This is a genomic window from Dechloromonas denitrificans, assembly GCF_020510685.1.
GTDB lineage: Bacteria > Pseudomonadota > Gammaproteobacteria > Burkholderiales > Rhodocyclaceae > Azonexus > Azonexus denitrificans_A.
This window is the reverse complement of the sequence record NZ_CP075185.1, coordinates 1,873,755-1,931,209: the sequence shown is the minus strand read 5'-3', so window position 1 is coordinate 1,931,209 and position 57,455 is coordinate 1,873,755. Positions and strand designations below refer to the sequence as shown.

The 57,455-nt window shown below is 60.7% G+C and carries 53 protein-coding genes (1 of these 53 only partly in view); 25 read left to right on the top strand and 28 right to left on the bottom strand.

From position 1 onward, the window contains the following. The 7 genes from KI611_RS09330 to acs all read right to left on the bottom strand — a co-directional run. Positions 1-714 carry the 5' end (the start) of a DUF294 nucleotidyltransferase-like domain-containing protein gene (locus KI611_RS09330; protein ID WP_413464016.1) on the bottom strand. 1,200 nt of this gene lie to the left of the window's left edge, so only the first 714 of its 1,914 coding nucleotides appear in the window; the start codon lies at positions 712-714; its stop codon lies beyond the left edge, outside the window. 83 nt (positions 715-797) lie between these two features. Further along, positions 798-1,859 carry a DUF294 nucleotidyltransferase-like domain-containing protein gene (locus KI611_RS09325; protein WP_226419544.1) on the bottom strand — a complete coding sequence of 354 codons (1,062 nt, stop codon included), beginning with the start codon at positions 1,857-1,859 and terminating at the stop codon, positions 798-800. A 1-nt stretch (position 1,860) separates the two neighbouring features. Then, positions 1,861-4,023, bottom strand: coding sequence for an exonuclease domain-containing protein (locus KI611_RS09320; protein ID WP_226419543.1), 2,163 nt, complete (start codon positions 4,021-4,023; stop codon positions 1,861-1,863). Positions 4,024-4,125: 102 nt separating this feature from the next. Continuing rightward, positions 4,126-4,497, bottom strand: a complete 372-nt coding sequence (locus KI611_RS09315; RefSeq protein WP_226419542.1) for a response regulator transcription factor — start codon at positions 4,495-4,497, stop codon at positions 4,126-4,128. A 17-nt stretch (positions 4,498-4,514) separates the two neighbouring features. Then, positions 4,515-7,226, bottom strand: a complete 2,712-nt coding sequence (locus KI611_RS09310; RefSeq protein WP_226419541.1) for a sensor histidine kinase — start codon at positions 7,224-7,226, stop codon at positions 4,515-4,517. Next, the gene (locus KI611_RS09305) at positions 7,227-7,421 is read right to left on the bottom strand and encodes a hypothetical protein (protein ID WP_226419540.1); all 195 of its coding nucleotides are present in this window, start codon (positions 7,419-7,421) and stop codon (positions 7,227-7,229) included. It lies immediately after the preceding gene. A 186-nt stretch (positions 7,422-7,607) separates the two neighbouring features. After that, positions 7,608-9,569 (bottom strand): acetate--CoA ligase, encoded by a 1,962-nt coding sequence (gene acs, locus KI611_RS09300; protein ID WP_226419539.1) that lies wholly within the window; start codon positions 9,567-9,569, stop codon positions 7,608-7,610. A gap of 251 nt (positions 9,570-9,820) precedes the next feature. Between acs and KI611_RS09295 the strand changes: the two genes are divergently transcribed. Both KI611_RS09295 and KI611_RS09290 read left to right on the top strand, forming a co-directional pair. After that, entirely contained in the window at positions 9,821-10,357 is a 537-nt protein-coding gene (locus tag KI611_RS09295; RefSeq protein WP_226419538.1) for a TIGR00645 family protein, read from the top strand. A 13-nt stretch (positions 10,358-10,370) separates the two neighbouring features. After that, on the top strand, positions 10,371-11,903 hold the full coding sequence (locus KI611_RS09290; RefSeq protein ID WP_226419537.1) for a fumarate hydratase: 1,533 nt from the start codon (positions 10,371-10,373) through the stop codon (positions 11,901-11,903). 51 nt (positions 11,904-11,954) lie between these two features. On the opposite strand, the gene KI611_RS09285 is transcribed toward KI611_RS09290, so the two are convergent. Continuing rightward, complete coding sequence (locus KI611_RS09285) at positions 11,955-13,217, bottom strand: diguanylate cyclase domain-containing protein (RefSeq protein WP_226419536.1); 1,263 nt, start codon at positions 13,215-13,217, stop codon at positions 11,955-11,957. A 398-nt stretch (positions 13,218-13,615) separates the two neighbouring features. Here KI611_RS09285 and ilvB point away from each other — a divergent pair, with 398 nt between their 5' ends. Continuing rightward, positions 13,616-15,286, top strand: a complete 1,671-nt coding sequence (gene ilvB / locus KI611_RS09280) for an acetolactate synthase large subunit (RefSeq protein ID WP_226419535.1) — start codon at positions 13,616-13,618, stop codon at positions 15,284-15,286. A 1-nt stretch (position 15,287) separates the two neighbouring features. Further along, positions 15,288-15,599 (top strand): acetolactate synthase small subunit, encoded by a 312-nt coding sequence (gene ilvN, locus KI611_RS09275; protein ID WP_226419534.1) that lies wholly within the window; start codon positions 15,288-15,290, stop codon positions 15,597-15,599. 34 nt (positions 15,600-15,633) lie between these two features. Here ilvN and KI611_RS09270 read toward each other — a convergent pair whose 3' ends face one another. After that, positions 15,634-16,005, bottom strand: coding sequence for a PilZ domain-containing protein (locus tag KI611_RS09270; RefSeq protein ID WP_226419533.1), 372 nt, complete (start codon positions 16,003-16,005; stop codon positions 15,634-15,636). 145 nt (positions 16,006-16,150) lie between these two features. Here KI611_RS09270 and menB point away from each other — a divergent pair, with 145 nt between their 5' ends. Together menB and KI611_RS09260 are read left to right on the top strand one after the other, a co-directional pair. Further along, positions 16,151-16,978: a 1,4-dihydroxy-2-naphthoyl-CoA synthase gene (menB, locus tag KI611_RS09265; protein WP_226419532.1), complete on the top strand. Its 828-nt coding sequence runs from the start codon at positions 16,151-16,153 to the stop codon at positions 16,976-16,978. Beyond that, positions 16,975-17,949: an o-succinylbenzoate synthase gene (locus tag KI611_RS09260; RefSeq protein WP_226419531.1), complete on the top strand. Its 975-nt coding sequence runs from the start codon at positions 16,975-16,977 to the stop codon at positions 17,947-17,949. Before menB ends, KI611_RS09260 begins: the two co-directional genes overlap by 4 nt. A gap of 4 nt (positions 17,950-17,953) precedes the next feature. Here KI611_RS09260 and phaR read toward each other — a convergent pair whose 3' ends face one another. From phaR to phaC, 4 genes are all read right to left on the bottom strand, one after another. Continuing rightward, positions 17,954-18,505 (bottom strand): polyhydroxyalkanoate synthesis repressor PhaR, encoded by a 552-nt coding sequence (gene phaR, locus KI611_RS09255; RefSeq protein WP_226419530.1) that lies wholly within the window; start codon positions 18,503-18,505, stop codon positions 17,954-17,956. 100 nt (positions 18,506-18,605) lie between these two features. After that, positions 18,606-19,349, bottom strand: coding sequence for an acetoacetyl-CoA reductase (phbB, locus tag KI611_RS09250; protein WP_226419529.1), 744 nt, complete (start codon positions 19,347-19,349; stop codon positions 18,606-18,608). A gap of 46 nt (positions 19,350-19,395) precedes the next feature. Then, positions 19,396-20,136, bottom strand: a complete 741-nt coding sequence (gene phbB, locus KI611_RS09245) for an acetoacetyl-CoA reductase (RefSeq protein ID WP_226419528.1) — start codon at positions 20,134-20,136, stop codon at positions 19,396-19,398. 20 nt (positions 20,137-20,156) lie between these two features. Continuing rightward, the gene (gene phaC, locus KI611_RS09240) at positions 20,157-21,842 is read right to left on the bottom strand and encodes a class I poly(R)-hydroxyalkanoic acid synthase (RefSeq protein ID WP_226419527.1); all 1,686 of its coding nucleotides are present in this window, start codon (positions 21,840-21,842) and stop codon (positions 20,157-20,159) included. Here phaC and KI611_RS09235 point away from each other — a divergent pair. Next, a complete protein-coding gene (locus tag KI611_RS09235; RefSeq protein ID WP_226419526.1) occupies positions 21,841-22,203 on the top strand; it encodes a hypothetical protein in 363 nt (120 codons plus the stop codon). The two genes, phaC and KI611_RS09235, sit on opposite strands and share 2 nt — an antisense overlap. On the opposite strand, the gene KI611_RS09230 is transcribed toward KI611_RS09235, so the two are convergent. Beyond that, the gene (locus tag KI611_RS09230) at positions 22,144-22,911 is read right to left on the bottom strand and encodes a ZIP family metal transporter (RefSeq protein ID WP_226419525.1); all 768 of its coding nucleotides are present in this window, start codon (positions 22,909-22,911) and stop codon (positions 22,144-22,146) included. The genes KI611_RS09235 and KI611_RS09230 overlap by 60 nt on opposite strands. Positions 22,912-23,016: 105 nt before the next feature. Continuing rightward, positions 23,017-23,883, bottom strand: a complete 867-nt coding sequence (locus KI611_RS09225; protein WP_226419524.1) for a PA4780 family RIO1-like protein kinase — start codon at positions 23,881-23,883, stop codon at positions 23,017-23,019. Between the two features lie 444 nt (positions 23,884-24,327). Here KI611_RS09225 and KI611_RS09220 point away from each other — a divergent pair, with 444 nt between their 5' ends. Continuing rightward, on the top strand, positions 24,328-24,696 hold the full coding sequence (locus KI611_RS09220; protein ID WP_226419523.1) for a hypothetical protein: 369 nt from the start codon (positions 24,328-24,330) through the stop codon (positions 24,694-24,696). A 64-nt stretch (positions 24,697-24,760) separates the two neighbouring features. Here the strand turns inward: KI611_RS09220 and pgeF are convergent, their stop codons facing one another. Next, the gene (gene pgeF, locus KI611_RS09215; RefSeq protein ID WP_226419522.1) at positions 24,761-25,489 is read right to left on the bottom strand and encodes a peptidoglycan editing factor PgeF; all 729 of its coding nucleotides are present in this window, start codon (positions 25,487-25,489) and stop codon (positions 24,761-24,763) included. Beyond that, complete coding sequence (gene rluD, locus KI611_RS09210; RefSeq protein WP_226419521.1) at positions 25,482-26,438, bottom strand: 23S rRNA pseudouridine(1911/1915/1917) synthase RluD; 957 nt, start codon at positions 26,436-26,438, stop codon at positions 25,482-25,484. Before rluD ends, pgeF begins: the two co-directional genes overlap by 8 nt. Here rluD and KI611_RS09205 point away from each other — a divergent pair. Then, positions 26,437-27,264 (top strand): outer membrane protein assembly factor BamD, encoded by an 828-nt coding sequence (locus KI611_RS09205; RefSeq protein ID WP_226419520.1) that lies wholly within the window; start codon positions 26,437-26,439, stop codon positions 27,262-27,264. The genes rluD and KI611_RS09205 overlap by 2 nt on opposite strands. Here the strand turns inward: KI611_RS09205 and KI611_RS09200 are convergent, their stop codons facing one another. The 4 genes from KI611_RS09200 to KI611_RS09185 are packed head-to-tail and all read right to left on the bottom strand — an operon-like array spanning position 27,265 to position 34,771. Beyond that, on the bottom strand, positions 27,265-29,649 hold the full coding sequence (locus KI611_RS09200) for a serine/threonine protein kinase (protein ID WP_226419519.1): 2,385 nt from the start codon (positions 29,647-29,649) through the stop codon (positions 27,265-27,267). It abuts the gene before it with no gap. Then, positions 29,646-30,068, bottom strand: a complete 423-nt coding sequence (locus tag KI611_RS09195; RefSeq protein ID WP_226419518.1) for a DUF3293 domain-containing protein — start codon at positions 30,066-30,068, stop codon at positions 29,646-29,648. Before KI611_RS09195 ends, KI611_RS09200 begins: the two co-directional genes overlap by 4 nt. After that, positions 30,061-31,395 (bottom strand): DNA recombination protein RmuC, encoded by a 1,335-nt coding sequence (gene rmuC / locus KI611_RS09190; protein ID WP_226419517.1) that lies wholly within the window; start codon positions 31,393-31,395, stop codon positions 30,061-30,063. Before rmuC ends, KI611_RS09195 begins: the two co-directional genes overlap by 8 nt. 7 nt (positions 31,396-31,402) lie before the next feature. Beyond that, positions 31,403-34,771 (bottom strand): DUF748 domain-containing protein, encoded by a 3,369-nt coding sequence (locus KI611_RS09185; RefSeq protein ID WP_226419516.1) that lies wholly within the window; start codon positions 34,769-34,771, stop codon positions 31,403-31,405. Positions 34,772-34,843: 72 nt separating this feature from the next. Between KI611_RS09185 and KI611_RS09180 the strand changes: the two genes are divergently transcribed. From KI611_RS09180 to KI611_RS09170, 3 genes are read left to right on the top strand one after another with little or no spacing between them, the layout of a single operon-like run. Further along, entirely contained in the window at positions 34,844-35,242 is a 399-nt protein-coding gene (locus KI611_RS09180) for a hypothetical protein (RefSeq protein WP_226419515.1), read from the top strand. 30 nt (positions 35,243-35,272) lie between these two features. Next, the gene (locus KI611_RS09175; RefSeq protein WP_226419514.1) at positions 35,273-36,223 is read left to right on the top strand and encodes a diguanylate cyclase; all 951 of its coding nucleotides are present in this window, start codon (positions 35,273-35,275) and stop codon (positions 36,221-36,223) included. 3 nt (positions 36,224-36,226) lie between these two features. Beyond that, positions 36,227-36,619, top strand: a complete 393-nt coding sequence (locus KI611_RS09170) for a response regulator (protein ID WP_226419513.1) — start codon at positions 36,227-36,229, stop codon at positions 36,617-36,619. Here the strand turns inward: KI611_RS09170 and gloB are convergent. Continuing rightward, a complete protein-coding gene (gene gloB, locus KI611_RS09165) occupies positions 36,616-37,398 on the bottom strand; it encodes a hydroxyacylglutathione hydrolase (protein ID WP_226419512.1) in 783 nt (260 codons plus the stop codon). The genes KI611_RS09170 and gloB overlap by 4 nt on opposite strands. Positions 37,399-37,426: 28 nt before the next feature. Here gloB and KI611_RS09160 point away from each other — a divergent pair, with 28 nt between their 5' ends. From KI611_RS09160 to KI611_RS09135, 6 genes are read left to right on the top strand one after another with little or no spacing between them, the layout of a single operon-like run. Continuing rightward, the gene (locus KI611_RS09160) at positions 37,427-38,143 is read left to right on the top strand and encodes a class I SAM-dependent methyltransferase (RefSeq protein ID WP_226419892.1); all 717 of its coding nucleotides are present in this window, start codon (positions 37,427-37,429) and stop codon (positions 38,141-38,143) included. Next, positions 38,133-38,591: a ribonuclease HI gene (gene rnhA / locus KI611_RS09155; protein ID WP_226419511.1), complete on the top strand. Its 459-nt coding sequence runs from the start codon at positions 38,133-38,135 to the stop codon at positions 38,589-38,591. Before KI611_RS09160 ends, rnhA begins: the two co-directional genes overlap by 11 nt. After that, positions 38,588-39,301: a DNA polymerase III subunit epsilon gene (dnaQ, locus tag KI611_RS09150; RefSeq protein ID WP_226419510.1), complete on the top strand. Its 714-nt coding sequence runs from the start codon at positions 38,588-38,590 to the stop codon at positions 39,299-39,301. The genes rnhA and dnaQ overlap by 4 nt, the downstream gene beginning before the upstream one ends. A 6-nt stretch (positions 39,302-39,307) precedes the next feature. After that, entirely contained in the window at positions 39,308-40,201 is an 894-nt protein-coding gene (locus KI611_RS09145) for an esterase/lipase family protein (RefSeq protein WP_226419509.1), read from the top strand. Continuing rightward, entirely contained in the window at positions 40,198-41,499 is a 1,302-nt protein-coding gene (locus KI611_RS09140; RefSeq protein WP_226419508.1) for a M18 family aminopeptidase, read from the top strand. The genes KI611_RS09145 and KI611_RS09140 overlap by 4 nt, the downstream gene beginning before the upstream one ends. Positions 41,500-41,503: 4 nt before the next feature. Continuing rightward, entirely contained in the window at positions 41,504-42,052 is a 549-nt protein-coding gene (locus KI611_RS09135; RefSeq protein ID WP_226419507.1) for a methyltransferase family protein, read from the top strand. A 6-nt stretch (positions 42,053-42,058) separates the two neighbouring features. Here the strand turns inward: KI611_RS09135 and KI611_RS09130 are convergent, their stop codons facing one another. Continuing rightward, positions 42,059-42,394, bottom strand: coding sequence for a hypothetical protein (locus KI611_RS09130; protein WP_226419506.1), 336 nt, complete (start codon positions 42,392-42,394; stop codon positions 42,059-42,061). Then, positions 42,391-43,053, bottom strand: a complete 663-nt coding sequence (locus tag KI611_RS09125; protein WP_226419505.1) for a c-type cytochrome — start codon at positions 43,051-43,053, stop codon at positions 42,391-42,393. The genes KI611_RS09130 and KI611_RS09125 overlap by 4 nt, the downstream gene beginning before the upstream one ends. Before the next feature lie 86 nt (positions 43,054-43,139). Here KI611_RS09125 and KI611_RS09120 point away from each other — a divergent pair, with 86 nt between their 5' ends. After that, complete coding sequence (locus KI611_RS09120) at positions 43,140-44,399, top strand: ATP-binding protein (RefSeq protein ID WP_226419504.1); 1,260 nt, start codon at positions 43,140-43,142, stop codon at positions 44,397-44,399. Continuing rightward, complete coding sequence (locus KI611_RS09115; protein WP_226419503.1) at positions 44,396-44,929, top strand: response regulator transcription factor; 534 nt, start codon at positions 44,396-44,398, stop codon at positions 44,927-44,929. The genes KI611_RS09120 and KI611_RS09115 overlap by 4 nt, the downstream gene beginning before the upstream one ends. Before the next feature lie 7 nt (positions 44,930-44,936). Here KI611_RS09115 and KI611_RS09110 read toward each other — a convergent pair whose 3' ends face one another. From KI611_RS09110 to KI611_RS09095, 4 genes are all read right to left on the bottom strand, one after another. Continuing rightward, positions 44,937-46,205 (bottom strand): putative Na+/H+ antiporter, encoded by a 1,269-nt coding sequence (locus KI611_RS09110; RefSeq protein WP_226419502.1) that lies wholly within the window; start codon positions 46,203-46,205, stop codon positions 44,937-44,939. Between the two features lie 132 nt (positions 46,206-46,337). Then, complete coding sequence (locus tag KI611_RS09105) at positions 46,338-46,814, bottom strand: copper chaperone PCu(A)C (protein WP_226419501.1); 477 nt, start codon at positions 46,812-46,814, stop codon at positions 46,338-46,340. 14 nt (positions 46,815-46,828) lie between these two features. Beyond that, complete coding sequence (locus KI611_RS09100; protein WP_226419500.1) at positions 46,829-47,431, bottom strand: SCO family protein; 603 nt, start codon at positions 47,429-47,431, stop codon at positions 46,829-46,831. Position 47,432: 1 nt separating this feature from the next. Beyond that, positions 47,433-47,903, bottom strand: a complete 471-nt coding sequence (locus KI611_RS09095; protein ID WP_226419499.1) for a hypothetical protein — start codon at positions 47,901-47,903, stop codon at positions 47,433-47,435. Between the two features lie 191 nt (positions 47,904-48,094). Here KI611_RS09095 and nosZ (KI611_RS09090) point away from each other — a divergent pair, with 191 nt between their 5' ends. The 5 genes from nosZ (KI611_RS09090) to nosZ (KI611_RS09070) all read left to right on the top strand — a co-directional run bounded on the left by nosZ (KI611_RS09090) (position 48,095) and on the right by nosZ (KI611_RS09070) (position 57,435). Next, on the top strand, positions 48,095-50,392 hold the full coding sequence (nosZ, locus tag KI611_RS09090) for a Sec-dependent nitrous-oxide reductase (protein ID WP_226419495.1): 2,298 nt from the start codon (positions 48,095-48,097) through the stop codon (positions 50,390-50,392). 199 nt (positions 50,393-50,591) lie between these two features. Beyond that, the gene (locus KI611_RS09085; protein WP_226419498.1) at positions 50,592-53,204 is read left to right on the top strand and encodes an ATP-binding protein; all 2,613 of its coding nucleotides are present in this window, start codon (positions 50,592-50,594) and stop codon (positions 53,202-53,204) included. 2 nt (positions 53,205-53,206) lie between these two features. Then, positions 53,207-54,316: a response regulator gene (locus tag KI611_RS09080; protein WP_226419497.1), complete on the top strand. Its 1,110-nt coding sequence runs from the start codon at positions 53,207-53,209 to the stop codon at positions 54,314-54,316. Beyond that, positions 54,313-54,969: a response regulator transcription factor gene (locus KI611_RS09075; RefSeq protein WP_226419496.1), complete on the top strand. Its 657-nt coding sequence runs from the start codon at positions 54,313-54,315 to the stop codon at positions 54,967-54,969. The genes KI611_RS09080 and KI611_RS09075 overlap by 4 nt, the downstream gene beginning before the upstream one ends. Positions 54,970-55,137: 168 nt before the next feature. Then, positions 55,138-57,435 carry a Sec-dependent nitrous-oxide reductase gene (gene nosZ, locus KI611_RS09070; protein WP_226419495.1) on the top strand — a complete coding sequence of 766 codons (2,298 nt, stop codon included), beginning with the start codon at positions 55,138-55,140 and terminating at the stop codon, positions 57,433-57,435. The last annotated feature ends 20 nt before the right edge of the window (positions 57,436-57,455 follow it).

The following is a 57,455-nucleotide window of genomic DNA, read 5'->3' as shown; positions in this document are numbered from 1 at the left end:
CGCCTCGCTGATTGGTGCAGTCAGCGGCCGGTCGGCCAGAACGACGCGATCGAGCAAATCGCTGCGCGTGAACACGCCGACCGGTTTCCGGTCTTCGCCGGCGACGACCAGCGAACCAATGCCGGCCTGCGACATGATTTCCAGCGCGGCACGCAGCGGGGTCTCCGGCCCGACGATCACCGGCGAACGGGAGCCGATGCCGGCCAGTGGCGAGTTCAGCGTCTGCTGTTCGCTGGCTTTCTGGGCAAATTGCAACTGCAACTGCCGGCGCGACTGGTCGAGCAGGCTGGCGATGTATTGCGTACAGAACAGGTTGAACTCGGGGCTGCTCACCATCAGCGCCATGAAGTCTTCGGCCGGCAGCTGGTAGCAGAAGGTGTCCTCGACCGCCACATAGTTGTTGGTCGACGGCCGCCCCGCCGTAACGGCACCGATCGGGAAGCTTTCCCCGGCACCGAGGCTGAGGATGGAGTATTCGGTGACGGTGACCTCGCCGGCCTGACGGGCCTGCACCTTGCCGGATTCGATCAGATAGAAGAACCGGACGTTGCCGGACGCCGCCCCGACGATCTCGCTCCCCGCCGGGTAGAAGGCGATCTGCGCCTGCTCGGCGAAGCGCTGCAGGGCGTCGGCCGACATCTTGTCGAACGGCGCATGTTTTTTGAGAAAAGTGAGGGTATTGCCGGCGACCCGCCGACGCCCTTCCTGACGCAGGCTCGTTTCCACCTCGGCAATGACGGCAAACTCCTGTTTTTCTTGTGCTTGTTGTGGCGTGCTCACGACAACCTCATTTTTCTTCAAAGTGCATAGTTTAACTTGAGGCGCTGTTGCAGGCGGCGTGCCTGCTTCAGCGCCTCGCGCAGGATCGCCTTGTCCATTTCGTGCAGCGTCGACAGCTTGAGGCCATGGCCATCGCTCACGCCGGCTGCCGCAGCAGCCCTTTGCTGATCCAGCCGCAGGCGCAAGACATGCGAAAACGCCGACTCCGCTGCGGCAATCCCCTCGGCTTTCAGGCCAGCCGCCGGACCCGCCTCGCGCAGGCGGCCGGCGGTGTGCACCGCGCGCGCTCCCGAGGCGAGGGCAAAAATCCGGGCGACATCGACGAATATCCGGCTGCCAAATTTTTTCAGATCGAGCAGTTCCCCCTCCTCGGCCGCGATCTCGCCGCGAAAATTCAGCGGCACCGCCGCCTGCAGCGCATTGCCGGCCATCAGATGGAGGAAGGACGGCGTATCGGTGGTCAGTCCGAGCAGGATGGTCTGTAGTCTTTCACCCAGTTCGAGCTGGCCAACCAGCGGACGCAGATCGAAAAAAATACTGGCATTAAGCAAGGCGGTCGGCTCGGGCCGCCTGACCCAGTCGATGAACTGCTCGCGCCATTCATCGAACGACAGACACCAGGCCGGATTGCCGGCCATGACCTGGCCGCTGCACAGCTTGAAGCCGCAATCGGCCAGACGCTGATTGGCTTCCGCGGCGAAGGGCAGGAACAGGGTGCGGAGCGCTTCGGCCTCGCGCCCATCGACGGCATTGAACACCAGGCCGTTGTCCTGATCGCTGACCAAGGTCTGTTCATATCGCCCTTCAGACCCCATGGCCAGCCAGCACCAGGCAACGTCCGGCAGATGGTGACGCTGGCTGGTCAGGTCGACGATGCTGATGGTCAAGCGGTCGTTGCAGGCCGAAATCAGGCGGGTCATGTTGTAGCCGCCCATGCCGCGACCAGCTACGGCCAACAGAAATTGGCGCAAACGCCCGGCGACGGCCGGCGCCTGGTCGAGCGCCGTCAAGCCATCAAGCTCGGCCAGCACTTCAGCCTGCCAGCGGCAAGGCAGAAAGTCGCCGCTCGACAGCGCCATCTCAGTACTTGACCCGGGCAAAATAGGTCTTCTCCGACGCTTCCAGGGCCTGGCGCACCGTGACGATGCCCTTTTCCTCAAGCAGCGGCACCAGTTTCAGGAAGACCTCGCCGGTCGCCAGTGCATCTTCCAGCGCATTGTGCCGACTGGCGATATGGATGCCGAGGCGCTCCAGGATCACGTCGAGCTTGTGCGATTCCTGATTCGGATGCACCACCGCCGAGAGCAGCAACGTATCGAGTACCGGCTGCGAGAAGCGGATACCAGTCCGCTCCTCCTTCAATTGCAGGAAGCGCATGTCGAAAGCCGCGTTATGGGCAATCAGCACGGTGTCTTCGCAAAACTCGTGGAAGGCCGGCAGGATCACGTCGATGGTCGGTTTGCCGCGCACCATGTCTTCGGTGATGCCGTGAATCGGGATCGATTCGGGCTTAAGCGGGCATTCCGGATCGATGATCTGGTCGAAAACTTCCTGACGCAACAGGCGGTTGTTCACAATCCGGGCGGCGCCGATCTGGATGATCTCGTCGCCGTTGGAAGGCTCCAGCCCGGTGGTTTCGGTATCGAAAACGGTACAAGTCAGGTCGGAGAGCTTGCGCTCGAGATCGATCGACTTGTCGGCAAAATTGAATAGATCGAAATCGTAATACTCCGGCCGGCTCGAGCCGCGCTTGCGATCCTCCTGATCCTGCTCGACTTCCGGCGTCGCCACCGGCAGCACGAAGCGGAAGAAGGCGCGGTGCGCCGCCTTTTCGCGCTGGTACCAGATTTCCCCGCCGTGCCGGTCGATGACATCGCGGATGGAGAGCGGCGTCGTTTCGCTGCCGACCTGCATCGAATCCATTTCCCAGGTGTAGAACGTCTCCGAGGACATGGCCGGACCGGCCCAGATCAGATCGAGATAGGCCAATTTGCCTTCCGATTTGAGACGGAAACGCAGTTCGCGCGGCTCGTAGTGATCCTGCAATTTGGCGGCGAGAAAAACCAGGGCAAAGACCAGCGAGAAACTGTCGGCCTTGACCCACAAGGCATCGTCCAGCTCCTCGGTCTTCGTCGGCAGATTCAGCTTTTCGTTGATCCGGCGCTGGGCGGCGGCGATGATGTCGATTCCGAGAATGTCCTCGAGCGGCCAGCGGGTCTTCATCGAATCGGAAAACTCGACCATGGTCTGATCCAGTCGCTGACTCATCCTGGCGGCTTCATCATCGACCACCTTGACGAAACGCTCGCGCAGCTCCGGCTCCATTTCCGGGTAATCGATCAAGTTGGCGACGGCGGCGCGGATATTGCCCAGAGCCGAACGGCTGCCTTCGGTCAGCGAATGCAGCACCTGATCGCGACGCGCCTCCAGCTCGATGCTGCGCGTGATGTTCTCGACGGTCAGCACGTAGCCGGACATCGCCGCTTCGCCCTCCCCGCTCGCTGCCGCCAGAACCGGAACCATCTGAACGCGCAGCAACTGGCCACCGCGGGTCGTCGTGATGAAATTGGAAATGGCCGTCTTGCCGGCCCCCAGACGCTGGCGAATGACTTCCTGGGCGTGCTCGACCTGATTCTTTTCGAGAATCGAGAAGATCGACCGGCCGAGACCGATCAGCGCCCCGCCGCTCACTGAGGTCGGCCCCAGCGCCAGCGCCTTGAACTGAAGGCGGGCGCGGTTGTTGTAGAGCAGGATGCGACCGTCGAGATTGCAGACCACGACGGCTTGCGCCAGTTCGGACATCAAGGCGGCGAGCCGATTCTTTTCTTCCTCGACCGAGGCTTTGGCCCGACCGATCTGGGCATCGACATCGTTCATCAGCACGTCACGCTGCTGCGCTAGGTCGTTGGCGGCCATCGCCAGTTGTTGCACTTCCGGCGGCCCATCGAGCGTCACGCGAAAATCGCGGTTGGCGCCGAGCATCAGGCGTAGCGTTTCGGACATCCGCAACAGGCCCTCGACATATTGCTTGAACAGCTTGTGCAGCACCAGCACGCCAATTGCAAAACCGCACATCGTCATCATCGTGCCGACCGGCAGGCGCGACACGAGCAATTCGACCAGCAGGTTCCGCTCGGCTTCCTTCATGTCCAGCCAGACGAGCAGCGAACTGACAACGAATGGCCCGGTCATCAACAGACCGAGCACGACCACGGCAAGGATGAAGCGATATTTAGCCTTCATGGCGCGTATTCCAATGAATTTCGGCCGCAACGGGCCGGCGACCGCACCCGACGGGAAGCTCGCGCGGCGTGAGCGCGGGCCATCGGGTGCGGCGGGTCGAGATCAGGCAACGCCCAGCATGCTCTTGACCTTGGCTACCAGATCCTTGGTCGAAAACGGCTTGGTGACGTAGGCATCGGCGCCGATCGCCAAGCCTTTGGCAACCTCGGTATCGCGTCCCTTGGCGGTCAGCATGACGATCAGCAAACCGGCCAGCGCGGGGTCGGCACGCAGCGCCTCGCAAACCTCGAAACCGGATTTCTTCGGCATCATCACGTCAAGCAGCAGCAGGTCCGGCTTGAAGCTCGCCACCTTGGCCAAGGCTTCCTCGCCATCGCCGGCGATGGCGATTTCGAAGCCTTCCTTTTTCATCAGGAATTCGAGCGAAATGACGATATTCGGTTCGTCATCGACAATCAGAATCTTGTGCGCCATACCTTTAGTCTCCGTTGTTATTCTTCCGGCACCGGTAAAGGGACCGTGAAAATGAAATTTGCACCCGCTCCGGGCTGGCTTTCTACCCAGAGATTACCACCAAAATATTCGACGATCTGCCGGCTGATCGGCAGGCCCAGACCGGTCCCCTGCGGTTTGTCGGTCATCGTGTTGCCGCCCTGCCGGAACTTTTCAAAAATGACCACGCACTCCTCAGCGGTCAAGCCGGGACCGTTGTCGGAAACGACAACGCGCACGAATCTGCCGTCGATCGTCAGCTTGACGCTGACCCGCCCGCTGCCGCCAGACACGAACTTCACCGCATTCGACAACAGGTTGATCATCACCTGGGTCAGGCGATCCCGGTCGGCCAGAACGACCGGGCCGCTCGCCGGAATATCGCCGTCCAGCGCCACATCTTTTTCCCGAAAAAGCTGACCGAGCGAATCCATCGCCTCGCGCACCACGTCGCCGATATCGACTTTCCCGGTCGTCCATTCGGCACGTCCCGACTCCATTTTGGCCATGTCGAGAATCTGGTTGATCAAGCGGGTCAGCCGCTCCGCTTCGTTGACGATGATGCCGAGGAAGCGCGTGCGATCGACGAGCTCCATCCGCGGATCTTCGTGCAACATCTCGGAGAGCGCCCGGATCGAGGTCAGTGGCGTCCGCAACTCGTGGGTCACCGTCGAGATGAAATCATCCTTCATCCGATCCAGCTCGCGCAGACGCTCGTTGGCCTCGCGCAATTCGGCGGTCGCCGCCTCCAGTTCGCCCTGCTTGGTTTCCAGTTCGCGGCTGTAGGCGCGCACCTGAGTCGCCTCGTCGAGAATATCGAGGACCTCCTCCAGCCCAAGATCCTCTTCCTGGGCGACCGACGCCACCATCACCCGCGCACTGGCCGAGCCGATCGCCCCGGCCAGTTCGGCTTCGGCAAAGTGCACGAAATCGGCATCGGCCGGCAAACTGCGCCAGTCCCCAGCGCCGCGATTCCCGGCATAGGCCGCCAGTTGCTGGCGCGCGCGCAGCGGCCCGAGGAAACGCTCAAGCAGTTCGACCAGCGCATCGACCGAGGCATTGCCGCGCCACAGCCGGGTATCGGTTGCCCGCTGGGCATGCCGGAATACATCGACGAAGCGCTCGGCCTGCCCGGCCTCGACGGCATCCGGCTTCGAATTGAGCGACACCACGACGTAACAACCGATATTGGCCAGCAGACTCCACCACAGGCAGTGCGAAATCTCGTCCATTCCGGTGAGCCCGAACAGGGCCTGGGCCTTCAGCCAGCCGATGCCGAACAGACCGTGCTCGACGAAGCCGCTGCCGATCCAGCCCGACTTGGCGAACGACGGCAGCAACAGCGTGTACAGCCAGATGCCGAAGCCGGCCAGCAAGCCGCCGATGGCCCCGGCCCGGGTGCCCTGCTTCCAGTACATGCCGCCGAACATGGCCGGTGCAAACTGCGCGACCGCAGCAAAGGAAATCAGCCCGATACCGACCAGCGCGTAGGCTTCGCCGGCGACCCGGAAATAGATGTAGCCGAGCAGCAGGATCAGCGTGATGGCAACGCGCCGGATGCCGATCAGCAGACCGGAAAGATCCTGGCGCTTTTCGATTTTCAGCCAGGTCGAGCGGAGCAGCCAGGGCATTACCAGATCGTTGCAGACCATCGTCGACAAGGCGATGGTTTCGACAATGACCATGCCGGTCGCCGCCGATAGGCCACCGATGAAGACCAGCAGCGCCAGCGCTTCGGCGCCGCGGGTCATCGGCAGCGTCAGCACGAAGACATCCGGATTGACGCTCTGCCCCTGGAAATGCAGCAGACCGCCGAGCGCCAGCGGCAGCACGAAGATGTTGATCAGCAGGAGATAGAGCGGAAAAAGCCAGACGGCACGCTTCAGGTGCGACTCGTCGACATTCTCGACGACGATGATCTGGAACTGGCGCGGCAGGAAAATGATGGCTAGACCGGAGAGCAGGATCAATGCGGTCCACGTCCCGGCGCGCGCCTCATCGAGCTGCACCAGGCGATGGAGCTCGGGACTCGCCGCAGCCTGCTGGAAAAGATCGGACAAGCCGCCGAACATCCCGTAGGTGACGAACAGACCGACCGCCAGGAAAGCGACCAGTTTGACCACCGACTCGAAGGCAATGGCGGCGACCATCCCCTCGTGCCGCTCGGTCGCATCGAGATGACGCGTCCCGAACAGAATGGTGAACAGCGCCAGGACGGCGGCGATCAGCAAGGTCGAATCGAGCCACCAGGGCAGCAAGGTGTGGCTGGACTGCTGGAACAACACGTCGAAGCTGGCGGCGACCGCCTTCAGTTGCAGCGCGATATAGGGAACGACGCCGATCACCGCAATCACCGTCACCAGGCCGGCCAGGAACTGGCTTTTGCCGTACCGCGAGGCGATGAAGTCGGCAATCGAGGTGATGCGCTGGGCCTTGCTGATGCGGATCATCTTGATGATGACCCCGACGAACATCAGCATCAGGGTCGGCCCGAGATAAATGGTCAAAAAGGACAAGCCACCCGAGGTGGCGCGCCCGACACTGCCGTAAAAAGTCCACGACGTGCAATAGACGGCCAGCGACAGCGCATAGACATTGGCCGAAATGATCGACCGCCCGGCGTCGGCCCGCGCATCGCCAAAGCGTGCCACCGCGAACAACAGTCCGAGGTAGGCCGAGGCGAGCGCGGCAACGAACCAGCCGGAAAGCACTTACGACCTCCGCCGTTCGGCCACCCAGGCGGCCAGCGCAATCAGGCCGACCCAGACGCCGAACAGGTACAGGTAAGTCGCCGGGATTCCCCCCAGACTGCCACCGGGCAGACTGAGCAGGGGAAACGTCAGCAAGGGCACGCCGAGCAGGCCGAGCGCCGCGAAACGTTGCCGAACAGGACTGGCTCTCTTCAAAACGCACCCCCGGAATAGAAAACGGTCGACACGCCAAGCGTGCCGACCGTTGTTGGCATGCAGTCTGATGCGACCACACGGGAGGTCACCTTATGGGCGACCATTGTCTCCTCCTTGCCTTTTAGTCTGTAGAGGCGGCGTGGCAAGCTCGCCGCCTCTTTGGCTCAACTGGGAACGGAAAGGAAATTAACCCTTCAGTTGTTCCAGAATGGCCGGATTCTCCAGCGTCGAGGTGTCTTGCGTCAGTTCCTCGCCCTTGGCCAGACCACGCAGCAGACGGCGCATGATCTTGCCGGAACGGGTCTTCGGCAGGTTGTCGCCGAAGCGAATGTCCTTCGGCTTGGCGATCGGTCCGATCTCCTTGCCCACCCAGTCTTGCAGTTCCTTGATGATGCGTTTGGCGTCGTCACCGGTCGGGCGCTGACCTTTCAGCACCACGAAGGCGACGATGGCTTCGCCGGTCAGATCATCCGGGCGGCCGACCACGGCAGCTTCGGCGACGATCGGATTGGCGACCAGGGCGGATTCGATTTCCATCGTCCCCATGCGGTGACCGGAAACGTTCAGCACGTCGTCGATACGGCCGGTGATGGTGAAGTAGCCGGTATTGATGTCACGGATCGCACCGTCGCCCGCCAGGTAATACTTGCCCTGGAAGTCGGCCGGGTAGTAGGACTTGACGAAGCGCTCGTCGTCGTTCCAGATCGTCCGGATCATCGACGGCCACGGACGCTTGACGACCAGAATGCCACCTTGACCCCACGGCACGTCGGCACCGGTTTCATCGACGATGGCGGCCTGGATGCCCGGGAAGGGCAGCGTGCAGGAACCCGGCACCAGCGGCGTGGCGCCCGGCAGCGGGGTGATCATGTGGCCGCCGGTTTCGGTCTGCCAGAAGGTATCGACGATCGGGCAGCGACCGCCGCCGACATTGTCGTAGTACCACTGCCAGGCCGCCGGATTGATCGGCTCGCCGACCGAACCGAGGATGCGCAGCGACGACAGGTCGTAGCTCTTCGGATGGATGGCCGGGTTGTTGTCGGCCGCCTTGATCAGCGAACGGATCGCAGTAGGCGCGGTGTAGAAAATGCTGACCTTGTGGGTCTGGATCACCTTCCAGAAACGACCGGCATCCGGGTAAGTCGGCACGCCTTCGAAGACGATTTCGGTCGCGCCGCAAGCGAGCGGGCCGTAGGTGATGTAGGTGTGCCCGGTGACCCAGCCGATGTCGGCCGTACACCAGAAGACATCGTTCGGCTTGATGTCGAAGGTGTACTTCATGGTCATGATGGCGTGCAGCAGGTAACCGCCGGTAGAGTGCTGGACACCCTTCGGCTTGCCGGTGGAGCCGGAAGTGTAGAGCAGGAACAGCGGGTGTTCGGCTTCGACCCATTCCGGTTCGCAGGTTTCCGGCTGGTTGGCCAGAGCGTCGTGCAACCATTCGTCGCGACCGGCAACCATATTGACTTCAGCACCGGTGCGCTTGAAGACGATGACGTTCTTGACGCACTCGCAACCACCCAGGCCGAAGGCTTCGTCGGCGATCGGCTTCAGCGGAATGGCCTTACCGCCGCGGAACTGGCCGTCGGAGGTAATCAGCATCACGGCGCCGGCATCGTGCATGCGATCGCGCAGCGACTGGGCGGAGAAACCGCCGAAAACGATGGAGTGGATCGCCCCGACGCGGGCACAGGCCTGCATGGCGACGACGCCTTCGACGGTCATCGGCAAATAGATGACGACGCGATCGCCCTTCTTGACGCCCTTGGAACGCAGCAGATTGGCCATCTTGCAGACCTTGGCCAGCAGTTCCTTGTAAGTGACCTTGGTCGATTCGCCGTTGTCGGCTTCGAAGATGATGGCGACCTTGTCGCCGAGACCGGCTTCGACCTGACGATCGAGGCAGTTGTAAGAAACATTCAGCTTGCCATCGGCAAACCACTTGAAGAAGGGGGCATTCGACTCATCGAGCACCTGGGTGAACGGCTGCTTCCAGGTGACCAGGTCACGGGCATGCCTTGCCCAGAAACCTTCGTAGTCAGCCTCGGCTTCCGCGCACAGCGCCCGATAGGCGTCCATCCCGGAAACCGCCGCATTCTTGACGATTTCGTCAGACGGATAAATTAGCTGCACGGACTCATTCGACATATTCTTCTCCTCTGCGGTACTTCGCATTTATGTTGAAACAACCGATTGCATCTCGGGCAGAACCCGGGATAGTTAAAGCCGCCCAAGCTGGAGATCGTCAGCAACTCTCTCACCAGCGTTGAAGCGGCATTAGACGTTGATATTCTTACAAAGCGCTTACGAAATCACGCTGCGCCGCAGCATTTCGGCATATCGGGGGGCGCCCGGTAGCAGCGTGATAAACTGCGCCCCCCAGTAAAAAAGTTCCGCCAATGCGCTCCCCCATCAAATATCTCGAATCCTTCATTTTCGCCAGCCGGTGGATTCAGGCGCCGCTCTACATCGGCCTGATCATTGCCCAGGTCGTCTATTGCTGGCTGTTCATGGTCGAACTGAGCCACCTGATCCATAACGCCATCGACACCGCCCACCTCAGCGAAGCCGATGTCATGCTCTCCGTCCTTGGCCTGATCGACGTGGTGATGATCGCCAACCTGCTGGTCATGGTCATCGTCGGCGGCTATGAAACCTTCGTTTCCCGCCTCGACCTCGAGGACCACCCGGACCAGCCGGAATGGCTGTCGCACGTCAATGCCGGCGTGCTCAAAATCAAGCTATCTACGGCGATCATCGGCATTTCGTCGATCCACTTGCTGAAGAGCTTCATCAATGCCGCCAACCTGTCTGAGCACACATTGATGTGGCAAGTCATCATTCATGTTGTATTCCTTTTCTCCGCCCTGGCCATGGCCCTTGTCGACAAGACCATGACCCAGACCCTCGCCTTGCAACATCAAAAAACCCATTGATTCGGAGTTGTGCATGACCGCCATCAAACAGGAAGACCTGATCCAGTCCGTCGCCGACGCTTTCCAGTACATCAGCTACTATCACCCGCTCGATTACATCAAGGCACTGGGTGAAGCTTATGACCGCGAGGAAAGCCCCGCCGCCAAGGACGCCATTGCCCAGATCCTGACCAACTCCCGGATGTCGGCCGAAGGCCATCGTCCGATCTGTCAGGACACCGGTATCGGCATGGTTTTCATCAAGGTCGGCATGCAGGTCACCTGGCCGGACGCGACGATGAGCATCCAGCAGATGATCGATGAAGGCGTCCGTCGCGCCTACGGCAACCCGGACAATCCGCTGCGTGCCTCGGTGCTCGCCGACCCAGCCGGTGCCCGCAAGAACACCAAGGACAACACCCCGGCCGTCGTCCATTTTGAGATCGTCCCCGGCCACCACGTCGAAGTGATCTGCGCCGCCAAGGGCGGCGGTTCGGAAGCCAAGTCCAAGTTCGCCATGCTCAACCCGTCGGACGACCTCGTCGACTGGGTACTGCACAAGATTCCGGAAATGGGCGCCGGCTGGTGTCCGCCCGGCATCATCGGCATCGGTATCGGCGGCACACCGGAAAAGGCGATGCTGCTGGCCAAGGAATCGATCATGGCCCCGGTCGACATCCATGAACTGAAGGCCAAGGCCGCCACCGGCGCCAAACTGACCCGCCCGGAAGAGCTGCGCCTCGAACTGTTCGAGAAGATCAACGCGCTCGGCGTCGGCGCCCAGGGTCTCGGCGGTCTGACCACCGTGCTCGACGTCAAGGTGCTCGACTACCCCTGCCACGCTGCCAACCTGCCGGTCGCGCTGGTCCCGAACTGCGCGGCGACCCGCCACTGCCACTTCCATCTCGACGGCTCCGGCCCGGCCAAGCTCGAAGTGCCGAAGCTGGAAGACTGGCCGGCCGTCACCTGGACGCCCGATCTCAAGGCGGCCACCCAGGTCAACCTGAACACCCTGACCAAGGCAGAAGTCGCCGCCTGGAAACCCGGTCAGAAACTGCTGCTGAACGGCAAGATGCTGACTGGCCGCGACGCTGCCCACAAGCGCATCGCCGACATGCTGGCCAAGGGCGAAAAACTGCCGGTCGACTTCACCAACCGCGTGATTTACTACGTCGGGCCGGTCGATCCGGTCCGTGATGAAGTCGTCGGACCGGCCGGCCCGACCACCGGCACCCGGATGGACAAGTTCACCCGGATGATGCTGGAACAGACCGGCCTGATCTCGATGATCGGCAAGTCCGAGCGCGGCCCGGTCGCCATCGAAGCGATCAAGGACAACAAGTCGGCCTACCTGATGGCCGTCGGTGGCGCCGCCTACCTGGTGGCAAAAGCGATCAAGTCGGCCAAGGTCGTCGGCTTCGCCGATCTGGGCATGGAAGCGATCTACGAGTTCGATGTCGAGAACATGCCGGTCACCGTTGCCGTTGATTCCTCAGGCATCAGCGTGCACAACACCGGTCCCAAGGAATGGCAGATCAAGATCGGCAAGATTCCTGTCACCGCCTGATCTTTGCCATTGGCAAAAAAAAACCCGGCTGAGGCCGGGTTTTTGTTGCGCTTATACCGAGCGCTCGGTTGATTTCCCGACGCACTTCCCGCCGGCCGCACCTGATGGACAAGCCGGGCCATTACCGGCCTTCATCGACTTGCGGCAAGCCACACACACCGAAGTGACCCAGCCCTTGCACGACATCATGGTGTCGGGAGTGGCATTGGCGAGCAAGGCCCGCAGGCGCGCGAAGAACTCTTCCTGGTCGACATTGTTGCCGCCACAGCCGGAAGCATGGACGACGCGATTGCCGCCGGCGCGGATAGCCCCGTCGAGACGACTGATTGCCAGACGCAACAATTCCTCCGTCGATGCCGTGGCGCTGTCTTCCGGCTTCGCCGCAACCCCGGCACTGACCGTGGTTTCGATACGCTGGCCGTGCACCGAAACCTGTGCCGCCGCCAACGCCCGGCAGACCCGCCAGGCAAAGTTCGCACACTGCTCGCGGTCGGCGGTCGGCGAGACGATGGCGATTCGACCATCGGCAAGCTGGCCGATGCTTTCCTCTCCCCGGATCTTGCCGGACAGCAGGCGAGAAAATTTCATCACCACCCTGTCGGCGACCTCCCTACCATACTGACTCTTCAGGTCATCATAGCCATCGATCGCGAAAACCAGAACGCCGACCGGCTCGCTGCCGACAGTCGACGCAAGCAAGTCCTGGAGACACTGTTCGCTACGACTCTTGGTCAGCCGACGCTCAGGGCGCTCTGTATCGGCCGGCTGCTCGCCGCCACCTTCGGCCACGAGTTCATCGGCCAAACCGGCCATCGTGCCGATGCGCGACATGAAGTCGCTCAACCCGATATCGCTCTGACTTCCGAATTCGGCAAGACCAGGCGCCGATTCCGTCTGACTCGATGACGCGCTCAAGCGCTCGCAGACTTGTTTGGCCGCCTTGGCCGCCATTCCTTTCGGAATGAAATCGGAAACCCCGAGCTGCAAGGCGCGCTCTTTTGCCGCGGCGGCAAAGCTGTCCGACACCAGAAGGAAAAATGGCAAGCGATTCAAGCGGGCCAATTTGCTCGCCCGCAGTCGCTCGATCAAGCCAGAGCCGTCGAGCCCGGCAATGTCCAGGCCGGAGATAACCGCAACGATCGACGAGTCAAGCACAAGGCTTTGCCATGCCGACTCGCCGTCGCCCTCCTCGCAAACTTCGTAACTGTCGCGCAAGTATCTGGACAACGAGGCCCGAACTACGCGTGACGCATCAACCAACAGCACTTTCTGCGAACTTGTCATATCTCTTCCGTGCATGATCAACCGTTCCAAGCGAACGTTGAATTGCTATGACCAATTTCGTAGTTTAGTTCATTCAGCAAACAGTGTTCAATGCCAGGCTATGCAATTTGGAAATAGCGCGAGCTGTTTCGGACTATTCATCATTTTCACCACTTGATTTTGCTACCGACCTGTCGCATAGTCACCCACTTACCATTTCCACCCTTACCTTAGATCCGACGATGAACACCCGCCAACTACGCTCCCCGCTTGCTTCTGCTGAACAGCCGGTCGTCGTACGCGTAGTCGTCGTAGGCGTCGTAACGCACGCGCCGTCGCGGATCGGGTAAGCAGAAGCAGACAGAATTCCCCAACCCCCGCCGGCGCAAACCGGCGGGGGTTTTGTTTTGGAGCCCGCCGGTTGTGCCACCAACCTCAAGGAGCACTCCATGACAGAAACTCTCAACGGCGCCCAGATCACTGTGCGCCTGCTCGAACGCCAGGGCATACGCATCGTCGCCGGCATACCGGGTGGCGCCATCCTGCCCATTTACGATGCGCTCGGGCAGTCGACCGCAATCCATCACGTTCTTGCTCGTCACGAGCAGGGTGCCGGCTTCATGGCCCAGGGCATGGCCCGAGTAACCGGCCAGCCCGCCGTCTGCCTCGCCTCCTCCGGCCCCGGCGCGACCAATCTGCTGACCGCGATCGCCGACGCCAAGCTCGATTCGATTCCGCTGATCGCCATCACCGGCCAGGTATCGCGCGCGATGATCGGCACCGATGCCTTTCAGGAAGTCGACACCTATGGCCTGAGCATCCCGATCACCAAGCATAACTTTCTGGTTTCCTCGGCCGAGGAGTTGCTGGAAGTCATTCCGCGCGCCTTCCAGATCGCCGCCTCCGGCCGCCCCGGGCCTGTGCTGGTCGATATTCCCAAAGACGTCCAGAGCGAAACCATTGAAATCGATACCTGGCCGGAGCCGGGCAGAGCCCTGCCGGCCGCCCCAGCCCAGGCGTCGCTGATCGAACAGGCGGCAGCCATGATCAATAGCGCCGAGCGCCCCATCCTCTATCTCGGCGGCGGCGTCGTCCATTCGGGCGCGGCCGATCTTGCGGTCGACCTGGCGCAGAAGGCCAACCTGCCAACCGTGATGACCTTGATGGCGCTCGGCACGATGCCGGTCGATCACCCCCTGTCACTTGGCATGCTGGGCATGCACGCGGCGCGCGCGACCAATCTGGCGCTCGATGAGTGTGATCTGCTGATTGCCGTCGGCGCCCGTTTCGACGACCGGGCGACAGGCAAGGTGGCGCAGTTCTGCCGCAACGCCAGAATCATTCACATCGACATCGATCCGGCCGAACTGGACAAGATCAAGACCGCCCATATCGGCATCACGGCCGACGTGCGCGACGCACTCGGCCAGTTGCTGCCGGCAGTCGCTGAAAATGACCGAAAGATCTGGACCGAGCGCGTCAATGCCTTGCAAGCGCAGTTCCCGTTCCACATGCCGGATGCCGATCAGGCGCTGTCGCATTTTGGCCTGATCCGCACCGTCGCGGCCTGCCTCGACAACGAGGCGATCGTCACCACCGATGTCGGCCAGCATCAGATGTGGGTGGCGCAAGCTTATCCGCTGCGTCGACCACGCCAATGGCTGACCTCCGGCGGCCTGGGAACGATGGGCTTCGGCGTGCCGGCGGCAATCGGCGCCGCACTCGCGGCACGCGACAAGACCGTGGTCTGCTTCACCGGCGACGGCTCGATCCTGATGAACATTCAGGAACTGGTCACCGCCGCCCAGGAGAACGTCAACGTCAAAATCGTATTGATGAACAACGCCGCACTCGGTCTCGTTCATCAGCAGCAGTCGCTGTTCTACGGCGAGCGTCTATTTGCCTCTCAGTTCACGGCAATGCCCGATTTCGTCAAGGTTGCCCAGGGGTTCGGCCTGCATGCCGTCGATCTCGATCAGGCGGCGAATCCCTGCGCGGCACTGATGGAGGCCATCACCCGCCCCGGCCCGTGCCTGATCCATGCCAGCATCGACGCCGAGCAGAAGGTTTTTCCGATGGTCCCGCCGGGCGCCGCCAACCATGAAATGATTGGAAATTGAAATGAATGCCTTCACCCGCAATGAACAGCAAGCCATCTCCCGCGCCGTGCTGGAAATCGATGTCAAAAACCATCCGGGCGTGATGTCGCACGTCGTCGGCCTGTTTTCCCGGCGCGCCTACAACGTCGACGGCATCGTCTGCCTGCCCGTCGGCAATGGCGAGCAAAGCCGGATATGGCTGTTGGTCAATGAGGACAAGCGCTTGTCGCAGATGATCAAGCAACTGGAAAAGCTCGAAGACGTGATCGTGGTGCGCCGCCACGATGCCGACCACGCGGTATTTTGCGAAGTCGAACGTTTTTTTGCCTGCTGAATATCCCGGGCAGTTGAGCCGGCCCCGTCCCGAATCAGAAATGCTTCGGGACGGTTGTGCTGCTCTTTTCCGCTCTGGCTCTGGTCAGCGTTTCGTAGGCGTGAATGACCTGCAGTTGCTCATCGCTAATCGACTCGAAGCGCAGGCCGACGAGATGCTGATGCCCAACCCGGCGGATACGCATTACGCTGACGTAAGCCTCGACCGGGCAAGCCAGGTCGGGCGACTCTATCGTGCAGATACCGACCTCGCCGGTCGGCTTGGCGCCCAGCACCGCAACATCGAGCATGACACTGACACCGGAAACCGAAATGTCGGCCGCCGGAAACTCGAACAGTTTCCCGCCAAGCTGCAGTTGAACCCGGCCTTGCAGATTGAAGCGATTGTAGCGACGACGTTCTCTCACGATGCTGATCCCAAGCTTAATGAAGCGGCATTTTCCCATGCCCACCAGCCCGCTGCAAAAATGAATCCAGCCAATCCGACACAGCTCAATTCGCCCCCCCAACGGGAAAGCTATACTCGCAGGCAATCCAACCCGTTGAGAAATCATGACAACACACGACATTCAGTGGCAAAGCGCACACAGCTATTCCGACATTCTTTTTGACACGGCGGAAGGCATTGCCCGAATAAGCATCAACCGCCCCGAGCGGCGCAACGCTTTCCGGCCGGAAACAGTCAGTCAGTTGATCGATGCCTTTCATCGCGCCCACCGCGACAATGCCATCGGCACCATCATCCTGACCGGCACCGGCAATGACGCATTCTGTTCCGGCGGCGACCAGAAGGTCCGGGGCGCCGAAGGTTACATCGACGAGGGCGGCACGCCTCACCTCAATGTCCTCGATCTGCAGATGCAGATTCGCCGCTGCCCGAAACCAGTCGTCGCCATGGTGGCCGGCTACGCCATCGGTGGCGGCCACGTCCTGCACCTGGTCTGCGACCTGACCATCGCCGCCGAGAACGCCCGTTTCGGACAGACCGGCCCGCGCGTCGGCAGCTTCGATGCCGGCCTTGGTGCCGGGCTGATGGCACGCACCATCGGTCTCAAGCGGGCCAAGGAAATCTGGCTGCTCTGCCGCCAGTACGATGCGGCAACGGCGCTCGACTGGGGACTGGTCAACGCCGTCGTGCCGCTGGAAAAACTGGAAGAGGAAACCGTTGCCTGGTGTCGCCAGATGCTCGAACTGTCGCCCATGGCGCTACGCATGATCAAGGCCGGCTTCAACGCCGATACCGATGGACTGGCCGGCATTCAGGAACTGGCGGGCAACGCCACCGGCCTTTTCTACATGAGCGAAGAAGGCCAGGAAGGCCGTAACGCATGGCTCGAACGCCGGGCACCGGATTTCGGAAAATACCGCAAGCGGCCATGAACATCGTTGCCGCCGACTGGCTGCCTTACTCCCTGCCGCTGCGGCGCCCCTGGCAAACCAGCCGGGGAGTTTTTGACGTACGCCAAGGTCGCCTGCTGCGGCTGATCGACGACGGAGCTCGCCAAGCCTGGGGCGACTGCGCCCCGCTACCGGAATTCGGCATCGACGAGTCGGCGGCAACCGCCTTTGCCGAAGAGACAGCCATGCTCGACCTCGCCGCTCAGAAAGCGCAGCAGCCGCTTAATGCATGGCTCAGCGGCAAACCGCCAGTGGAAAGCGTTGCAGTCAACGGCAATTTGGGTTCGCTCTCGTCGATCAAAGATGATGCGCTGAAACAAGCGCTGGCGACCGGCTATTCGATACTGAAGATCAAGGTGGGCATCGGTGACTGGCGAGCTGAGGTCGCTCACCTGCAAAGGCTGAAGAATCTGTTGCCGCGCGGCTCCTTATTTCGCCTGGACGCCAATGCCGCCTGGAAGATGGACGAAGCCAGCGCTTTCGTCATGGCTTGCGCCGACTTGCCGATTGAAAGCCTGGAAGAGCCGCTCAGCCAACCGACACCGGCTGGGCTTGCCAGCCTGCAGGGTTTGGCCTCGTTCCCTCTCGCTGTTGACGAGTCAATTCAACTGCTTGATGCACCCTTCTTTTATCACCCACCAGTCCGACGTTTGGTTCTCAAACCAGCTCGCCACGGTGGCTTGCTGGCAACCATAGGGCTAGCGCTCAAGGCGCAAGCGAGGGGCATCGAATGCGTCGTCAGTTCCGGGCTCGAAAGCGCCTGCGGCCTGCTCGCCTGCGCTCATCTGGCGGCAGCGATAGCGCCATGGCAGACGCATGGCCTAGGAACGGCCGAGTGGCTGGCCGAAGATACCGGGGCCAGTCCGCCGGTCAGCGCCGGGCGCCTGATATTACCGCGGGGAACGGGTCTCGGTTTCGTCCCGGGACTCACCCAAGCCGCCCGAAAACCCTGAAAACCTACTTTTCGTTGTCGGCCGGATTAGTCGGAAGGCCGGTAAACATGTTCCGCGTCTGGCTTTGCAGTTGATCCTGCATCGACTGAAACATTTTTTTTGACTGATCCATATAGGCCGACATCATGCTCTGCATGGCCGGCTGCTGAAAATTCAGGAACTGGGCCCAAAAATCAGCCTGCATGTGGGTATTGTCGCCGGGGCCGTACATCACGCCCGACTGATCCTGCAACTTGTTCTGAAAATCAACGAAGGTCCGCATGTTGTTTTCCAGATACTTGCCAAGCATGCCCTGCATCGCGCTGCCGTAGAAGCGGACAAACCCGGAGAGCAACTCGCTGGTGAACAACGGGGCGCCGCCAGTCTCTTCTTCAAGGATGATCTGCAGCAGGATGCTGCGCGTCAGATCATCACCCGTTTTGGCATCGACAACCTTGAACACTTCAAACTTGAGCACTAGATCCTTGACGTCACCAAGCGTTATATAAGCGCTTGTTTTGGTATCGTAAAGACGACGGTTAGGGTATTTCTTGATCAGCCGTACCGGTTCCGACATGCAGTGATCCTCAATACAAGTTTGTGTGCAGTGCAACATTATAACGCAAAAAAAAAGGCACCCTCAGGTGCCCTTTGGTGGTGCATTGCAAAAATGCGGATTACTGGTAGTACAGACCGCCGTTGATGTTCAGCGTCGCGCCAGTAGTGAACCCGGAGAGTTCGTTCGCCAGGAAAGCACAAGCGAAGCCGATTTCTTCCGGCTTGGCCAGACGCTTCATCGGCACGGAGTCGACGATGGTCTTCAGGATGTCTTCACGAATGGCGGTAACCATCTTGGTCGCAACATAGCCCGGAGCGATGACGTTAACCGTCACGCCTTTGGTTGCCAGTTCGGCGGCCAGCGCTTTGGAGAAGCCGATCACGCCGGCTTTGGCTGCGGAATAGTTGGTCTGACCGGCCTGGCCCTTGACGCCATTGACCGAGGCGATATTGATGATGCGACCCCAGCCACGTTCGGCCATCTTGGCAGAAACCTGCTTGGTCACGTTGAACAGGCTGGTCAGGTTGGTATTGATGACGGCATCCCAGCCATCTTTTTCCAACTTGGCGAACATGCGGTCGCGAGTGATACCGGCATTGTTCACCAGGATATCGATCGGGCCGGCCTTGGCTTCAGCTTCGGCAACCATCTTGGCGCTGGACTCCAGATCGGAGACATCACCGGCGACCAGGATGAAATCCTTGAAACCGGCAGCAGCCTGTTCCTTCACCCACTCATCCGGCTTGTCGAACTCCGGGTGGTAGGCGGCGACAACCTTGTGGCCAGCCAGGGAGAGTTGTTGGGCGATTGCGGTTCCGAGGCCACCGAGGGCACCAGTAACGAGAGCAACACGTTGAGTCATAGTTTTTCCTTCCTTGTTGAATTAGAGCAGGGTAAAAATACGAAAGTTAGTACATGTGCTGACCGCCATTGATGGAAATATTGGCGCCAGTAACGAATGCCGCTTCGTCGGAAGCGAGATAAGCCACCAGTCCGGCAATTTCCTCCGGTTTTCCCAGTCGATTGACCGGAATCTGCGGCAGAATTTTTGAATCGAGAATTTCCTGCGGGATGGCGGTGACCATCTTGGTACCGATATAGCCGGGCGAAATAGTGTTGACCGTAACGCCCTGCTTGGCCACTTCCAGCGCCAGCGCCTTGGTGAAACCATGCATGCCGGCCTTTGCTGCCGAGTAGTTGGTCTGGCCGAAGGCACCTTTCTGGCCATTAACCGAACTTACATTGATGACGCGGCCCCATTTGCGCTCGGTCATGCCATCAAGCACCTGCTTGGTCATGTTGAATACCGAATCGAGATTGGTATGGATCACCGCATCCCAGTCGGCCTTGGTCATTTTCTTGAAGGTCATGTCGCGCGTGATACCCGCGTTGTTAACCAGCACATCGACCGGGCCGACTTCTCTGGTGACCGTCTCGACGCACTGATGTGCCGAGTCGAAATCCGTCACATCGCACGGGTAGGCCTTGAAGCCGTACCCCATGTTGTTCATCGTCTTCAGCCAGTCCTGAACCTTGGCGTTACCTGGAGAATAGGTGGTTACCACCTTGAACCCCAGTGCAGCAAGCTTGATGCAGACGGCTTCGCCAAGACCGCCCATCCCTCCGGTTACCAGTGCGACTCGCAACATTCGTCCCTCCCCCAGAAGTATTAAACGGCGCGTTCCTTGACGTAGCGCCCCGGCGCCGGTTCAACCGGCTTGTATTTGGTATTACCCAGCTTGCGCGGCGCCCGCAGGTCACCGGCCAACGGCTTGATCCAGGTCGCCCAGTCATTCCACCAGCTACCTTTTTTCTCCTCGGCTGCGGCCAACCATCCGTCAGCATCCGCTTTCACGTCATCGTTGACCCAATAGCTGCGCTTGTTCTTGCTGGCCGGGTTGACCACCCCGGCAATATGCCCCGACGCACCCAGCACGAAGCGCGTCTTGCCACCGAGGATCCGCGTGCTCTCGTAGGCTGACAGCCAGGGAACAATATGATCTTCGCGCGTTGCCAGCAGATAGACCGGCATGTCCAGCTTGCCGAGATCGACTTGCTGCCCGCACATCTGGAGCTTGCCCGGGACACGCAGGCTGTTGTCGAGATACAGGTTACGCATGTACCAGCAGGCGAACGGCCCGGGCAAATTAGTCGAGTCCGAATTCCAGTAAAGCAGATCGAAAGCCTGCGGCTTCTGCCCCTTCAGGTAGTTGCCGGCGACGTAGTTCCAGACCAGATCGTTGGCGCGCAGCATGGAGAAGGTGTTTTGCAGATCGCGTGCCGGCAGCAGGCCGCCATTGCCGATCGATGCTTCGCGGGCAGCCAGGCCTTTTTCGTCGATGAACAGGCCGATTTCGCCGGTATCCGAAAAATCGAGCAAGGTCGTCAGCAGCGTCAGCGATGAAACGATGTCCTCGCCACGCTCTTTCAACACCGCCAGCGCCGACGTCAAGATCGTCCCGCCGACACAGAAACCAAGGGCATTGACCTGCTTGACCTTGCAGATTTCCTGGATGACGTGCAGCGCAGCAACCGGGCCATGCTCAAGATAATCATCCCACCGCAGATTGCCCTGCTCTTCCTTCGGATTGCGCCAGGAGACAAGGAAAACCGTGTTGCCCTGCTCGACCATGAAGCGGATCAGTGAATTCTCCGGTTGCAGGTCCATCACATAGAACTTGTTGATACAGGGCGGCACCACCAACAGCGGGCGCGTCCCGACCTTGGGAGTCAGCGGCTTGTACTGGATGAGCTGCATCAGCTCGTTTTCGAAGACGACAGCCCCTTCGGTCGTCGCGATATTCTGACCGACGACGAATACCGACTCGTCGGTCATCGAGATACGGCCTTTCTCGAAATCGGCGATCAGATTGTTGATGCCGTCGGTAATGCTCTGCCCCTTGGTTTCCAGCGCCCGCTGGATGAACTCGGGATTGGTCGCGGCAAAATTCGACGGGGCCATGGCATCGGCTACCTGCCGAGCCAGAAAGCGCATCTTGTTCTTGGCCTTGTCGTCGTCGGCCGGAATCACCTCGACCACTTGCTTGAGGTATTGGGTATTGAGCAGATAAGCCTGATGCAGATAGTCGTAAATCGGGCTATCGCGCCACTCTGGCGCCGAGAAGCGGCGATCCCCCGGCTCCGGCGAGACCTTGAAGCTTTGTTCCTGCCCCTGCTGTTTGGCGAGCATGGCCTGCCAAAGGGACATTTGCTGATCGATGAACTGCTTTTGCAGCGCGCTCAGCGCTTGCGGATCGGCCGCCGGTGGAGGCTCTGCGCCAGACGCGCCACTTGTCTTCCCGAGAAACTCCATGAACTGCTGGGCCATGTCCTGCCCGGCCTGCATGAATTGCATGGCAGAACCCAAAAATGCGTCGTTATTGTTCGATCCCTGCGCCATGGGAAGACTCGTCTCTGTTGTTGTCGGGGTTATAGCTTTTGGATTCTGCATACCGCCTTCGGCGCTGTCAATGCATAATTACGGCATGTACATCATCGCTATCGGCTGGCTTTACGTCACGGTGCTCGTTGCTGCCAACGAGCCCAGCGTGATTGCCGGCATCATTTCATTTTTCTTCTACGGATTACTGCCTTGCGGGCTGCTGCTCTGGATCAGCGGCAGCAAGGTCCGGCGGCAGCGCCGCGCCTATCGGGAGTCACTCGCCAACGAGCGACTGAACGATGGCGATCGAAGCGATCCCGAGGCCGATAAGTAAGACCTGCTGGATGGTCGCCCGCAGTTCCGTTCGTTTGTGCAGTCCGGGAATCAGGTCGGCCACGGCAACATAGATCATGCTCGCCGCCGCCAGTCCAAGCAGCGTCGGAATCCATTCCTGCATCTCGGAGAGCGCGAAGTAGGCGAGCATCGCGCCAACCAGGGTTGCCAGGCTGGAAAGCAGGTTGAACGCCAAAGCCCGGATTTTGCTGTAACCGGAATGGAGCAGGATCAGGTAATCGCCGACTTCCTGCGGAATTTCATGGGCAATGATGGCCAGCGCGGTAACCATGCCGGCCTCCGTGCTTTGCAGGAAGGCTGCGGCAATCAGGATGCCATCGACAAAATTGTGAAAGGTGTCGCCAACCAGGATCATCAGGCCGGAACGCCCGTGGTCATGGGCCGGCGCATGAGCCTCATGTGCCTCGCAATGATCGTGGTGACAATGCCGCCACAGAACCAATTTTTCCAGCACGAAGAAAACCATGATGCCGAACAGGACGGTTCCCGTCATCCAGCGCGGGTCGCCATGTTCCAGCGCATGCGGCAGAATTTCGAGGAAAGCAGCACCGAGCAAGGCCCCGATCGCATAGGAAATCAGCACATTGATGCGGTGTACGCCGATAGCCATGCTCAACCCTGCGGCGGCAACGACGCTGAGCGCGCCACCGGCCAGAGAAACGGCGATGATCCAGGAAAGAGTGCTCACAAGGAATCTGCTACGGAGGAAAGGCGCGGATTATACGCCGCTGCTGCCATTTGGCTGAATGAGCGACCGGCCTTGGGCAATCCACATCGGCATGTTTGCCGTCGGTCAGCCGGATAGGTCGCCGTGCCTGGCGGCTTCCTTGCGCGCCCGGCGGGCCGCATCCTCATCGCTCGCCGCATCGATAATCTGCATCACCTCGTTGAGGTCGGCCAACGTCTCTTCCGGCTTGAAAACCCCCGTCAGTTCGCTCTCCGGGTGGAGTTTGCCGGTTTCGTAGAGCGACCAGATTTCCTTGCCATAGCTGGTCGTCAGCAGTTCGGGAGCAAACTGGCCAAAATAGGCCGCGAGGTTATCGACGTCACGCTCGAGCATCCGGCTGGCGTTGTTGTTGGCTGCAGCATCGATCGCCTGCGGCAGATCGATGATGACCGGCCCCTCGCTATCGACCAGTACGTTGTATTCGGAGAGATCGCCGTGCACGATGCCGGCGCAGAGCATGCGCACGACCTGGCGCAGCAGGATGGCATGAAATTGGCGGGCGACTTCGTCGCTCAGCACCACGTCGTTGAGGCGCGGCGCCGGCTCACCGTCTTCGTCGGCCACCAGCTCCATCAGCAGCACGCCTTCGTGGAAATTGTATGGCGTTGGCACGCGCACACCGGCTGCGGCAAGCCGATACAGCGCATCGACTTCGGCGTGCTGCCAGGCGGCCTCCTGCTCCTGGCGCCCGTAGCGCGAACCTTTTTCCATCGCCCGCGCCTGCCGGCTGTTCTTGATCTTGCGCCCCTCGGTGTAATCGACCGCCTGCCGGAAGCTCCGCTTGTTGGCTTCCTTATAGACCTTGGCACAGCGTATTTCATCACCGCACTGAACGACGTAGACCATCGCCTCCTTGCCGCTCATCAGTTGACGGAGAACCCTGTCAACCAGACCATCGGTGACCAGTGGCACTATTCGGCTCGGGGTTTTCATCGGCGCCCCCCGAAATCGATGCGGGAGGTGCGAGGCAACGTGAATAGCTTGGCGATTTTTGCGGGCGCGACGGGTTTTATTGGATGCATCGGTAGATCCTGCCTGGTACGGTGAAAGTAGCGAAAAATGACATTTGACGCCTGTAAAATGCTCCAAGTGCCAAGAACGCAAGATCCTCCCAGTACGAAGCCACTGCCGAGTGTACACGCTAAGCGCGGTCATCGCTTCGGATTGCCTTTCGCCCCGCCGACAAATCTCTGCCGCAATTTGCCATCCGAGACAAACCGCTTGCCGGCTACCCAACATATCAAGGCCGACAGGCCCTGAAACAAGGCCCAGACGGGCACTCAAGAGCCCCGGCATTTGCCAAGCATCGGCAGTTGGGGGTATGTTCAGGGACTGAAGCGGTCATCTGCTTCATGTTTTTGCTACAGGAGTTCGGGCATGACAATCTGGAAGTCTGCGAAATTTTCCGCAGTCACGCTGGCGGCCATCGGCCTCGCCATACTCTCTCCCCCTTCATCCGCCCAAGTTCCGCTGAAGATTCTCGGCTTCGACGACATGAGCTGCCAAGCCTGGACGGCATCGAAAGACGATACCGATCAGCGGGCCATTTACCTGTCCTGGATGCGCGGCCTGTTGACCGGCCACAACTACGCCCGACCTAGCCAGCAAGTTTCCACTATTTCCAGTGGCACCATCGATCAGTACGTCAGCCGCTATTGCCGGGAACACCCGCAGGGACGCTTTGACGACGCGGCATTCAGACTGAGCGATCAGTTCTCCGGAAGAAACAGCGCGATTACCAAGTAACCGGGATTCCCGCGAAAAGCTGAAAACAGCCGGCCAATCCCTGTTCGAGGCGGGCTGGCGAAACCTAACTGTCGAGCCAGATCAGGCTGGCCATACGCCCCGTCACCCCATCGCGGCGATAGGAAAAAAAGCGGCTGACATCGGATACCGTGCAGCAATCGCCGCCGCTGATCGAACCGACTCCGGCTGCCCGCAAACGCTGGCGCGCCAGCTGGTAGATATCAGCCAGCCACTTGCCTTGCGGCTGAGGCAAAAATGCACTTTCGGCAGCCGCATCATGGGCGAGAAAAGCAGCCCTGACTTCGTCGCCGACCTCAAACCGCTGCGGGCCGATAGCCGGCCCCAGCCAGACCAGAAGCTCGTCCGACGGGACGCCCATCTTGCTGATCGTGGCCTCCAGGACGCCCGCTACCAAACCACGCCAGCCGGCATGGGCGGCAGCCACCACGGTTCCCGCGCGATCGCAGAACAGCACCGGCAGACAGTCAGCTATCATGACCGCGCAGACACGGCCGGGCACGCGGGCGAACGCAGCATCGGCTTCGAGGGAATCTGGCGGCGAGCCAGCATCGGCCACGGCAATGCCATGCACCTGCGTCAACCATAGCGGCTCACCCGGCAACAACCTTCGCAGCGCCGCACGGTTGGCGGCAACGTGCCGTGGGTCGTCGCCGACATGATCACCGAGGTTAAAGCTACCCCAGGGGGCCGGGCTGCAACCGCCGCTACGCAGCGTCTGCACGGCGCGCACATTGGCCGGAGCCGGCCACGCCGGAACCAGCAGGTCAGCCATTACGCAAGCTGTCGAGCAGATTGCGCATATCCTCCGGCATCGGCACTTCCCATTGCATCTTGAAGCCGGACAACGGATGCACCAGGCCAAGGCGCGTCGCATGCAACGCCTGCCGGGGAAAGACCGGCAACTTGGCATTGGGCTTGCCATAGACCTGATCGCCGACCAGCGGGTGATGGAGCGATGCCATGTGCACGCGAATCTGGTGCGTCCGGCCGGTTTCCAGCGAGCACTCGATGAAGGTGCAGTAGGGAAATTTCTCCATGATCCGGAACCAGGTCAGCGCCGGCTTGCCACCGCGACTTTCCGGCACCACCGCCATCTTGATACGCTGCACCGGATGGCGGCCGATCGGCGAATCGATTCCGCCCCCCGTCGTTATTGCCCCCGCAGCAAGCGCCAGATAGACCCGACGGACCGTACGGGCCTGCAATTGGCGGACGAGATCGGTCTGCGCCTCGAGCGTTTTGGCGACGACCAACAGACCGCTGGTGTCCTTGTCCAGGCGATGCACGATGCCGGCCCGCGGCACTTCGGCAATCGCCGGCACGTGGTGCAACAGCGCGTTCATCAGCGTGCCGCTCCAGTTGCCGCTGCCCGGATGGACAACCAGTCCGGCCGGCTTGTTGATGACGATTAGCGTTTCGTCTTCGAAAACGATGTCGAGCGGAATATCTTCGGGCTGCTCGGGAATACTCCGAACATCGTGCGGCTCGTTGACAATCAGCCGCTCGCCGCCCAGCAGCTTGCGTTTGGGCTCGGTCTCGGCCTTGTCATCAACCTGTACACAACCGTCGCGGACCCATCCCTGCAGGCGGTTGCGTGAATGTTGCGGCAGCATGTCGGCCAGCACCTGATCGAGGCGACGGCCATAACTGGCATCAGGAACCGTCAAGTGAAGCGGTTCAGTTCGGCTATAATCGCCGGAGTTTTCCATAGGATCTTTCATGATGCGAAGTTTAGCCGCATTCCGGCACTTTCCCGCCTTCTTCCACCTGCTGACTGCGCTTTTCGTTGCCGCCGTGCTCACCGGATGCAGTTCGTTCGGCGATACACCTGACGAAACCGTCGGCTGGTCGGCCGGCAAGCTTTACTCCGAGGCCAAGGATGCGCAGGCCGATGGCGCCTGGGACAAGGCGGCCAAGTATCTCGAAAAGCTCGAATCCCGTTATCCCTACGGTCGCTTCGCCCAGCAGGCGCAGCTTGAACTCGGCTATATATATTGGAAGAGCAATGAACCCGGCTCGGCCCTCGCGGCCTGCGATCGCTTCATCAAGCTGCACCCGAACCATCCGGCCGTCGACTATGTCTATTACCTGAAGGGCCTGATCAACTTCAACGAAGACCTCGGCCTGCTCGGCTACATCAGTTCGCAGGACCCAACCGAGCGCGACCCCAAGGCGGCCCGTGAAGCTTTCGATTCTTTCCGTGAGTTGGTCACCCGCTTCCCGAACAGCAAATACGCGCCGGACGCCGTCAAGCGCATGGAGTACCTGGTCAATGCACTGGCTTCGATGGAAGTACACGTCGGCCGCTACTACATCATGCGTGGCGCCTACATCGCCGCAGCCAATCGCGCCCAGTTTGCGGTCAAGACTTACCCGCAAGCGCCGGCCATCGAAGAAGCAATGTTCATTCTGGTCACCGCCTACGACAAGATGGGCATGACCGACCTGCGCGACGACGCCGAGCGCGTGATGCGCCAGAACTTCCCGAAAAGCCGCTTCTACAAGGATGGCCTGGAGCGCAAGACGGCGTGGTGGAAGCTCTGGTAATCAGCTACCCTGTTTGATGGCCAGAACGGCCTGATTGCGCAGGGTACGAAGCAGCGACAGTTCCTTTTCCGGGATTTCAATCCCGCCCGGCTCATCCCGGTCGGCGTAAATCAACGCCACCGGGTTGCCTTTGATATTCAGCGGAAACAGCACGAAAGAGTGGGCCGGCACGGCCTTGCGGAACCACTCCGGAATGCGCCCGGCAATCTTCGGGTCGTCGATGTCGCTGATCAGGATGTCAACACCCTTCGAGGTCGCGGCATGAAAGATATCCGGCGTAAAGCTCAGCGGAAAACGGAAAGCCTTGGCCACTTCGTTGGCCTCCGGCCCGAAGCCGAAGCGCCCCTGCATGGTGCCGGACTTGGCATCGCGGATGCACAGCACGACGCGCCGAAAGCCCATCGCCCGATACATGGTTTCAAGAATGATGCGCAAAATGTCATTGAGCTTGAAACCGTCGACCAGCGTATTGCTGATGTCCTGAATACCGGCCGTCAGTACCGACTGGGCGTCGACCTGCCCGCCCGCCTCGCCTGAATCGCCACCGGCGCCGCTGAGCGGATCGTTTTCACGGAGCAGCGTCCCCTCCAGGAAATTCGTCTCGGAGTTCTCGTCGACCGCGACGCTACCGCCTTCTCCGCCCCGGGAAAACTGACGCATCTGCTTGCCGAAAGTCGTCTGCTGCAGGTTGAGATGGATGATGCGGGCGAACTCCGCCACTTCCTCGATGCTCCGTTGCAAGGTCTGCTGTATCTGGTTCCGATCGAGCGAGACGGCAGCCGAAAACCGCGCCATCGTCTTCTTCAATTCGCGGTCGCGCGCTTCCGGCGTAGCCTCGGCGATGACGTCGCAGAGCTCATTGGACAAAGCCGACAACATGCGCAGGCGATCCTCCTGCGTTACCGCCTTCTTCACCGCCCCGGCCGGCAGCTTGCGCATGCTGCCGACAATCAGTGATGGAAACCCCCACTGGCGAGCGATGGCGATGCCCATATCCTCGAACGAGATACCGAGCACTTGCAGCGCGGCACTGTCTTCGCTGCATTTTTTCTGCTCCATGATGCGACGGATCTCGTCGGACTCTTCGGGGAAATAGAACTGCGACAGCAGCCGCCCCAGGCTGTGGAACAGCGCGCAAATGAAGGTCTGCTCGAGATCGCGCATCTGCGCTGTGGCACTGATGTCCTTGGCGAGAATCCCGGCCAGGTTGGCGCGCAGAAAATCCTCCTTGAGCTGGTTGGCGTTGGCCTTGTTTTGCAGATGTTCGAAGAGCAATACGGTAATGGCGATATTGCGTACGGCTTCGAAGCCGAGCACGATCACCGCTCGTGATACGGTGCTGATGCTGCCGCCCCCAGCCGGCCGGAAATAGGCGGAATTGACCAGGCGCAACAGCTTGTTGGTCAAGGCGAAATCCTTGAGGATGGAATTCGACAGTTTGTTGATGCTCTCCGTCTCGCTGTTGGCGATCTTGTTGATCGCACTGACCGACTCGGAGAGCGCCGGGAAGTCGCTCTTGTGACGAATCCGGCGGAGCAAAAAGTCCAGCGTCGACTGCTTGCCGTCGCCCAGCGTCGCGTCCTCTTCCGGCGCTAGGTAATTGTCGAGCGCCTCGCCAAACTGCGCCGCCGTCTGGTAACGCAGAGAAGGATCGCGGGCCAGCGCCTTGTACAAGATACTGCTCAAGCGCTCATCCACCGCGGCATCACCCGATAGCCGGAGATTCTCGTTGGCGATGCGGTGCATCACCTGGAAAATATTGCTGCCTTCGATGGCACGCCGGCCGGCCAACATCTCGAACAGGACAAGGCCGGCAGCAAAGACATCCGACCGCTCGCTGCTTTCGCGCCGTTCGATGTATTCGGGCGCCATATAGGCCGGCGTCCCGGTAAATTCCCCGGCGTTATCACCAGGTGCGTCGACCCGGGCGGCAATACCGAAATCCATGACGCGCGGTGTGCCGTTTTCATCGAGCAAAATATTCGATGGTTTCAGGTCGCGATGGATGATCCCCTGGGCATGGGCGTGGGATACCGCCTCAAGAATCGGCCGCATGATGCCGAGCGCCTTGACCGGCGACAGCGCCCCGCTATCGTGCAGGAATTCACCGAGGTTCTTGCCCGGCACATATTCAAAGACCAGATAGAGATCGCAGCCCTCCTCTCCGGCCTCATAGATCGGCACGATACTCGGATGGCGCAACTTGCTGACCGTTCGCGCCTCGTCGAGCAGAACCCTGTTCTGGGTTGGGTCGGGCCGGTTGAAATGCATGGTCTTGATGGCGATCTCCCGCTGCAACTGGGGGTCGAAGCCAAGATAGACCGTACTCTGGGCGCCGCGGCCCAATTCACGGAGCACTTCAAAACGGCCGATTTTCTTGCTCATTGTTCAGTTTCTTCTATCCAGATCAAACGTGGAATGCCTTCGGCGCCGCCGTAGACGATAGCGTTCTGGCCAAAATCCGCGGCCAGCGCACAGGCATCTTCCTGCGTGATATCCGGTACGAAACAGGTTTCCTCGACCGGCCCGCGCCCGTTATCCGGGACATTTTCACCAGCATAGGGTTCGTAATTCCCCTCCAGCAAATCGCACTCGAGTTGCGCTTGCCGCTCGGCGTTCAGCGCTGCCGGAACCGGCTGCGCCCCGGGATTATAGGCGGTGATGACGGCAAACATCGCGCATCCGGTCTGCTTCAGCCAGGCGTTCAGCGCCGCATTGGCCTGATCGATACGCAATTCAACAATCCCCCCCGGCAGAAAAACCCGGTAGCTTGTCGCGCGGTAGGCCGCATCCAGTTCACTCATCTTCACCCTCAAAATCCGCCACTCCGATCAATTTTTCCGCTTCGCCCACCGGCAAGGCCTCGACGTCCTTCAACCGGCGCGACAACTGCCGGGTCCGGGTTTCCGCCTTGCTGATACTGTTGCTCGCTTCATCGAGCTTCTTTTTGGTGTGGGCCAATGCCTCTCCAAACTTGCCGAACTCGGTCTTGACGGCACCAAGCACCGCCCAAACTTCGGCCGAACGCTGCTCGATAGCCAGCGTCCGGAAGCCCATCTGCAGGCTGTTGAGCAGCGCCGCCAACGTCGTCGGCCCGGCCAGGCTGACACGGTAATCGCGTTGTAGCGTTTCGGCCAGCGCCGGACGCCGCAAGGCTTCCGCATACAAGCCCTCGATCGGCAGGTAAAGCATGGCGAAATCAGTCGTATGCGGCGGCGCCACGTATTTGTCGCGGATGCTCCTGGCCTCGTTTTTCAGGCGTGTTTCAATCGCCTTTGCCGCTTCCTCGACCGCCGCCGGATCGATCCGCTCCTGCGCATCGAGCAGCCGCTGATAATCCTCGATCGGAAACTTGGCATCGATCGGCAACCAGACCACGGCGCCGTCATCCTTGCCGGGAAGGCGAATGGCAAAATCGACCCGCTCGTTGCTACCCGGGACGGTTGCCACATTGGCGGCAAACTGATCTGTCGTCAGCAGCTGTTCGAGCAGTGCCGCCAACTGGACTTCGCCCCAGGTGCCGCGCGTCTTGACATTGGTCAGCACCCGTTTCAGATCGCCGACCCCGGCCGCCAGTGTCTGCATTTCACCGAGACCGCGATGCACTTGTTCAAGCCGCTCGCTGACCAGCTTGAACGATTCGCCGAGGCGCTGCTCGAGCGTCGCATGCAGCTTTTCATCGACGGTCCGGCGCATCTCTTCGAGCTGGCTGGCGTTATCGGCCTGGATCGCAGTCAACCGCCCTTCGACAGACAACTTCAGGCGCTCGAAACGTTCGTCGAGACCCAGTGAAAAACGGTTCAGTTCGCGGGCGAAGGCTTCCAGCCGCTCGGCCTGGAGTGCGCCAAACTGCCCGACCTGGGTCGTTACCGCCTGACCGAGCAGATTGGCCGACTGAGCCCGCTCCTCACGATCACGGAACGACTCCTCGGCATCCTCGCGTCGACCGCGCGCCAGCTCTTCGCGCAATTCACGCTCAAGCCGGGCCAGCCCCTTGTCCTGCGCTTCCTGCAGCGCACGAAAACGCTTTTCGCCATCGTCGTGGCGCGCCCCCCACAACAATACCGCCGCCTGCAACAAAATGACGACGACTACACCAGCCATCAGGGCCAAGCCCATTGTTTCGGTCATGCTGGCCTTATTTCAGTGAGAAATCGACACGACTGGACTTGCCCTTCTCGTCCGTCTCGACTTTCGGCGGCACGATGAACAAACGTTCCGCTGCAACCTTGCCCTGTTCGATCAACCAGACCTGGACGTTCTCGGCCCGGCGCTGCGCCAATTGGCGAACGTCATCGTCGGTAGCCGGCAGGTTGGCCAGCATCAGCTTCTCCATTTCCTCAACCGGCAGATCCTTTTGCAGGCCGATGATGTTGCGCGGTTTGGGAAACTTGGCGGCCTTGTAGGCCCGGGTCAGGTAGACCTTGTATTCTTCCGGCGCGATGTCGAGACGGCCTGTGCCATCGCCGGCATCGCCACTCTTTGCCTGGTCACCGCGCTTTTCGACGCGCAGCGCGCGCTCCAGGGCGACCTGTTTGAGCCCCTCCTTGTCGGTCACCGGATCGGCCCGACCACCGATTTCCAGCTTCAGTGCATCGCGTTCATTGAGCGCCTTGGCCAGGGTTTCCAGCGTCTTGCTTGCCGACTCATTGATGCCACCCCGACCGGCGGCAAATTCGACATTCGACAACTCCTCGCCGCTACCAAACATCGATCCGAGCAAAGCGAAGGGCGACGTCACGGCCTTGACGAAGAGATTGACGATGACCTTGACGATCAGCCCGCCGACCGAAAACTGCGGATCGTCCAGCGAACCGGCAATCGGCAGATTGATATCGATTTCGCCCCGGTTGTTCTTCAGCAACGAAATAGCCAGATTGACCGGCAGCTTGGTCGCATCCGGACTATCCACCGGCTCGCCAAAAGTAAACTGGTCGATGAACACCTTATTGTCGGCGGTCAGTTGATTGTTCTCCAGCTTGTAGGCCAGATTGAGCGAAAGCTTGCCTTTCTCGATGTTGTAGCCGGCATATTTGCCGGAATATGGCGAGAAGCCGACCAGATCGACACCGCTCACCTCAGCCTTGATGTCGAGATAGGACTTGGCGGCCAGCGGATTCAGCTTGCCCTGGATCTTTACCGGCGCCGATTTGGCATAGCTGCCGCGCAGATCGAGATCGGCTACCGTATCGGCCGCCGAGGAGAGGCCGGTGACGCGCCCGCCAAGCTTGGTCACATTGACCGTGTAATTCGGCTTGACGAAAAAATCCGAGAAATTGATCGTGCCATTCTGCAAGGTGACCTTGCCGATCTTGATCGGCAGCGGCGCCTTGGCCGGTGCCGCGGCAATAGCGGCCGGCCGGGCAGCCGCGGTGGTAACCGGCACGGCCCCGGCCTCCGGCTTCCTGACGATATCCTGCAAATTCAGGCGACCGGACTGGTTGAGAATCAATTTGGAGTAGAAATCGCTCAAGGCAATTTCGCCGACATTGATCGTCATCGGCTCAAGGCGGAAATCGATGCCGCCCAGGAAAAGCGATTTCCAACGCAGAAAATCGGTATTGTTCAGCTTGTCGACCGCCAGCAAGTCGCCCAGTGTCGCCGTCCCCTTGTAGGAGGCCTTCAGGCCGGACTTGTCGATCTGCACGATGGCCTCGCCCTTGTTCGAGACCTGACCGCGGGTCAAGGCGATGTTCAGTTGCTCGGTGAAATACGGCTGCAGCGGCAAGAGCGGAATCGACTGCGTTTCGAGCTGCAGCGCCAGATCGAGCGGCATCAGCTGTACCGAGCCATCGACATTCAGGCTGCCTTGCTTGTTGATCTTGCCCTGCAGTCCGATGCGCCCCTTCTTGCCCGGCACATTGCCCAGGTTTTCGCCCCGCAGGCTGAATCCATCCAACTCCTGAATTGCCGCCGGTTTGGTCGCCAGGTCCTCGAAATGGAAAGCCAGATCGTCAACAGTCAGTTTGGCGACATTGCCAATCCATGGCTTGACGTCATTGGCCTTGGCATCGGTCGCCCGAATCGTCTTCAGCACCGGCGAGCTGACCCACTCGATCTTGCCCTCCTTGTTACGCAACATGCGGGCCCGGGCCTGCTGGTTGCTGACTTCGCCGATGTCGACGCGATGCGCCGGCAGATCGACCCGGATATCCTTGATGGTCATCTTGTCGACCTGGAAGCGTTCGCCAAGATCAACCTGATAGCTCACTTCGCTGATCGTGATCGGCGCCGCCAGTTTGTTGTCGAGCTTGCCAACTCTGGCTTCCAGCTTGCGCACCTCGCCGGCTACCGGCGTCAGGTTGGAATCATCCTTCCAGCGCACCAGTCCATTGCTCAGAACGAATTCGCCGAGCGACCAGGCAAACGCCTTGTCTTCGGCTGGCTTCGCTTCCGGCTTCTTTTCCGGCTTGACTTCCGGCGCCCGCGCCACCGGCCGGGACAGCTTGTCGGCAAGCTCCAGAAGGTTGAATTCACCCTGCCGATTGACCGTCAGGCTGGCCTCCAGCCCGTCCAGTGCAACCCGTTTGACGGCGACCATCCGGTTCGTCAGGTCGGCCTTGTCGAGATCGACATCCAGCCGCTTCCAGCCGACTAACGGCCGGCCATTACGCTCGGTCAGCGCCAGGCCGGACACATGTGCGCTACCGACGACGACCAGTGAAAATACCTGATCGGACAATTCCTTGAACTGCACCTTCAGCTCCGAATCGACGGTACCGGAGTCGAGACGCAACGGCAGTGACTCCGGCAGGTAAGGCTGGATACCCGCCAGCTCGAAGCGATCCAGGTCAAGGTCGAGTTCGCTTTCGTGGTCGCCGGTAAACGGTGTGCTGCGCCCTTTCAGATCGATTGAAGAACCATCGATATTCGCCGAAAAACTGGGCAAAACCAGCACTTCGGCCTGGTAAGGCAGGCTCGAAACGAAAGGCAGCGTCAGGTTGATGTCGCTGATCGTATGCACCTTGCCCTTCGGCTGATCATCGAAAACGATCTTGCCCCCGAGCAACTGGATGTTATTCAGCGAGAAGCGCGGCGTACCGGTGTCCGGTTCGTCTTTCGGCTTCATCCATTCATCGAGCAGGTCGGAAATGTCGTAGCGCCCCTCGCCAACCCGGGCGACGGCAAGCCGCAAACCCTGCAGGCGGAATTCATCGACGACAACCGCCAGCTTGAAAATCGAGGCTGAGGACAGATTGACGGACAGCTCATCAAAACCGGCCGCCTCCTTGCCGCCCTCGGCCTTGATCGACACGCCGCTGACCCGGGCCGACAAGGCATAGGGGTTGATATCGATCGTTCCGACGCTGACTTCGCGGTGCAAGACCTGCCCGAGCTGCTGCACCAGAATGTATTTAATCAGCGGCGGCGCGGCAAAATAGCCGAGCAGGCCAAAAACCAGCAAAAAGCCACCCAACCACTTGCCGATTTTCCGGCTGCGCGGGGATTTCAGGACTGCGCTCAGGCGCGATATCTTTAGCTGATTGAGTGCCGTTTGCTGTGCCATGTTAATCTACCGTCGGTTTATTTTATTTGGCAAATTTAGCACAACGGGACCGCCGGGAAGGCGGCAATAACAATGATCTGGATCATCGAAGACATCAAGGACGCCCTTGCCCAGCTGAAGCGTTGGCAAACCTGGCTGGCGATCGGCCTGATCGTCCTGTTTGCCTGGCTGGCCTTTCTGGTCGGCAGCCACGCCTTGAAAACCGATTCGGTATTGCTGTTCATCCGGCACTCGGCCAGCACCTGCCGCGAAATGACCAATGGCGTGATCATTTTCTTGTTTTGCGGGATGATTTTTTTCCTGTTCCTGGCCCTGCTGACGCTCGGCGAACTGCAACGCTATGTTCAATTCAAGCAACGCCGCGCCTACCATCAGGCGCGCCAGACACTGTTCTGGGGCATTGCCTGGGGGGTGACGGCGATCAGCATAGCCATCGCCGCACTGATTTTCTTCAATACCTATTGCCGTTAGACTGCCTCGGCCTCCAGCCTGCGACCCACCATGAAAATCCTGATCGTCGAAGACAGCCGTTCCAACCTGCTGGTGCTTACCCAGTACGTTGAACAATTCGGCGCCGTCGCCCTCCCTGCCGAGAATGGCGAAACGGCGGTCGAGATCTTCAGCCGCGAACAACCGGACATGGTTCTGCTCGATGTAATTCTTCCCGACATCGACGGCTTCGCGGTCGCCCAGCGCATCCGGGCGATGGAGAAGCCGGGCGACTGGACGCCGATCATCTTCCTCTCCTCGCTCGGCAAGGACGAAGATATCGAGAAGGGAATTTCAGCCGGCGGCGACGACTACCTGCACAAGCCGGTCAGCCAGGTGGTACTCAATGCCAAGATTCGCGCCATGCAGCGCATCATCCAGATGCGGACCTCGCTGGTCGTGCTCGCCCGCAAGCTCGACACCGCCAACCATGAGCTGAAGCGGCTCTCCGCCAGCGACGGATTGACCGGCATCGCCAATCGGCGTTTCTTCGACGAATACATCTCGCGCGAGTGGCGACGGGCCCGCCGTAGCGCCACCAGCATCGCCCTGCTGATGTGCGACGTCGACCACTTCAAGCTGTACAACGACACTTACGGCCACCAGGCGGGCGACGACTGCCTGCGCCAGGTGGCCAACGCCATTGCCACGAATCTGGAACGCGCCTCCGACATAGCCGCCCGCTACGGCGGCGAGGAATTCGCCGTTGTCCTGCCGGAAACGGCAATTGGCGGCACGCTCTTCGTCGCCGAGAAAATCCGGCACGCCATCCATCAGTTGAACATCCCGCACTCCGCCTCGCAACTGGGCCGGGTAACGCTGAGTATCGGTATCGCCGCCGCGACGCCCGACGCCGACAACTCGGCCGAAGAACTGATCAAGGCTGCCGATCAGGCCCTCTACAAGGCCAAGGACGAGGGCCGCGACCGGGTATGCCGCTTTGACAAGCTATCCAGCCCTTGAAAAATGGCTAAGAAACTGATTTCCATACTGATCGTCGACGATAACGACATCATGCGAACCCTCCTGCGCAGCATAGTGCGCGGCGAAAAATACGAGGTCATCGGCGAAGCCCGCAATGGCAATGCCGCGATCGAGATGGCCGAGCGCCTGAAACCGGACATCGTCTGTCTCGATGTCGTCATGCCCGAGAAGAGCGGCCTCGAAGCGCTCGGCGAGATCAAGGCGGCCCGCCCCGAAACCGAAGTCGTGATGATTACCGGCAACGCCCATCCGGACACCGTTCAGGAAGCTATCCTGAACGGCGCGGCCGGCTTCATCATCAAGCCGTTCAATGCGGCCCGGGTACTCGATGCCCTGGGAAAAGTGGCCGGACGGATCGGCCAGAGAACGACTTAGAAGCTGTTCCGCCAGCTCCGGATGGCCGTAAAGATTTCCGTTCTTGACGGAACTATCGTCGCCGTAGCGGCATTCTCAGCGAAGCCAGCGTGCCGCATCCCGGCCGCGATCACAGCTGCCTCAGCACAGCGCAGGAAGGGATTGGTCGCCTTTTCCTCGCCCAGGGTCGAGGGCACGCTCGGCAGACCGGCGGCCCGCTGCGCTGCAACCTCGCCGACCCGCTGCAACAGCGCCGGATTTTCCGGCTCGACGGCCAGCGCGAAGCGCAGATTCATCTCGGTGTATTCGTGGGCGCAGTAGATCAGGGTGTCGTCCGGCAAGGCCGCGATGCTATCGAGCGATGCGGCCATCTGCGCCGGCGTGCCTTCGAACAGCCGACCGCACCCGGCGCCGAACAGGGTGTCGCCACAGAACAGCCGACCCGGTGCGTGGTAGGCGAGATGGCCCAGCGTATGGCCGGGAACCGCCATCACACTGACCTGCTGCCCGAGCACCGCGATGCTTTCGCCACCGCGCAAGGGTCGGGTACAGCCTGTGATAGACTCGGCCTCCGGCGCAAAAACCTCGACCGGGAAGCGTTTTTTCAGCTCGGCGACGCCGCCCTGATGGTCGGCATGGTGATGCGTGATCAGGATGCCCTCCAGGCTTAGCCGATCGGCTGCCAGCCGGCGCAGCACCGGCTCGGCATCGCCGGGATCGACGACAAAAGCACGGTCGCCCCGGGTCAGCAGCCAGATGTAATTATCCTTGAAGGCGGGAATGAAGGAGACGTCAAACATGTCGGAACTATCAAGCCAGGAATGCCGGATGTCAATTCCCGGCTTCGATTCCTGGCTGGGTTCGGCGCAAGGGCGTTATGTGATGGACTGGGAGCAGCGCAAGCTGGACGAGGCCGTCGCCGACATTTTCGGTTTCAACGCCCTGCAGATCGGCATGCCGCAATACGATTTCCTGCGCGCCAACCGCATTCCGCTGCGCCAGAAGGCCGGGGAATTCGGCGCCGTCGATGTACTGTCCGAGATGACCGCCCTGCCCTTCGCCTCGCACAGCACCGATCTGATCGTCCTGCCACACGTGCTCGAGTTCAGCGCCGACCCGCACCAGATCCTGCGCGAGGTCGAACGCATCCTGATTCCCGAAGGTCAGGTCGTGATCGTCGGGTTCAATCCCCTCTCGCTGTGGGGGCTGAAGCAAAAGCTCGATCGCTCCGGCGACTTTCCCTGGAATGGCAACTACCTTTCGATCACCCGTCTGGCCGACTGGCTGCAACTGCTCGGCTTCGAGGTCGACCGCGGCACGCTCGGCTGCTACGCGCCGCCGTTCATCCAGCAGAAATGGCTGCGCCGCTGGCATTTCATCGAATCTGCCGGCGAACGCTGGTGGAGTTTTTCCGGCGGTGTCTATCTGCTGCGGGCCATCAAGCGGGTCCATGGCATGCGATTGATCACCCCCGATTGGCGAAAAAAAGCGGTGCGCGCCAAGGCGCTGCGCCCGGTCACACACAAGGAAGGCCATGGCCACTGAAGAGACTGTAGAGATTTACACCGATGGTGCCTGCCGGGGCAACCCCGGCCCAGGCGGTTGGGGGGCTGTCCTGCGCCTCGGCCAGAACGAAAAGGAATTGTGGGGCGGCGAGAAGGAAACCACCAACAACCGGATGGAACTGACGGCGGCGATCCGTGCCATCGAATCGCTCAAGCGCCCGGTCAATGCCAGGGTCTATACCGACTCGCAGTATGTGCTGAAAGGCATCAGCGAGTGGATCCACGGCTGGAAGCGCAATGGCTGGAAAACAGCTGACAAGAAACCGGTGAAGAATGCCGACCTGTGGCAACGCCTCGATCTCCAGGTCAAACAGCACAAGCTGGAATGGATCTGGGTCAAGGGCCATGCCGGCCACCCGGAGAACGAACGGGCCGACGCCTTGGCCAATCGCGGCATCGACGAATTGAAAAGCGGGAGAGCAGCATGAGACAGATCGTTCTCGATACCGAAACCACCGGCCTCGACCCGCGCTCCGGCCATCGCATCATCGAAGTCGCCTGCATCGAGATGATCAATCGCCGGCTGACCGGCCGCCACTTGCACAAATACACCAATCCCGAGCGCGAAATCGATGAAGGCGCCCAGGCGGTGCATGGCATCACCCTCGAATTCCTCGCCGACAAACCGAAATTTGCCGACATCGCCGACGAGTTCCTCGAATTCATCAGCGGTGCCGAGCTGATCATCCACAACGCGCCTTTCGACCTCGGTTTCCTGAACTCCGAACTGCGCCGCCTCGACCGTGTACCGGTCGAAACCATCTGCAGCGGCGTCACCGACACCTTGAAGATGGCGAAGGAGCTGCACCCGGGCAAGCGCAATAGCCTCGATGCCTTGTGCGACCGCTACGAAATCGACAACTCGGGCCGCACGCTGCACGGCGCGCTGCTCGACACCGAGCTGCTGGCCGATGTCTTCCTGGCCATGACGCGCGGCCAGAACAGCCTGATGATCGAACCGGATGCCGAAGTCCGCCCGCAGCTCGGCGCCGATGGCATCGCCCGCCAGCGCAAGCCGCTGATCGTCTGCCGTGCCGCACCGGACGAAGTTGCCGAGCATGATCGCGTACTGGCCGGTATCGACAAGGAATCGAAAGGCGCTTGCGTCTGGCTGCCCAAGCCCGACGCGGCGGCCTGAGTACGGATGGTTCCGCTCTCCCTGCTCATCTGGCTTGCGCTGGAAGTCGCCGGCTACCTGGCCATCGGCCGTCTCTGGCTCGACCTCGACTGGTCCGCCGCCATTGTCGGCGCCATCGGCGGCCTGCTCGGGCTGCGTGCCGGCATCATCGCCGTCACCTGGATATTCGGCATGGCCTATGCGTCGCCGGCCCCGCACCTGAATCTGGCGACCAAGACCCGCATGATGTTTGGCGAATACCTCGCCTTCCTGTTCACCTTTGTGCTGGTCATCCCCTTCGAGCGGCTATGGATGCCGGCCGACCGCTTGCCAACCGGTCGCCGCCCGATCCTGCTGGTCCATGGCTACGGCTGCAGCCGCGGCGTGTGGTGGCTGCTGCGCCGACGCCTGGAAGCGGCCGGCCACACCGTCGCCACGCTCAGCCTGGTCCCGCCCTACACCAGCATCGGCAAGCTGGTGCCGCAATTGAACCTGCGTATCGAAGCAGTCTGCGCCGCCACCGGCAGCAAGCAGGTGACCCTGCTCGGCCACAGCATGGGCGGGCTGGTCTGCCGCTCCTATCTGGCCCGCCACGGCATCGCCCGGGTCGACCGGCTGATCACGCTGGCCACGCCGCACGCCGGCTCCGCACTCGCCCGCCTCGGCATCGGCCAGAACGCGCGGGAAATGGAGCCCGATTCGCTATGGCTACGCGATATGGCCAGCGAAAAACTGCAAATACCGGCCGTCAGCCTGCGCAACCCCTATGACAATTTCGCCATGCCGCAGGACAACCAGCGCCAGCCTGGCGCCAAGGACGTCGAGTTGCCGCCGGTCGGCCACCTGGCCATGCTTTACGATGGAAAAGTCGCCGACATCGTGCTAAAAGCATATCGAGACGAACGAAAAACCATGCCATGAAGATACCCGACTCAACGCGCGCCCAGGCCACCGACCTGCTCGCCTTCATCGATGCCAGCCCCAGCCCGTGGCATGCCGTCCAGACCTGCGAAATCCGCCTGCAAGCGGCCGGCTTTGCGCCATTGCTCGAAGTCGACCGCTGGTCGCTGCAAGCCGGCGGGCGTTACTACGTCGTCCGCGGTGGTTCTTCGATCATCGCCTTCATCATCGGCGCCCAGTCGGCGGCCGAGACCGGTCTGCGCCTGATCGGCGCGCATACCGATTCGCCCGGCCTGCGCCTCAAGCCGAAACCGGGCGAAGATGCGCAGGGCATGGTGCGCCTCGGCGTCGAGGTTTACGGCGGACCGCTCCTCGCCACCTTCGCCGACCGCGATCTGTCGCTGGCCGGTCGGGTCAATGTCCGCACCCCGGGCGGCTTTGCCACTCGCTTGCTCCGTTTCGATGAACCCCTGCTCCGTCTGCCCAACCTGGCCATCCACATGAACCGCGAGGTCAACGAAAACGGCCTCAAGTTCAACAAGCAAACCGAACTGCCGCTGCTGCTCGGCGTTTCCGATGAGGCCGGCGCGGAGACCCGCTTCCGCCAGCCGATTGCCGAGGCACTCGGCGTCGCTGCGGCCGATCTGCTGAGCTGGGAGCTGAATGCCTACGACACCCAGAAAGGCAGCTTCTGGGGAGTCGACCGCGAATTCATTGCCGACAGCCAGCTCGACAATCTGGCCTCCTGCCATGCCGCGTTAAGCGCTCTGCTGGCCACCGTCAATCCCCCGGCCACCTGCCTGTGCGCCTTTTTCGATCATGAAGAGGTGGGCAGCGAAAGCGCCGTCGGGGCCGGCGGCAGCTTCGTCGCCGATGTCATCGGCCGGCTCTCTGCCAGTGCTGGACTGGATAGCGAAGACCATCGCCGAATGCTGGCCCGCAGCTTTTTCATCAGCGCCGACATGGCGCACGCCTGGCACCCCAATTTCCCGGCCGCCTACGAACCCGGCCACCGCGTTACCGTCAATGCCGGCCCGGTCATCAAATGCAATGCCAACCAGCGCTACAGCACCGACGCCGACACGGCGGCGCGCTTCATGGCGATCTGCGAAAAAGCCGGGGTGCCCTGGCAGCAATATGCCCACCGTACCGATCTCGGCTGCGGCAGCACGATCGGCCCGATCGTCGCGGCGCGCCTGGGTATTGCCAGCGTCGACGTCGGCTCGCCGATGTGGGCCATGCACAGCATTCGCGAAAGCGCCGGGGTCCTCGACCATACCTACATGACCGCCGCGCTCGGCGCGGCTTTTTCAGGCTGAGATCATGCTGGACATACTTGCTTTTATCGTTGGCTCGGCGATTGTCTTGTGGCTTTCCCGCAAATCGATTGTCCAACCCGGACGCCATGGCTTCTATCGCTTTTTCGTCTGGGAAGCGATTCTCGGCCTGCTCGTCCTCAACCACGGCGTCTGGGGTACCGAGCCTTATTCGCCGCACCAGTTCACCTCCTGGCTGCTGATGCTGCTCAGTATCTTTCTCGTCCAGCAGGGCTTGAGCCGCCTGCGCAAACTCGGCAAGGCCAGCGAACAACGGGAAGACCAGACGCTGTACACGTTCGAGAAGACGACCACGCTGGTGACCAGCGGCATCTACAAATACATCCGCCACCCGATGTATGCCTCGCTGCTGGCGCTCACCTGGGGCGCCTATTTCCAGGACCCGTCATGGCTCGGCACGGGCATCGCCGTCCTTTGCTCGTATTTCCTCGTGCTGACCGCCAAGGCCGACGAACAGGAATGCCTGAATTATTTCGGCCCGGCCTACGCCGACTACATGCAGCAGACCAGGCGCTTCATTCCCGGCCTGTTTTAACCAACCTCAGTCAGCCGGGAGCTTGGTTCCCATCATTTCGTTACAGGTCCCCCGGCCAAAGACCTCGGCCTTCTTCGGACTGGAAATCTGCGGCTCGGCGTAGATCCGGCGGATGATGTGGTTGGTGATCCGCGCCCCGTCACTGCCATCTTCGTCGAACAGCTTCATCGGCCGGCCTTTATCGCGATTGTAGAAAGCCTGCAGCGCATGATCGCGCACCCGTTCGCAGAAGCGGATGCGCTGGGCATCCGGCATGCTGTCATCGATCGGTCCGGCATGGCCATGGGCCCAAGCCGTCTGCATAACGGCGACGCCAAGCATGGCGACAATCAGGTGTTTCATTCCTGCGGCTCCTGGAGTGTGGTCAGATAGGCAAGGATGTCCTGAATTTCAGCCGGCTTCAAGCCATTCAGCACGCCAACCACGCCCTCCTCGTCGTGCGGCCGGTCGCCCTTCAGATAGAGACCGACCTGGCGTTTCAAATAGCTGGTGTATTGGCCAACCAGCATCGGGAACATGCCGCGCCCCTTGCCGGTCTTGGCATGGCAGGCGACGCACTGCTTCTGGTAGATTTTGCCGCCATTCTCGATATCGCCTTCGGCCCGCGGAATGATCATCACTTTATCGACCATCAGCAAACGGGTCAGCGCATCCTCATTGCCAACGAAGTTCGGCATCCGGGTCGGCAATTCGACCCCGGCCAGATAAGCCGCGACGTCCTTAATGTCGTCGTCCGACAGCTCGCGTTCCTGGGTATACGGAAACATCGGGATATTCAGCCGCGTTCGCGCCCGGAAACTGTTCAGTTGATTCTCGAGATACTTCACCCGTTGGCCGGCGATGCGCGGGTATTCGCCCTTCTTGCCACCCTGGCCGAATTCACCGTGGCATGCCGCACAGGTGCCGTTGATTTCCTTGCCTTTGTCGAGGTCGACCGCGCCGACCGGGCTGGCGAACAAGACGGCAAGCAACGCCAGAGGAATGAAAGTACGTAGCAGCATGCAATGAAATCCGAGAAAGACCTGCGGCGAATTGTCACACCGACCAGGCAAGTTTAAATTGACACAAATCACGCATAATTGCGCCCATGCCATTTATTTCCAGCACCGCTAGCGGCCTCGACCATCTGGCCAACCTGCGCCGTCTGGTTGCCAGTCGCTGGGCCGTGCTGACCATCGTGACGCTGCTCGTGCTCTTTGTTCCCGGCGCCCTCGACATTCCGCTGCCGCAAAGCCCGCTACTTGGCATCATCGGTGTCGCCGCCCTGTTCAATGGCCTAGTCCAGTGGCGGCTCAGGCAGGCCAGCAGTGCAACCAGTCACGAACTGCTCAGCCAGTTGCTGGTCGACATCGCCTCGCTCGGCGCCCTGGTTTTTTTCAGCGGCGGGGCCACCAACCCACTGGTTTCGCTACTCCTGCCACCAGTCGCCATCGCTGCACTGACCTTGCCGGCGCGTAGCGTTTTTGCCGTATGCAGCATTGCCATTACGGCCTATTCGCTGCTGATGGTCTACTACGTCCCGATGCCGATGCCCGACGCCAACCGTGCCACCCGGTTGCACCTGATCGGTATGTGGCTGACCTTTGCCGTTTCGGCGGCGATGATTGCCGTCTTCGCGGTCCGCATGACGCGCCTGATTCGCCAACGCGATGCCGAACTGGCGGCGGCCCGCGAACAGGCCTTGCGCGATGAAAGGGTAATGGCGATGGGCACGCTGGCCGCCGGCGCCGCCCACGAACTCGGCACGCCGCTCGCCACCATGGCGCTGCTCACCGGCGAACTGGCCAACGATCCGACGCTCAATGCAGCAACCCGCGACGACATCGCGCTGCTCCGCCAGCAAATCGGCGTCTGCAAGGAAATCATCACCGGCCTCTCCCGGCGGGCCGGTGCCGAGCGCCTGGAAAACACCGCCAGCCAACCTGCCGACCGCTGGCTCGACGGGGTACGCCAGCATTGGCACGCCGCCCGTCCACAATCGGGCAGCCGGCTGATCATCGGCAGCGACGGCCCGGCACCGCTCATCGTCGCCGACCCCCGGCTTGAGCAGGCCGTGTTCAACCTGTTGAACAACGCCGCCAACGCCACCGCGACCCCGCTGGAAATCCGCCTCAGCTGGTGCAGCCAGAACCTGTGCATCGAGATTCGCGATCACGGCCCGGGCTTTCCGCCCACCGTGCTCGAGCATGGCGGCCACGACAGTTTCCCGGCCCATACCGGCGGCAGCGGCGTCGGCCTGCTGCTGACCAGCACCGCCATCGAGCAACTGGGCGGCCACCTGACCCTGATCAACCCCGACGATGGCGGCGCCCTCGCCCGCATCGAACTACCGCAGACAAGCCAATGAGCGAAATGACCCTGGTCATCGATGATGACCCCAGCTTCAATGCCATCCTGATCCGTACGCTGGAGCGACGCGGCCACCCCGCGTGCGGTGCCTTAGACGTCGGTTCGGCCCGTGAACTGGCCCGCCAGACCGGAGCCGGCCAGGTGGTCCTCGACCTCAACTTGAACGGCAGTTCAGGACTGGCGCTGATTCCCGAATTGCTGGCCATCAACCCGGACTGCCGCATCGTCGTGCTAACCGGCTATGCCAGCATTGCCACCGCCGTCGACGCCGTCAAGCTGGGCGCCGTGCAATATCTGGCTAAACCGGTCGAAATCGAGGCCATCCTCGCCGCCTTCGAAGACAGCGATGGACCGGATCTCGATCTGCCGGCATCGGATGAGCCGCTATCGGTCGACCGTCTGGAGTGGGAACATATCCAGCGGGTCCTCAACGAGAACGATGGCAATATTTCCGCCACCGCCCGCGCCCTGAAGATGCATCGCCGGACACTGCAGCGCAAGCTGTCGAAACGTCCGGTCAGGACCTGAAGTCGCGTTACAGCAGCAGAAATCCGAGAATGGCAATGCCGGTCGGGGCCAGCGCCCCGAGGAAAAGTCCGAGCGGGCTGATCGACTGATCGGCAAAGCCGGATTTCAGAATCGCCACCCCGGCAGGATTCGGCGCGTTGGCGATGATGGTCAGTCCACCGCCGGTCACCGCCCCGGCAACAATCGCATATTTGAATTCGGCCGAAACGCCGTCGACCAGCGATGCCAGATAGGTCAGTGCGGCATTGTCGGTAATCGCCGTCAAGCCGATGGCGAGGAAATACAGAAGCGTTGGCTCGACCCCCATCAGGGTCGGCTGCAACCACCACTGCTGCAAGCCGCCGAGGACGACCAGGCCGGCCAGGAAGAAGGCCACCAGCAATCCCTCGCGAAGAATCAGTTTGTCCTGATAGCGTTCGTAGGCCTCGGTGTAGCCGATAAAGAACAGGAAGAGCCCCATGAAGATCGCCGGGTGATGGGCAAATACCACCACCCCGACGAGAAAGGCGAGATGGAGGAGGATCACCACGACAGGGACGCCAGCCTCCGCCTCCGTCTCGGCCACATCGCCGCCACGTCCGGCGGCCAGCTCATGGCGAAACAAGCCGGTCAGCAGCGCCGCATTGACCAGGACCACGACGGCGGCCTTCCAGCCAAAAGTGGACAGCATGAACGCGCTGTTCCATTCCCACTTGGCGGCCACCATCAAGACCGGCGGCGCGCCGAAACTGGTCAGCGTGCCGCCGATCGAAACATTGACGAAGAGGACGCCGAGCGCGGCATATTGCAGGCGTCGCGACAGCCCGTGCAGGAAGTAGCCATCGCGCAACATCAATGCCGCCAGGGTCATCGCCGCCGGTTCGGTAATGAAGGAGCCAAGCAACGGGACGATCGACAGGCAAAGAAAGAAAATACCCAGCGACCGTTGGAATGGCAGCAGGCGGGCCAAAACACGGACCGCCGCATCGCCGAATTCGAGAATCGGCCGACTGGCAGCAACCACCATGATGACAAAGACGAACAGCGGCTCGGTGAAATTCCGGCTTTCCATGTAATCGACGGCATCCGCCTTGCCGGTCAGCATGAAAAGCGTCACCACGAGAACGAAAGCCCAGAAACCGAACACCACCTCGACTTCGGACAGAAGATGCCACAACCCGGCATGTCTCGACGGGAGATGCGCCAGGCGCGCGAAGAAACCGGTCGAAAAGGTGTGCCCGACGGCAAGGGCAAAAACAATTGCCGCGACTACTTCGGGAGAACTGACAGCGTCCATGAGTCTGAGCGTTACGGTCGGGCAGGATGAGCCGCTAGACTAGCACAGGCGCTGCGGGAAGCTGCCGGCCGGAACGGCCCGACTCGCTCGCCGACCGCTACCTTCAGGTCGACGAGCGAAAACCAGCCAGTTTCAGTGTTTGTGTTCCATCATCGGCATGGGGGCGGGGGCTGGTGCGGCCATCGGTCGGACAACCTTGGCATCAACCTGCTTGGTGCTGCCGTCATCGAGCGTCAGCGTGATCGGCACGACATCGCCTTCCTTCATCGGCGCCTTGAGATCGATCATCATCACATGCAGACCGCCCGGCTTGAGCACGGCCTCACCCTTGGCCTTGACCTCGATCGCCGCCACCGGGCGCATTTTCATGACACCGCCCTCGTTCAGGTGGGTGTGCAACTCGGTGACCCGGGAAACCGGATTGTCGGCCTTCAGCACCTTCACGTCCTTGTCGCCGCCATTCCGGATCACCATGAAGGCACCGGTGGCCGGCGCGTTGGGCGGTGCCAGGCGAACGTAAGGATCCTGCACGCTCAGTTGGTCGGCTGCCCCGGCCAGCACCCCGGTAGCCAGCGTCAGGCCGGTGATTAGCATCGATAGTTTTTTCATCGTCAATCTCTCTTTCACGGTTGATTCAAACGTTTGCGAATTTCCGCCGCCACCTGATCGGGTGGCGAGGCATGGCTGATTTTGCTGAGCAAGCGACCGTCCGGCCCGACGACATAGGTATCGGAAGTGTGGTCGACAACATAGCCGTCACCGGCTGTTTCGACCTTTTGTCGAGCATAGAAAACGCCGTAACGTTTGGCGATTTCGGCCAGACTTTCGGACGAGCCGGTCACGCCGACGATATTCGGATGAAAGAACTCGACGTAATCCTTGAGCCGCGCCGGCGTATCGCGCTCGGGATCGACCGAGATAAAGAGCATTGCCACCCGGGTCAGCTCTTCGGCGGTCAGTTGTTTCAATCCGTCGGCGGTTGCCGCCAGTGCCGTCGGACAGATATCCGGACAATAGGTGTAACCGAAATAGACCAGTACGACCTTGCCGCGATAATCCTTCAGCGAAACCGGACCAGTTGACGACTGCAGCGTGAAATCGCCCCCCGGCGGCAAGGCCGCCATCGGCAACGGGCGCTCGGGCAGTTCAGGCGACCAGAAAAATGCCAGACCAAGAATCAGGGCGGCAAGCAGAGCGGCGATGGCGATCAGAATGCGTTCGGACATGTTATTGGTGGCTCCCCGAGGTAAACCGGAATGGAATGGCCAGACGTTCGCTACCGGTTTCGAGCAGCACGGTTGCCTGCCATTCCATCTGGCCGGTAATGCACACCGGCAGCGTCGCTTCGGCGACAAATCGGCCATCGCCACGAACCGCCAATTGCGGCCGGTTGTAACCCATATTCATATTCAAGCCGGTGAAATCGATCTCGACCCGTGACGGGCTGAAGCCATTGGCCGTGACCTGAACCGCAAAGGGTTTGACCATCGGGATCGGATGCGTCCCCATCGTCAACTCGATCCGCCCACCACCGGGCAGGGCAACGGCACATGCCTGACGCTGCAAATCACAGGCCGGATCGGGCTGCACCGTGACATCGGCCTTGGGCAACAACATCGGCGACAACTTGTAGCCAACCACGACAACCAGGGCAATCAGCAGAATGCCGATCAGGTCTATCAGTATTTTTTTGCTCACCAGAACGCTTCTTTTCCTTGGGCTGCCGAACTTAACGCATTTTCCCCGAACGAGTGTCCACGGAATTAACCAACATCAATTTTTTCATACTCTAGCGGTAATACAGTGTGCGACAAATTGCCGCAGGGAGTATTCTGCCCGCGGCAATAGGGGTAGGAAGTTCAACTTCTCGATTCATGGGAGAGATTCAAATGAAAAAATTTGCAGTCAAATCGACTCTGCTGGCGGTTGCGGCGGGGATCGGCTTCGGCGCAGCCACGTCGGCGTGGGCAGCCGAATCGCTGCAGGACGTGATGAAGCGTCGCGGCCTGAGTCAGCAGGATCTGCTGGCGGCCTCGAAGACCTACGTCCCGACCGGCAAGCGCGACGATTTCGTCGCCTTCAGCTCGGGCGGCCAGTCCGGCCAGGTCATCGTCTACGGCATTCCGTCGATGCGCATCCTCAAGTACATCGGCGTCTTCACGCCGGAACCGTGGCAGGGTTATGGCTTCGATGAAGAATCGAAGGCCGTGCTGCGCCAGGGCAATATCGACGGCAAGGAAATCAACTGGGGCGATACGCACCACCCGGCAATCTCGGAAACCCAGGGCAAGTACGACGGTCAGTTCCTGTTCATCAACGACAAGGCCAATCCGCGCCTCGCCGTGATCGACCTGCGCGACTTCGAGACCAAGCAGATCGTGGTCAATCCGATCTTCAAGTCCGAGCATGGTGGCGCTTTCGTTACCCCGAACACCGACTACATCATCGAAGCCGCCCAGTACGCTTCGCCGCTCGAGAACAAGAAGTTCTTCCCGCTCGAAGAGTTCAACGAGAAGTATCGCGGCGGCATCACCTACTGGAAGTTCGACCGCAAGGAAGGCCGCATCGACGTGAAGAATTCCTTCTCGCTCGAACTGCCGCCTTACTCGCAGGATCTGTCGGATGCCGGTAAAGGCCCGTCCGATGGCTGGTCGTTCACCAACTCCTTCTGTTCCGAGCGTTACGTCGGCGGCATCGAGAAGGGTCGTCCGCCGTATGAAGCCGGTTGCTCCGCCAAGGACACCGACTATCTGCACGTGATCAACTGGAAGAAGGCGGCCGAACTGGTCGCCGCCGGCAAGGCCAAGAAGATCAACGGCCACAATGTGCTGATGATGGAAACCGCGATCAAGGAAGGCATCCTCTTCCTGATTCCGGAACCGAAGTCGCCGCACGGCGTCGACGTCACTCCGGACGGCAAGTTCCTGACCGTCGCCGGCAAGCTCGATACCCACGTTTCCGTCTATTCCTTCGAGAAGATCCAGGCCGCGATCAAGGCCAACAAGTTCGAATCCAAGGATCCGTACGGCATTCCGGTGATCGGCATGAAGGATGCGCTGCATACCCAGGTCCAGCTCGGCCTCGGCCCGCTGCACACCCAGTACGACAGCAAGCCCTGTATCGCCTACACCTCGCTCTATGTCGATTCGCAAGTCGTCAAATGGAATCACTGTGACGGCAAGGTGCTCGACAAGATCTCCGTGCATTACAACATCGGTCACCTGATGACCATGGAAGGTGACTCGGCCGATCCGAAGGGGCGCTATCTGGTGGCGCTGAACAAGCTGTCGATCGATCGTTTCAACCCGGTTGGCCCGCTGCATCCGCAGAACCACCAGTTGATCGACATCAGCAACGACAAGATGCAACTGCTCTACGACATGCCATTGCCGCTGGGTGAGCCGCACTACGTCGTCGCCATCGAAGCGGCCAAGCTGAAGCCGGGCGTTCGTTACAAGGTCGGCACCAACAGCCGTACCGACAAGCCGAATCCGGGCGCGGTCCGGGCCGGTGAGGAACATACCGACAAGAAGGGCAACAAGATCGAAGTCTTCGGTACGCTGATCCGTTCGCACATCACCCCGGAAACGATCGAGGCTGAAGTGGGCGACGAAATCACCGTCCATTTGACCAACCTCGAACGGGCCCAGGACGAAACCCACGGTTTCGCGGTATCGACCTACAACGTCCATGCTTCCATCGAGCCGGGCAAGACGGTGACCGTCAAGTTCAAGGCCGACAAGGAAGGCGTCTATCCGTACTACTGCACCGAGTTCTGTTCCGCTCTCCACCTTGAAATGCAGGGTTACCTGCTGGTCAAGCCGAAGGGCTGGAAGCCGGGCAAGACGCAGGAAAGCGCCAAGGCCAACTACACCGAAGCCGACTATAAGGCGACCGTGAAGAAGGTGGTGGATACCCAGGTCGTCATCGATTCCGTGGTCGGCTACATCACCAGCGTGAATTACAAGGACTTCCCGGATGTCGTGGCAATGGTCGAAGATGCAACCGACCAGCTCAACCGCATGAAGGAAGCCAAGACCAAGCACGAAGCCGCTGCCGCCAAGAAGGACTGGGACCAGGCCAATCTGTGGGCCGAGCAAGTCTGGCAATACCAGGTCAAAGCCGCCGACATCGGTCTGCGTGCCAAAACCTATCTCGAACAGAACGGCGCCAAGAAGGTGAAGTAAAACATCCTGAGGTTTCGGGATTGAAAGGGGGCAGAGAAATCTGCCCCCTTTTTTGTTTTGTTCGCCCGCTGGACATACACTGCGCGGAATCTCGCTTTCAGGGCTAACCTCGCACACTCCGACCAGCCAGTTGGCGTCCATTTCCGGCGCCGTTCATGGTTGCCAAAAAACAGCGCAGTGAAGGTATTCAGTAGCAGACATGCCATCAACCCATCCTTTCTCGCCCCGGTGGCCGGGCGCCAAAATCGTCCTTCTGGCGACCCTTATCTGGACGCTGCTGGTTCTCGCCTCCCTGCTCACCCAGCGCGAGCAATTGAACCGGACTGCCAGCGCCCTGGCGCGCATCGATGCCGTCGCCAATCTGAAGAAGGACATGTCCATTCGCAAATGGGCCTCCGATGTCGGTGGCGTCTTCATCCGCGAAGAAAAAATACCTCCCGTCAACTCGCTGGAAGAAGAGGAGCGGGTAACCGTCCTGCGCAGCAACGGCGAAACTATCCGTTTGGTGACCGTAACGCCGATTCATCTGCTGCTCGCCATCCAGGAAGCGGCCAATCAGGGCGTGCCAGGGAGCCGCGAGCGCCTGACCTCGAAGCAGTTGCGCAACATGGACAATGCGCCGGACGACTGGGAGGCCAAGGCGCTGGATACCCTCGAAAAAGGCGGCGACATGGTTGCCGAAGCGCTGCCGAAGAAAGGCGCGCACGGCCTGATGCGGGCGATGATCCCGATGCGCATGGAGAAGGAATGCCTGGAGTGCCACCGGGACACGCTGGTTCCGGTCGGCGGCCTGCGCGGCGGAGCAACCATCTCGATCAACCTGAATGCCTACCGGACCGCCCAGGAACCGACCTGGCGAGCGATTCAGTACTGGCACCTGGGCATCTGGATCCTCGGACTGGCGGCGATGTTCACCTTCGCCTACTTCGCGCGCCACCGCAGTATCGAAAAGCTGCGCAGCGAGGAAGCCCGCCGCGAAAATGAAATGGCTTTCGCGGCGATGGCCGAGGGCGCCATCATCACCGACCCGAGCGGCACGATCCTCTGGGTCAATGATGCCTTCTGCCGCATTTCCGGCTATGCGCGGGACGAGGTGATCAACCGGAACCCCCGCCTGCTCAAGTCGGGCGTGCATGACGCCGACTTTTACCGGAAGCTCTGGGAACAGCTCACCCGCGTCGGCCACTGGCGGGGCGAACTGTGGAACCGGCGCAAGACCGGAGACGTCTTCCCCGAGGAAATATCGATCCAGGCCTTGACGGGACCGGACGGGCGGATACGCCGCTTCATCTCGATCTTTTCCGACATCACCGAGCGCAAACGCGACGAACAGGAATTGCAGGAGTATCGCGAACACCTGGAAGACTTGGTTCGCCAGCGGACCGAGGAACTGACCGAAGCGCGCGACGAGGCCGAGGCGGCGAACCGTTCCAAGACCACTTTCCTGGCCAACATGAGCCATGAATTGCGGACGCCGCTGAATGCCGTCATCGGCTTTTCGCAACTGATGGGCAAGGACCCGGTGCTCGACCCGACGCAGCGCCGCAACGTCGAGATCATCAACAACTCTGGTAATCATCTGCTGACCCTGATCAACGATATTCTGGAGCTGTCGAAAATCGAGTCCGGCAAGATGGAAATGGCCGCCGAAGACGTCGATCTTGCCGCGCTGCTCGAGGAGATCGTCGGCATGATGCGTCTGCGTGCCGAACAGGGCGGCCTGGCATTGAAGCTGGAGATGTCCGACCTGCCGCCATCGGTCGTGCTCGACCCGGTGATGCTGCGCCAGATCCTGCTCAACCTGCTGTCGAATGCCGTCAAATTCACGCCGGCCGGCTCGGTCACGCTAAATGTTGCCGGGACTGACGCCGGCAATGGCGAGGTCCGGCTGTCCTTCAGTGTCGTCGATACCGGGATCGGCATCCGCGCCGAAGACCACGCGCGGATTTTTGCCTCGTTCGAGCAAGTCGGCGCCTCGCATCAAGGCGGCACGGGTCTCGGGCTGACCATCAGCCAGCAGTATGTCGAGATGATGGGCGGCGAACTGACGCTCGAATCCGAACCCGGCCAGGGCGCCACCTTCCGCTTTGCGATTACCGTACCGGGCGGCCAAGCGGGTAGCGCCAAATCCGCCCGGGGACGCGTCTCCGGGGTCGAGCCGGCCGATCACGGGCGGCGCATTCTGGTGGTCGACGATATGCCGGAAGCGCGGCTGCTCGTCAGATCACTGCTCGAGCCGCTCGGTTTCGTGGTCGATGAGGCAAGCAGTGCGGCAGCCGCCGAGGCGGCGATCGCAACGGCGGGGCCGGACCTCGTTTTCATGGACTGGTTCCTGCCCGACGGCAATGGCCTGGAGATCATCGCCCGGGTGCGCCAAGGCAAGACGGGCAACCAACCGCGTCTCGTCATGCTGACCGCCAACGCGATGAAAGAGAGCCGGCAGGCAGCCCTGCTCGCTGGCGCCGATGACTTTCTCAGCAAACCTTTCGAGGAAGAGGCGCTGTTCCGGATTCTCGAAAAGCATCTCGCGCTGCGCTTGATTCGCGCCCCGCTGCCGACGCCGGAGGCATCGCCCTGCTCCGTCGGCGCCGCACGAAAGATCAGCGCCGAAGATCTCGCCGGCTTGTGCAGCGAAACACGCGCCGGCCTGGCGCAGGCCGCTCTCTCGCTGAACCCGGAAAAGATCGCCGCAGCCTTGCGCAGCGTGGCAGAGGAAAATCCGGAACTGGCCGCCAACCTTGGCGAATTTGCCAACACCCGCCAATATCAAGCCTTGTGGCAGGTACTGGGCATACTCGACGCAGAGGAATAGACATGAATGCCGAAATACTGGTCGTCGAAGACACGCCGGCTTCCCTCGAACTGCTCTCCCAGTTGTTGGCCCACGCCGGCTACACGGTGCGCCCGGCGCTGGAAGGACGGATGGCCTTGCGCTCGGCCCAGGCCAGCCCGCCCGATCTGATACTGCTCGATGTCCGCATGCCCGGGATCGATGGCTACGAAGTCTGTCGACGGCTGAAGGACGACCCGCGGACCCATGACATTCCGGTCATCTTCCTCTCGGCGCTGCGCGAAGCCGGCGACAAGCTGAAGGGCTTCGAGCTGGGAGCAGTCGACTACATCGCCAAACCCTATCAACCGGAAGAAGTGCTGGCCCGGGTACGTACCCATGTCGAACTGCGCCAGCTGCAATCGCGCCTCGAAGAACGCGTCGCGGAGCGGACGGCCCAACTGCTCGCAGCGCAAGCCAGCCTTCACGAGTCGCAAAGCCGGCTGCAGGAACTGGCCGGTTTTCTACAAACCGTCCGGGAAGAGGAACGGGCGGGCATCGCCCGCGAATTGCACGATGAGCTTGGCCAGGCACTCACCGCGTTGCGCATCGACATCGGCTGGCTGAAGGACAAGGCCGGCCAACTCGGACCGTCGGTGGCCGAGCGAGGGGAAGCGGCCTACAGTCTGGTGGAACGGACAATCAACGCAGTGCGCCGGATTTCCGAAGGACTCCGCCCGGGCATGCTCGATGTGCTCGGCCTGGCCGCGGCCATTGAACACCATGTCAGTCAATACCAGGAGCGCACCGGCATCGCCTGTACGCTTGCCATGAACCGCGAGGAATTCGACATCGGCGAACCGCTGGCCACGGCGATTTTTCGGGTAGTCCAGGAATCCTTGACCAACGTCGCGCGGCACGCCGCCGCCGGGCGGGCGAACGTCCAGATCGACGATGGCGAAGACGAAATCCGGCTATGCGTCGACGATGACGGTTGCGGCTTCGACACGACCGGCCACAAGAAAACCTTTGGACTGCTCGGCATGCAGGAAAGAGTCAAAATACTGGGCGGGACTATCGAAATCATCAGCCAACCGGGGCAAGGCACGCGCATCGAGGCCCATTTCCCCAAAGACCGCGAGAGAAAGCAATGATCCGGATATTGATTGCAGACGACCATGACATTCTCCGGGCCGGGCTGAAACACATCCTGCAGGACAGTGGCGACATCGAGGTGGCCGGCGAAGCCTGCGACGGCAACGAAGCGCTCGCCCTGGTCCGTTCCGGGAGTTGGGACGTGCTACTTCTCGACCTGTCGATGCCAGGCAAGAGCGGGATCGAGCTGATCAAGCAGATCAAGAGCGAATTTCCGAAACTGCCCATTCTGATCCTCAGCATGCACAAGGAGGACATCTTCGCCGTCCGCGCCCTCAAGGCCGGCGCCTCCGGCTACCTCTGCAAGGACAATGCGGAAACCCAGCTGGTGCAAGCGATCCGCAAGGTCGCCGGGGGGGGGCTGTTCATCAATCAGGCGGTCGCTGAAAAGCTGGCGATGGAAGCCTTGACCGGCAAGAGCAGCGGCTTGCCGCATACCCGCCTGTCCGACCGCGAGTACCAAGTTTTTCTGTTACTGGCCCGCGGCGAAGGCGTCACCGAAATCGGCCACGCGCTGAATCTGAGCGTCAAGACCGTCAGTACCCACAAAACCCGGATCCAGGAAAAAATGGGGCTGGCCAATTCCGGCGAATTGATCCATTACGCGATCCGGCACAAGCTGGTCCATGGGGAGGACGAACAACCCGATTAAGCGCCATGTTGTAGGAATTTTCCTACCCCAAAAATCAGTATATTTCCGCTTACTTATTTATCTCTCTGCACCCATACTTCGACCAGTGCGACAAATTGCCGCAGGAATATTTTCCCGGCGGCAATAGGGGTAGGAAGTTCAACTTCTCGATTCATGGGAGAGATTCAAATGAAAAAATTTGCAGTCAAATCGACTCTGCTGGCGGTTGCGGCGGGGATCGGCTTCGGCGCAGCCACGTCGGCGTGGGCAGCCGAATCGCTGCAGGACGTGATGAAGCGTCGCGGCCTGAGTCAGCAGGATCTGCTGGCGGCCTCGAAGACCTACGTCCCGACCGGCAAGCGCGACGATTTCGTCGCCTTCAGCTCGGGCGGCCAGTCCGGCCAGGTCATCGTCTACGGCATTCCGTCGATGCGCATCCTCAAGTACATCGGCGTCTTCACGCCGGAACCGTGGCAGGGTTATGGCTTCGATGAAGAATCGAAGGCCGTGCTGCGCCAGGGCAATATCGACGGCAAGGAAATCAACTGGGGCGATACGCACCACCCGGCAATCTCGGAAACCCAGGGCAAGTACGACGGTCAGTTCCTGTTCATCAACGACAAGGCCAATCCGCGCCTCGCCGTGATCGACCTGCGCGACTTCGAGACCAAGCAGATCGTGGTCAATCCGATCTTCAAGTCCGAGCATGGTGGCGCTTTCGTTACCCCGAACACCGACTACATCATCGAAGCCGCCCAGTACGCTTCGCCGCTCGAGAACAAGAAGTTCTTCCCGCTCGAAGAGTTCAACGAGAAGTATCGCGGCGGCATCACCTACTGGAAGTTCGACCGCAAGGAAGGCCGCATCGACGTGAAGAATTCCTTCTCGCTCGAACTGCCGCCTTACTCGCAGGATCTGTCGGATGCCGGTAAAGGCCCGTCCGATGGCTGGTCGTTCACCAACTCCTTCTGTTCCGAGCGTTACGTCGGCGGCATCGAGAAGGGTCGTCCGCCGTATGAAGCCGGTTGCTCCGCCAAGGACACCGACTATCTGCACGTGATCAACTGGAAGAAGGCGGCCGAACTGGTCGCCGCCGGCAAGGCCAAGAAGATCAACGGCCACAATGTGCTGATGATGGAAACCGCGATCAAGGAAGGCATCCTCTTCCTGATTCCGGAACCGAAGTCGCCGCACGGCGTCGACGTCACTCCGGACGGCAAGTTCCTGACCGTCGCCGGCAAGCTCGATACCCACGTTTCCGTCTATTCCTTCGAGAAGATCCAGGCCGCGATCAAGGCCAACAAGTTCGAATCCAAGGATCCGTACGGCATTCCGGTGATCGGCATGAAGGATGCGCTGCATACCCAGGTCCAGCTCGGCCTCGGCCCGCTGCACACCCAGTACGACAGCAAGCCCTGTATCGCCTACACCTCGCTCTATGTCGATTCGCAAGTCGTCAAATGGAATCACTGTGACGGCAAGGTGCTCGACAAGATCTCCGTGCATTACAACATCGGTCACCTGATGACCATGGAAGGTGACTCGGCCGATCCGAAGGGGCGCTATCTGGTGGCGCTGAACAAGCTGTCGATCGATCGTTTCAACCCGGTTGGCCCGCTGCATCCGCAGAACCACCAGTTGATCGACATCAGCAACGACAAGATGCAACTGCTCTACGACATGCCATTGCCGCTGGGTGAGCCGCACTACGTCGTCGCCATCGAAGCGGCCAAGCTGAAGCCGGGCGTTCGTTACAAGGTCGGCACCAACAGCCGTACCGACAAGCCGAATCCGGGCGCGGTCCGGGCCGGTGAGGAACATACCGACAAGAAGGGCAACAAGATCGAAGTCTTCGGTACGCTGATCCGTTCGCACATCACCCCGGAAACGATCGAGGCTGAAGTGGGCGACGAAATCACCGTCCATTTGACCAACCTCGAACGGGCCCAGGACGAAACCCACGGTTTCGCGGTATCGACCTACAACGTCCATGCTTCCATCGAGCCGGGCAAGACGGTGACCGTCAAGTTCAAGGCCGACAAGGAAGGCGTCTATCCGTACTACTGCACCGAGTTCTGTTCCGCTCTCCACCTTGAAATGCAGGGTTACCTGCTGGTCAAGCCGAAGGGCTGGAAGCCGGGCAAGACGCAGGAAAGCGCCAAGGCCAACTACACCGAAGCCGACTATAAGGCGACCGTGAAGAAGGTGGTGGATACCCAGGTCGTCATCGATTCCGTGGTCGGCTACATCACCAGCGTGAATTACAAGGACTTCCCGGATGTCGTGGCAATGGTCGAAGATGCAACCGACCAGCTCAACCGCATGAAGGAAGCCAAGACCAAGCACGAAGCCGCTGCCGCCAAGAAGGACTGGGACCAGGCCAATCTGTGGGCCGAGCAAGTCTGGCAATACCAGGTCAAAGCCGCCGACATCGGTCTGCGTGCCAAAACCTATCTCGAACAGAACGGCGCCAAGAAGGTCAAGTAAGTCCGAAAAGTTGATCTGAC

Coding starts and splice junctions, on each gene's coding strand:
- KI611_RS09140 (WP_226419508.1), top strand. CDS start 40,198: ATGAAGATACCCGACTCAACGCGCGCCCAGGCCACCGACCTGCTCGCC.
- KI611_RS09170 (WP_226419513.1), top strand. CDS start 36,227: ATGGCTAAGAAACTGATTTCCATACTGATCGTCGACGATAACGACATC.
- ilvB (WP_226419535.1), top strand. CDS start 13,616: ATGACAGAAACTCTCAACGGCGCCCAGATCACTGTGCGCCTGCTCGAA.
- KI611_RS09185 (WP_226419516.1), bottom strand. CDS start 34,771: ATGGCACAGCAAACGGCACTCAATCAGCTAAAGATATCGCGCCTGAGC.
- KI611_RS09130 (WP_226419506.1), bottom strand. CDS start 42,394: ATGAAACACCTGATTGTCGCCATGCTTGGCGTCGCCGTTATGCAGACG.
- rnhA (WP_226419511.1), top strand. CDS start 38,133: ATGGCCACTGAAGAGACTGTAGAGATTTACACCGATGGTGCCTGCCGG.
- KI611_RS09205 (WP_226419520.1), top strand. CDS start 26,437: ATGATGCGAAGTTTAGCCGCATTCCGGCACTTTCCCGCCTTCTTCCAC.
- phbB (WP_226419529.1), bottom strand. CDS start 19,349: ATGACTCAACGTGTTGCTCTCGTTACTGGTGCCCTCGGTGGCCTCGGA.
- KI611_RS09200 (WP_226419519.1), bottom strand. CDS start 29,649: ATGAGCAAGAAAATCGGCCGTTTTGAAGTGCTCCGTGAATTGGGCCGC.
- KI611_RS09235 (WP_226419526.1), top strand. CDS start 21,841: ATGGCAGAACCCAAAAATGCGTCGTTATTGTTCGATCCCTGCGCCATG.
- KI611_RS09120 (WP_226419504.1), top strand. CDS start 43,140: ATGCCATTTATTTCCAGCACCGCTAGCGGCCTCGACCATCTGGCCAAC.
- rluD (WP_226419521.1), bottom strand. CDS start 26,438: ATGAAAGATCCTATGGAAAACTCCGGCGATTATAGCCGAACTGAACCG.
- acs (WP_226419539.1), bottom strand. CDS start 9,569: ATGTCGAATGAGTCCGTGCAGCTAATTTATCCGTCTGACGAAATCGTC.
- pgeF (WP_226419522.1), bottom strand. CDS start 25,489: ATGGCTGACCTGCTGGTTCCGGCGTGGCCGGCTCCGGCCAATGTGCGC.
- ilvN (WP_226419534.1), top strand. CDS start 15,288: ATGAATGCCTTCACCCGCAATGAACAGCAAGCCATCTCCCGCGCCGTG.
- KI611_RS09290 (WP_226419537.1), top strand. CDS start 10,371: ATGACCGCCATCAAACAGGAAGACCTGATCCAGTCCGTCGCCGACGCT.
- nosZ (WP_226419495.1), top strand. CDS start 55,138: ATGAAAAAATTTGCAGTCAAATCGACTCTGCTGGCGGTTGCGGCGGGG.
- KI611_RS09180 (WP_226419515.1), top strand. CDS start 34,844: ATGATCTGGATCATCGAAGACATCAAGGACGCCCTTGCCCAGCTGAAG.
- KI611_RS09125 (WP_226419505.1), bottom strand. CDS start 43,053: ATGCTGCTACGTACTTTCATTCCTCTGGCGTTGCTTGCCGTCTTGTTC.
- KI611_RS09260 (WP_226419531.1), top strand. CDS start 16,975: ATGAACATCGTTGCCGCCGACTGGCTGCCTTACTCCCTGCCGCTGCGG.
- KI611_RS09075 (WP_226419496.1), top strand. CDS start 54,313: ATGATCCGGATATTGATTGCAGACGACCATGACATTCTCCGGGCCGGG.
- menB (WP_226419532.1), top strand. CDS start 16,151: ATGACAACACACGACATTCAGTGGCAAAGCGCACACAGCTATTCCGAC.
- phaC (WP_226419527.1), bottom strand. CDS start 21,842: ATGCAATTCATGCAGGCCGGGCAGGACATGGCCCAGCAGTTCATGGAG.
- KI611_RS09115 (WP_226419503.1), top strand. CDS start 44,396: ATGAGCGAAATGACCCTGGTCATCGATGATGACCCCAGCTTCAATGCC.
- KI611_RS09145 (WP_226419509.1), top strand. CDS start 39,308: ATGGTTCCGCTCTCCCTGCTCATCTGGCTTGCGCTGGAAGTCGCCGGC.
- KI611_RS09315 (WP_226419542.1), bottom strand. CDS start 4,497: ATGGCGCACAAGATTCTGATTGTCGATGACGAACCGAATATCGTCATT.
- KI611_RS09320 (WP_226419543.1), bottom strand. CDS start 4,023: ATGAAGGCTAAATATCGCTTCATCCTTGCCGTGGTCGTGCTCGGTCTG.
- KI611_RS09135 (WP_226419507.1), top strand. CDS start 41,504: ATGCTGGACATACTTGCTTTTATCGTTGGCTCGGCGATTGTCTTGTGG.
- KI611_RS09160 (WP_226419892.1), top strand. CDS start 37,427: ATGTCAATTCCCGGCTTCGATTCCTGGCTGGGTTCGGCGCAAGGGCGT.
- dnaQ (WP_226419510.1), top strand. CDS start 38,588: ATGAGACAGATCGTTCTCGATACCGAAACCACCGGCCTCGACCCGCGC.
- phaR (WP_226419530.1), bottom strand. CDS start 18,505: ATGTCGGAACCGGTACGGCTGATCAAGAAATACCCTAACCGTCGTCTT.
- phbB (WP_226419528.1), bottom strand. CDS start 20,136: ATGTTGCGAGTCGCACTGGTAACCGGAGGGATGGGCGGTCTTGGCGAA.
- KI611_RS09085 (WP_226419498.1), top strand. CDS start 50,592: ATGCCATCAACCCATCCTTTCTCGCCCCGGTGGCCGGGCGCCAAAATC.
- KI611_RS09295 (WP_226419538.1), top strand. CDS start 9,821: ATGCGCTCCCCCATCAAATATCTCGAATCCTTCATTTTCGCCAGCCGG.
- KI611_RS09080 (WP_226419497.1), top strand. CDS start 53,207: ATGAATGCCGAAATACTGGTCGTCGAAGACACGCCGGCTTCCCTCGAA.
- KI611_RS09195 (WP_226419518.1), bottom strand. CDS start 30,068: ATGAGTGAACTGGATGCGGCCTACCGCGCGACAAGCTACCGGGTTTTT.
- KI611_RS09220 (WP_226419523.1), top strand. CDS start 24,328: ATGACAATCTGGAAGTCTGCGAAATTTTCCGCAGTCACGCTGGCGGCC.
- KI611_RS09325 (WP_226419544.1), bottom strand. CDS start 1,859: ATGGCGCTGTCGAGCGGCGACTTTCTGCCTTGCCGCTGGCAGGCTGAA.
- KI611_RS09175 (WP_226419514.1), top strand. CDS start 35,273: ATGAAAATCCTGATCGTCGAAGACAGCCGTTCCAACCTGCTGGTGCTT.
- KI611_RS09105 (WP_226419501.1), bottom strand. CDS start 46,814: ATGAAAAAACTATCGATGCTAATCACCGGCCTGACGCTGGCTACCGGG.
- rmuC (WP_226419517.1), bottom strand. CDS start 31,395: ATGACCGAAACAATGGGCTTGGCCCTGATGGCTGGTGTAGTCGTCGTC.
- nosZ (WP_226419495.1), top strand. CDS start 48,095: ATGAAAAAATTTGCAGTCAAATCGACTCTGCTGGCGGTTGCGGCGGGG.
- gloB (WP_226419512.1), bottom strand. CDS start 37,398: ATGTTTGACGTCTCCTTCATTCCCGCCTTCAAGGATAATTACATCTGG.
- KI611_RS09100 (WP_226419500.1), bottom strand. CDS start 47,431: ATGTCCGAACGCATTCTGATCGCCATCGCCGCTCTGCTTGCCGCCCTG.
- KI611_RS09110 (WP_226419502.1), bottom strand. CDS start 46,205: ATGGACGCTGTCAGTTCTCCCGAAGTAGTCGCGGCAATTGTTTTTGCC.
- KI611_RS09225 (WP_226419524.1), bottom strand. CDS start 23,883: ATGAAAACCCCGAGCCGAATAGTGCCACTGGTCACCGATGGTCTGGTT.